Below are 48,752 nucleotides of genomic sequence, written 5' to 3'. Positions count from 1 at the left end.
AAGAAGTCCGACGCCCAGAAACGGGCCTTGGAACTGCTCGATCGGGTCGGTGTCGCCGCGCAGAAGGACAAGTATCCCGCACAGTTGTCGGGCGGTCAGCAGCAGCGAGTGGCCATCGCCCGGTCGCTGGCGATGAATCCGCGCGTCATGCTCTTCGACGAACCCACTTCGGCCCTGGACCCGGAGATGGTCAGCGAGGTCCTGGACGTGATGGTTTCCCTGGCCGCCGAGGGGATGACGATGGTCGTGGTGACCCACGAGATGGGCTTCGCCCGCAAGGCCGCCGACCGGATCCTGTTCATGGCCGACGGGCAGATCGTCGAAGACACCGACCCGGAGAGCTTCTTCACTGCGCCGAAGTCCGAGCGGGCTCGCGACTTCCTGTCCAAGATCCTGGGCCACTGATCATGAACACATCGGCTGGCCCCCTCCGGCCGCGTCGACTGGGCCTTCTGGCGGCGACGCTGGCACTGCTGACCGCCCTGCTGACGGCCTGCGGCGACTCGGGTCCGCGCGATCTGCTCGCCGATATCCGGGCCGGACACGTGATGCTGGGCACCAAATACGATCAGCCCGGTCTCGGACTGCAGAATCCGGGCGGAGCGATCACCGGCTTCGACGCGGCGGTATCGGTCTTCGTCGTCAACACCCTGGCAGACCAGCTCGGGGTGGCCCGTCCGCAGATCAGCTGGAAGGAGACGCCGTCGGCTCAGCGGGAGACCTTCCTGCGCAACGGTGAGGTCGATACGATCGCCGCGTCGTACTCGATCACCGCCGACCGGATGAAGAAGGTCGATTTCGCCGGCCCCTACTTCATCACCTACCAGGGCCTGCTCGTCCGCGCCGACGACGACGGCCTGAACTCGCTCACCGACCTGGCCGACGGGAAGAAGTTGTGTTCGGTCGCCGGGTCCACCCCGGCCCAGAACGTCAAGGCACAGTTGCCGGGTGTCCAGCTGCAGGAATACGACTCGTATTCCTCGTGCGTCGAGGCGCTGCGGCGCGGCAAGGTCGATGCGACGACCACCGATGAGGTGATTCTGGCCGGTTACGCCAACCGCTGGCAGGGTGAATTCAAACTGGTCTCGATGACCTATCCGCGCGACACCTGCGTCAAGGGAACCTGGAAGACCGCGGGGGAACCGTTTTCCACCGAGTACTACGGGATCGGGATGGCCCAGGACTTCCCCGAGGCCGTCGAGCGGGTCAATCAGGCGCTGCAGCTGATGATGAGCACACCGCCCGGCGGCGGCCAATCGGTGTGGGAACGCGACCTACGCGAGGCGCTCGGCGATACAACCGTCGACGATATGATCGCCCGCGCCGATGCCCCCGGCTCCCAGTTCCGGTTCGTGCCGACTCCCGGCGATCTGAGCTTCCTGGACGCACCCTCCACCCCCTGCCCGGAAGGAGCCGAATAGATGAGTGAACTCTGGGACAGTCTCGGACCGCAGATATGGCCTGCCTTCTGGCTGACGATCCAGTTGACGTTCTGGTCGGCGATCGGCTCCGTGCTCTGGGGCGTTCTCCTGGCCGGAATGAAGGTCTCTCCCGTTCCGGTGATGCGCTGGTTCGCCACCGTCTACGTCAACGTCGTCCGCAATACGCCGCTGACGCTGATCATCCTGCTCTGCTCGATCGGTCTCTACCAGAATCTCGGCCTGACCCTGGCCGCCGACGACGGAAACTTCATCGCCAACAACAACTTCCGCCTGGCCGTCCTCGGCTTCATCCTCTACACCTCGACCTTCGTCTGCGAGACGCTGCGCTCGGGGTTCAACACCGTCCCACTGGGACAGGCGGAGGCGGCTCGCTCGGTGGGCCTGAATTTCCCGCAGGTCTTCGGGCTGATCGTGCTGCCGCAGGCGCTGCGTGCGGTCATCGCACCGATGGGATCGGTGCTGATCGCCCTGACGAAGAACACCACAATCGCGTCGATCATCGGCGTCGGGGAGGCGGCATTGCTGATGAAGGAAGAGCTGGAGAACCACTCGAGTCAGATTCTGCTGATCTTCGCGATCTTCGCCGCCGGATTCATGGTCATCACGCTCCTGGAGGGCGCCGCCTTCGGCTGGGCCGCTAAGCGATGGGCGGTGCAGCGATGAGTTCACCCGCCACGGTTCTCTACGACGCGCCCGGCCCGCGCGCCCGCCTCCGCAATCGGCTGATCGCTCTGGTCTTCGGCGCACTGGTCGTGGCACTGGTGGTCTGGATCGTGCTGGTGCTGCAGAGCAACGATCAATTGACCGCCGAGAAGTGGAAGCCCTTCATCGAGGGCAGTACCTGGACCACCTGGCTGCTGCCGGGCCTGTGGGGCACCATCAAAGCCGCTGCCGTCTCCATCGTGCTGGCGATCATCATGGGCACCCTGCTGGGCATCGGCCGCCTCTCCGAACACGCCTGGCTACGCTACACCTGCACGGTGATCGTGGAGGTCTTCCGTGCCGTACCGGTGCTGATCCTGATCTTCTTCGCCTACTTCCTCTTCGCCGCCTATTCGGTGTTCCCCTCCTCCCAGCTGGCGTTCGCGGCGGTGGTGTTCGGCCTGACCATCTACAACGGTTCGGTCCTGGCCGAGATCCTGCGCGCCGGGGTGCAGTCGCTGCCGCGTGGGCAGACCGAGGCGGCCCAATCGGTCGGACTGCGTAAATCGCAGACGATGATGCTGGTGTTGCTGCCGCAGGCCGTCACCGCCATGCTGCCGGCCCTGGTCGCGCAGATGGTGATCGCGTTGAAGGACAGCGCCCTGGGCTATGCCATCGGCTATATCGAGGTGGTGCGCTCGGGAATCAAGTCGGCCTCGTTCTACGGCAACTACCTGCCCGCGCTGTTGGTGGTCGCCGCGATCATGATCATCATCAACTTCGGCTTGACCGGACTGGCCAACTATCTGGAACACCGGTTGCGCGCCGGGCGGCGCAAGACCGACGCGCCCGACCCCGATGTCGCCGAACTCAAAGCCATGGAGAACGTCCCCGGCTTCAGCGGTACCGCCCACACCCCGCGGGCCACCCACCCCGATCGAAGACTCTAGAAGCGCGCGCGGAGCCGGGTGGTTCAGCGGGCCGCGCGGATGGTGTCGCTGACCACCGAGGAGATCATCTCCGGCGGAAATCCGCGTCGGCCCAGGACTCCGGCCAGCCGCCGGTAGGCCTTGGCCCGGTCGGCGTGATCGTCCAGATCCAGAGACGACGACGCCAGCTTCTTGGCCGCGATCTCCGCGGCCTGAGCGCGTTCGTCCTCCGGTTCGATCTGCGCCAAGGCCTCCTCGATGGTCTCGGCGGCCACCCCTTTGGTCCGCAGTTCGCGGCGCAGCGCCAGCCGGCCGCGACCGGAGTGCCGATGACGCGAGTGCGCCCACTCCCGGGCGAATTCGTCGTCGTCGATCAGTCCGGCCGACTCCAGCCGGGCCAGGACCTCGTCGATCGTCGCGGCATCGAACTCCCGCTGGGCCAGTCGCTGTGCGATCTCGACACGACTACGGGCCCGCACCCCCAGGAGCCGCAGCGCGGCATCCCAGGCGGACGGGCCCGTCTTCTCGGTCATGGGCGGTTACCTGCCCCGATGCCGATCAGAAGTCGACCGGAGCCGGAACCGGCTCGTCGAGGTCTTGAAGGTTCGGCCCGATACCGAGCTTGCTCTTGATCTTCAGCTCGATTTCGGCGGCGATGTCCGGATTCTGCAACAGGAACTTCCGGGCGTTCTCCTTACCCTGACCCAACTGGTCACCCTCATAAGTGAACCAGGAGCCGGACTTGCGGATGAATCCCTCAGCGACACCCATATCGATCAGTGAGCCCTCACGGCTGATCCCGTGACCGTACAGGATGTCGAATTCGGCCTGCTTGAACGGCGGAGCGACCTTGTTCTTGACGACCTTGACGCGCGTGCGGTTGCCGACCGCGTCGGTGCCGTCCTTCAACGTCTCGATACGCCGCACATCCAGCCGGACCGACGCGTAGAACTTCAGCGCCTTTCCACCGGTGGTGGTCTCGGGAGAACCGAACATCACACCGATCTTCTCGCGCAGCTGGTTGATGAAGATCGCGGTGGTGTTCGACTGGTTCAGACCCGAGGTCATCTTGCGCAGCGCCTGGCTCATCAGGCGGGCCTGCAGACCCACGTGGCTATCACCCATCTCGCCCTCGATCTCGGCCTTGGGCACCAGTGCGGCGACCGAGTCGATCACCAGAATGTCCAGGGCACCCGAGCGGATCAGCATGTCGGCGATCTCCAGCGCCTGCTCACCGGTGTCGGGCTGAGAGACCAGCAGGGAGTCCACGTCGACACCGAGTTTGGCCGCATACTCCGGGTCCAGGGCGTGTTCGGCATCGATGAATGCCGCCACACCTCCATTGGCCTGAGCACTGGCGACCGCATGCAGGGCCACGGTGGTCTTACCCGAGGATTCCGGACCGTAGACCTCGATGACGCGGCCGCGAGGCAGTCCGCCCACACCCAGGGCGACGTCCAGTGCCACCGAACCGGTCGGAATCACTTCCATCGGCGGACGGTTGTCCTCACCCAACCGCATGACCGAGCCTTTGCCGTAGTTCTTCTCGATCTGGGCGAGCGCCACATCGAGCGCCTTCTCGCGATCGGCTGACAGTGCCATGGTGTTCCCTCGTTTCGTCTTCTTGCCAGTCATGCCCACACCGTAGGGGCACCCTCCGACAAAACCGTTCCCGGAAGACTGTGCCGCCGGTATGTATTAGACGCACCGGCCCGCCGCTGCGTTCCATTCAAGAATCTGCGAACAGACGTTCGAACGCAAGTCGACACGCCGCAGCCGTCGCGCGCGGCGAGCCTCACCGCCGTTCGGGCGGTACGTCGAAGTCTGCGCACAGGGCCCGCCAGACCAGTCGCGGGTCGACACCGTCCTCGATGGCCTGGGCGCCGGTGCGCCCGCCCAGTTCTAGAATCGCGTGGTCGACCAGCATCGCATCGGCGGTACGCTGGCCGAACTCGGTATGCATGAATTCGGTGAACTCGGTCAGCCGCATATCTGCTCCCTGCCGTGAGCGGCCCTCACGCCGCCTCCTCGATGATCCGGTGCGCCACGAGCACCGGATCGTGCGTCTGGCTGACCGTGGCGGCGATCGCGGCCGCCGCCTGCGCATAACCCGGATCATCCAGCACCCGGCCGACAGCCGCGGCGACCGCGTCTCGATCGGCCGGTCGCACCCGCACCCCGGCTCCGGCGCGTTGCACCCGGCAAGCCAACTCCCACTGATCTCCGCCGCCGGGAATCACCACGGCCGGCACTCCGGCCGACAGCGCCTTGGCCAACAGCCCGTGGCCACCGCCGCAGATCACCAGATCGGCCTGCGCCAGAATCCGGTCCTGGCGGCCCAGTCCGGCTATCAGGGCTTCGGGCACCTCGTCGAGCCCCGCGGGGGCTTCCAGTGCCGAGTACACCACCCGCAGCGGCACAGCGGCCGACAGCTGTGCCAGCGCACCGAGGGCTGCTCGGGCCATCTCGTCGTTACCGCTCTGGGCGGTCGATGGGCAGACCACGATCAGCGGCCCCGATCCAGCGGGCACGGGGAACTCGTCGTCGGTCGGCTCGAAGAACTGGGGGCCGATCAGGTGCGTCCACGACGGCCAGTCCGGCCGCGGTTCCTCCAGCCCGGGCAGGGTGGCCACGAAGCGGGCGGCCGGTGCGGGGACCGCCGACAGTCCGATGCTCCGTCGCGCGGCTGCGCGTTGAGCGCGCCCGCGGGCCTCGGCCGGGGCGCTGAGCGCACGCAGGACGCGGTCCCGCAGACGTCCGCGCAGACCGGTTCCCACCGCCAGTCCGGCACCGATGGGCGGCAGTCCGCGCGACTGCTCGTAGAGCGGGTGCGGAGACAGCTCGATCCAGGGGATTCCAACCAGCTCGGCGGCCCATCCCCCGGCCAGTGTGATCGCGTCGCAGATCACCAGATCGGGTGCGTCCACGGCCAGCAGGGGCGCCAGTTCGACGGCCATCCGTGCGGCGCGGGTACTGAGTTTGGCCCCGGCATCGGTGTCGTCTTCGTCGTCACGGGCGGTCAGGCCCGGCAACTCACGCACCGTCAGGCCGCGTCGGGCTCCGGCCTGCGTCCAGCGGGTACCGGTGTACACCACCGTCTCGTCCCCGGCGGCGGCGAAGCGTGCGGCCAGTCCGAGTGCGGTGAACGCGTGACCGGCATCCGAGCCGGCCACGAAGGCGATTCTGCTCAGTTCTCGCCCTTGGCCTGCGACTCGGCGTCACCGGCCTCGACCTGCGACTGCGGCTTCGGGGCCTCCAGCCCCATGCTGGCGCGGATCGACTCGAGGCGAGCGTGACCGGCCATCTGAATGCTGGCCTGCTCCACCTCCATCATGCGGCCAGCGACCGAATCCTGTGCCAGCTCCGCCGAGCCCAGGGCGTTGGCGTAGCGGCGTTCGATCCGTTCACGGACCTGATCCAGGTTGGGGGTGTTGCCCGGAGCGGTCAGCTCGCTCATCTGGTTCAAAGACGCGCTGACCTGCTCCTGCATCTTGGCCTGTTCCAGCTGACCGAGCAGTTTGGTCCGTTCGTCGAGTTTGCCCTTGAGAACCACGGCGTTGCGCTCGACGGCCTGTTTGGCCGAGGCCGCCGCCGTCAGGGACTGATCGTGCAGGACCTTGAGGTCTTCGACGCTCTGCTCGGCGGTCACCAATTGCGCGGCGAAGGCCTCTGCGGCGTTGGTGTACTCGGTCACCTTGCGGGTGTCACCGGCGGCGGACGCCTGATCGGCCAGGGTGATGGCCTGGCGGACGTTGGCCTGCAGCTGTTCGATCTTCTCCAGCTGACGGTTGAGTCGCATTTCGACCTGGCGCTGATTGCCGATCACCGCGGCCGCCTGCTTCGACAGGGCCTCGTGCTGACGCTGCGCGTCGCCGATCGCCTGTTCGATCTGAATGCGGGGATCGGCCTTCTGGTCGATCGTGTCGTTGCTCCAGGCGGTGAAGTAGCGCCACAGCTTCACGAACGGATTAGCCATTGTCGGATGTCCCCTTTGTATCTGGCCGGTCTCTGGTCACTGGCTGGTCGAGCCGAAAGAAATGTACCGCGCCCGCTCAGGCTGCGACGAGCGTACCGGCGGCGGCTTCGGTCGGCAGCACCTCGACCACCGGCGGTGTCATGGTGTGTCCGACACTGGTCAGCACCGCACCGACGGGAACGTCGAGTGCGAGGCAGATGGCGGCGAGCAGTTCGCTGGAGGCTTCCTTCTGACCGCGTTCGACCTCGGACAGGTAACCCAGCGACACCCGTGCCGAGGTCGATACCTCGCGCAGGGTCCGCCCCTGTTCCGTCCGTAGCCGGCGCAACTCGTCTCCGAGCGCCTCACGCAGCAGTAGTGCCAACGACCACTCCTTCATCATCGTCACGGCGTATGCGGGCTGCGCACGCCGAGAAGTCGGTGTCCTCGAGATTAGCGGAATTCTGCGGCAGCGGCACGGCCGTCACGACGACGCTCCGCGCCGAATCACCAGCGCACGCCATACGTAGTCGGCGCCGGTGACCACGGTGACCGCGACCGCAGCGTAGAGGATCACCATCGCGGTGGTGTGGGCGACACCGTGCAGCGGAAGGATCAGCAGCCCGATCCCGATCGACTGCAGCAGCGTCTTTAGCTTTCCCCCCTGGCTGGCGGCGATCACCCCGTGGCGCACCACCCAGAATCGCAGCAGGGTCACACCGATCTCCCGGACCAGGATCACCGCGGTGATCCACCACGGGATCACTCCGAGAATCGACAAGCTCACCAGGGCCGCGCCGATGAGCGCCTTGTCGGCGATCGGATCGGCGAGCTTCCCGAAATCGGTGACCAGACCCCAGGCCCGGGCGATCCGGCCGTCGAGCTGGTCGGTCACCGCAGCGACGGCGAAGATCACGAAGGCCGCGATCCGCCACGCGTTCTCGGTGCCTTCGGCGACGAACAGGACGACCACGAAGATCGGCACCAGGATGATCCGGAACACCGTCAGACCGTTCGCCAGATTCAACACCGGCGGCGCTTGCTGCGGCACCTGGGGCTGGGAGATCGGCTCGGTCACGCCACTACAGTATCGGCCCGCCATCCCGGCTGTCCGGACAGGTCTGGCCCACGCGGGTCTATTGTCTATTTCTATGTCTACACCGCAGTCGGCCGATGCTCCCGTCGATCACGATGAGATCGTCGTCCGCCGTGCCCGGACATCGGACGTTCCGCACATCAAAGAGCTGGTCGACGTATATGCCGGCAAGATCTTGCTCGGCAAGAATCTGGTCACCCTCTACGAGGCCGTCCAGGAGTTCTGGGTCGCCGAGATCGCCGGCGAGGTGGTGGGCTGCGGGGCCCTGCATGTGATGTGGGACGACCTGGGCGAGGTGCGGACCGTGGCCGTAGACCCCCGGGTCGCCGGCCGCGGCGTGGGGCACCGCATCGTCACGCAGCTGCTGGAGGTGGCCCGCGAGCTCGAACTGAGCCGGGTCTTCGTGCTGACCTTCGAAGTCGAGTTCTTCGCCCGGCACGGTTTCGTGGAGATTCAGGGCGCCCCGGTCACCGCGGAGGTCTTCGAAGAGATGTGCCGCTCCTATGACACCGGCGTCGCCGAATTCCTCGACCTGAGTTACGTCAAACCGAACACTCTCGGCAACACCCGGATGCTCGTCGTCTTGTGACCACCCGCGCCGGTGCCCGCCCGTGTCCGCACCGGGACGCTAGAGTTGCCACATGCCGAATTTCGCCGTCGAATACACCTACGGTCCCGAACGCGCCGACCTGCGCGATGAACATCGTCCCGCGCACCGGCTGTGGCTCAGCGACGGCCACGAGGCCGGGGTGATCCTGATGGTGGGCCCCTACACCGACGGGTCCGGCGCCCTGCTGATGATCCGCGCCGAGGACCGGCAGGCCGCCGCCGAGATCCTGGCCCACGACCCGTTCGCACTCGTCGGCGCCATCGACGCCACCACGATCAGCGAGTGGAAGAACCTCTACGGTCCCTTCGGCGACTGACCAGCAGACTGGCGATGGTGGTGATCACCAGCGTCGCACCGATCACCCCGAGACTGACCGGGGTCGAGATCTGCGGCACCGGGACCGGGGCCCCGCCGTTGAGGAAGCCCAGCGTGTTCTCGTGCAGTGCGTGCAGCACCAGCTTCACTCCGATGAACGCCAGGATCAGCGCCAGCCCGTAGGACAGGTAGATCAGCTTGTTCAGCAGTCCGCCGAGCAGGAAGTACAGCTGTCGCAGGCCCATCAGCGCGAAGGCGTTCGCGGTGAACACCAGGTACGGCTGCTGGGTCAGCCCGTAGATCGCCGGAATCGAGTCCAGGGCGAACAGCACATCGGTGAAGCCGATGACGATCAGCACGATCAGCAGCGGGGTCGCCAGCCGCTTGCCGTTCTCGACGGTGAAGAGCTTGTCTCCGTCATAGTGCTCGGAGGTGCGCAGGAACCGGCGGGTGAAGCGTTCGATTCGACCCTCGCGCTGGACCTCGTTCGCCGCCGGCTCATCGCTTTCAGCGAGTAGTTTGACCGCGGTCAGGATCAAGAACAGACCGAACAGGTAGAACACCCAGCTGTAGCGGGCGATGGCGGCAGCGCCGACGGCGATGAACGCTCCGCGCATCACCAGCGCCATCACGATGCCCAGCAGCAGCACCTTCTGCTGATAGATCCGCGGCACCATGAACTTGGCCATGATGATCACGAAGACGAAGAGGTTGTCCACCGATAACGCCTTCTCGGTGACGAAGCCGGCGAAGTACTCGCCGCCGTAGGTCCCGCCCCACTTCCACCAGACGAAGCCGCCGAAGGCCAGCGCCAGGGCGATGTAGACCGTCGACCAGAAACCCGATTCGCGCAGCGTCGGATCGTGCGGCACGCGCACATGCGAGAAGAAGTCGAAGACGAACAATCCGGCGATCACCGCACAGGTGATCACCCAGGTAAGTAACGAGACGTCCATGCGGCAGAACCTCCAGCGCGCAACACAAAGGAAGCGATGCTGGAGGTCTCTCCCATCCGCGGGTGCGGACCGGTGTCCCGGACCACGGCAGGCGCGGGGTGGTCGGCACACCGGCTGCACGTCGTCGTGCTGACGAGATCACCGTCGGGGGGATACTCCCCTCCTGATCGTGTCGTCAATGCTACGGCATGGCCGCGGAAGGAACGATCAGAAGGGCGGCGGATCCTCGTCTGCGGTGTCGTCTCCCCCGCCGGTGATCGAGGCGATGACCCCGGCCAGGTCTTCCGGTTTGACCAGCACTTCACGGGCCTTGGAGCCTTCGCTGGGCCCGACGACGCCGCGGGTCTCCATCAGGTCCATCAACCGGCCGGCCTTGGCGAAGCCGACCCGCAGTTTCCGCTGGAGCATCGAGGTGGAGCCGAACTGACTGGAGACCACCAGTTCGACGGCCTGCAGCAGATCGTCCAGGTCGCCGCCGATATCGGCGTCGATCTCCTTCTTGTCACCAGCCTTGGCTGCGGTCACCCCTTCGACGAAGGCAGGTTCGCACTGTTGTTTGGTGAAGTCGACGACGGCGTTGATCTCCTCGTCGGTGATGAACGCACCCTGCATGCGGATCGGTTTGTTCGCGCCCATCGGCAGGAACAAACCGTCGCCCATCCCGATCAGCTTCTCGGCCCCGGGCTGATCGAGGATGACCCGCGAGTCGGTCAGTGAACTGGTGGCGAACGCCAGCCGGGAGGGCACGTTGGTCTTGATCAGACCGGTCACCACGTCCACCGACGGCCGCTGGGTGGCCAGCACCAAGTGGATACCGGCCGCACGGGCCTTCTGCGTGATCCGCACGATCGCGTCCTCCACATCGCGCGGCGCGGTCATCATCAGGTCGGCGAGCTCATCGACGACGGCCAGGATGTACGGGTACGGCTTGTATTCGCGTTCACTGCCCAGCGGGGTGGTGATCTCGCCCGTGCGCACCTTCTCGTTGAAGTCGTTGATATGCCGTACGCGGGTGGCCTTCATGTCCTGGTACCGCTGCTCCATCTCCTCGACCAGCCAGGCCAGTGCGGCCGCGGCCTTCTTCGGCTCGGTGATGATCGGCGTGATCAGGTGCGGGATCCCCTCATACGGGGTCAGTTCGACCATCTTCGGGTCGATCAGGATCATCCGGACCTGTTCGGGGGTGGACCGGATCAGCAGCGAGACCAGCATCGAGTTGACGAAGCTGGACTTACCCGAGCCCGTCGAACCGGCCACCAGCAGATGCGGCATCTTCGCCAGGTTGGCGCTGACGAAGTCGCCCTCGATGTCCTTGCCCAGTCCGATGAGCATCGGGTGGCCCTCGTCGGAGGCGTCCGGATCGTTGAGGACATCGGCCAGCCGGACCATCTCGCGATCAGCGTTGGGCACCTCGATCCCCACCGCCGACTTGCCCGGAATCGGGGCGAGCAGTCGGACGTTGTCGGTGGCCACCGCATAGGCGATGTTCCGCTGGAGTTGGGTGATCTTCTCGACCTTGACCGCCGGTCCCAGCTCCACCTCGTAGCGGGTGACGGTCGGGCCCCGGGTGTAGCCGGTGACCGCCGCATCGATCTTGAACTGTTCGAGCACGCCGTTGATGCGGTCGATCATGTCCTCGCTGGTGGCACTGCCCAGCTTGGGCGGGTCACCGTCGATCAGCAGATCCGTGGCCGGCAGTTGGTAGTCCGAATCCGACGACGGGGACGGGGACGACTTCGCCCTGGCCGGCTGAGGCCCGCTCGCCTTGGGGCCGGCCGCCTTCGGACCGGCCGGCGCCGTCTTAGCGGTCCGCCGAGCAGCAGCAGGTGCCGCAGGGGCCGTGGAGATCGGGCCGATCGGCTCGGTGACCTGCTGGTCCTCGGGCACGTCCAGCAGCGGTTCGGTGTACAGGTCGGCCATCTGCGCATCGCGCCGCGCACCGGCGGTGGGTCGCGACGGTCGCCGGGCCGATCGGCCGGCCGGTGGCGCCGGCCGGCGCGGGGGTGTGGACCGCCGGCGCTCGTCGGGCGGGTAGTTCTCGAAGGGATCGCCCCAATCGGCCTCCGCATCGGGATCCTCGATCGCCGCCGCACCGGCGGTCCGGCCGCCGCGTACCGCGACCGAATCGCCCTGGTAGCTCTCACCGGGCTCGTCGTCGTAGTCGCCGTCGGCGTACTCACCCGCGGCGTCGTCCCAGCCGTCGTCGTCGCCGCCGTCGTAGTCGCCGCCGTCGTAGTCGCCGCCGTCGTAGTCGCCGTACTCGTCGTAGGCGTCATAGTCGTCGTGATAGGCACCGATACCCAGGTAGGCGCTGGCCCCGTCGACCAGTTCGCCGACGGTCCGTCCGCTCAGCGCCAGCAAGCCGCCCAGGCCGCACAGCACGAACAGGGGCACCGAGACCCACAGGGTCACCGCCTGCGTCAACGGGGTCCCCATGGCGTAGCCGAGGAATCCAGCTGATCCGGCCCGGCCGTCGGCCGCAGTCGGTGCACCGGTGACCAGGTGGGCCAGGCCCAGCACACTGATTCCCAGGAGAAGTCCGCCACCGACATTGCGCAGCCGGCGTGCAGGGTTGGCGCCGCGGCGGGTCAGCGCCACGGCCACACCCAGCAGGACCACCGGCACGATGTAGGCCAGGGAACCGATCAGCCAGCGCACGCCGGTGTCGACCACTCCGCCGAGCGCACCGGGCACGGCGAACCAGACCCCGGCGATGATCAGGACCGCCAGCAGGACCAGCGCCAGCGCGGTCCCGTCGCGCCGCGGGCAGCGGACATGGTCGATCACATAGTCGGGATCGTCGGGATCCTCCTGCGGAGCCAGCCCGATGCGGGTCACGCCGCCGACGCCGCGCGCTGTCAGATTCCAGGCGGCTGCCACCCCGCGTCCGACACCGCGACTGAGGCTGCCCAGGGTCGACGGACCGCGGTGCAGTTCCTGCGAGTGCTGACGGGCCGGTGCCCGCTTACCGCCGCGGGGCGCGCCGCCTCGGGTGCCGCCGCTGCGCGGCGGGGTGGCAGTCGCCGACCGGGTACGGGTCCGTGCGCCCTGGGAACCGGGACCGCCGGACCGACCGCCACCTGCGCTGCGGCGAGCGGATCCGGACGTGCGGCCACGCGTGCTTGCTTCTGAAGCCATGCCTGTCAGCCTAGTGCCTTCAGTTCACACCAGTCACACCCGCACCAGCGGCGCGTCGGGGGTCGTGTCGAAGTTGTGACCGACCCGGCGGTCGGGCCGCCTACTCGGCGTCGACTTCGATGACGGTGGGCACGATCATCGGCCGGCGCCGATACTTCTGGGCCACCCAGCGCCCGACCGCACGACGGATCCCCTGGGCGATGCGATGGGAATCGGAGACACCTTCACCGGCCAGCTCGGCCAGCGTCTTGTCCACCAGATCGGCGGCCTCCGACAACGCTCCGGGGTCGTCGGAGAAGCCGCGCCCGGAGACCTGAGGCCTGCTGACCGCGCGTCCGGTGTGCTTGTCCACGGCCACGGTGATGGCGATGAAACCGCCCTCCCCCAGCACCAGACGGTCCGACAGCGTCGACTCACCGACGTCGCCGACCGACAGGCCGTCGACGTAGACGAAGCCCACCGGGACCTTGCCCGAGATGCGCGCCCGTCCGTCGGCCAGATCGACGGTCACTCCGTCCTCGGCGAGAACGATACGGTCGGCGGGGACCCCGGTGGCCTCGGCGAGCGCGGCATTGGCCCGCAGATGACGCCACTCCCCGTGCACCGGCATGGCATTGGCCGGCCGTACTGCGTTGTACAGGTACAGCAACTCCCCCGCCGAAGCGTGACCGGAGACATGCACCTTGGCATTGGCCTGGGTGACCACCGTCGCCCCACGCTTGGCCAGCCCGTTGACCACCGCGAAGACCGAGTTCTCGTTTCCGGGGATCAGCGACGAGGCCAAGACCACCAGGTCGTCGGCGCGAATGTTGATCTGATTGTGGTCACCCCGCGCCATCCGCGACAGCGCCGACAGCGGTTCACCCTGCGAACCGGTGGACACCAGGACCACCTTGTGGTCGGGCAGAGCCGCTGCGGTGTCGATGTTCACCTCGACCCCTTCGGGGACATCGAGGTAGCCCAGTTCCTGCGCGATCTGCATGTTCCGCACCATCGAACGGCCGACGAAGGCGACCTTGCGGCCGTATCGATGGGCCACGTCGACGATCTGCTGGATGCGGTGCACGTGGCTGGCGAAGGAGGCGACGATGACCCGCTGACGCGCTTTGCCGATCACCGTGTCCAGGACCCCGCCGATCTCACGTTCGGGGGTGACGAAGCCGGGCACCTCGGCGTTGGTGGAGTCGACCAGGAACAGGTCGACCCCCTCGTCGCCGAGCCGGCTGAAGCCGCCCAGATCGGTGAGCCGATTATCCAGCGGAAGCTGATCGAGCTTGATGTCGCCGGTGTGCAGCACCAGACCGGCCGGAGTGCGGATGGCCACGGCAAGGGCATCGGGGATGGAGTGGTTGACGGCGAAGTACTCGCAGTCGAACGGCCCGTAGGCGCCCCGCTCACCCTCGCGCACCTCCACCAGGTTCGGGCGCAGCCGGTGCTCGCGCGCCTTGGCCGACACCAGCGCCAGTGTGAAACGCGAACCCACCACGGGGATGTCCGGGCGCAGCTTCAGCAGGAACGGCACCGCACCGATGTGGTCCTCATGTCCGTGCGTCAGCACGATCGCTTCGATCTGATCGACGCGATCCTCGATGTAGCTGAAGTCCGGGAGGATCAGGTCGACACCGGGCTGCTGGTCCTCGGGGAACAGCACGCCGCAGTCGACCACCAGCAGTCGCCCGTCGTATTCGAAGACCGTCATGTTCCGGCCGATCTCGCCGATCCCGCCGAGTGCGACGATGCGCAACGCCCCGGCCGCCAGCGGCGGCGGCTCCGGCAGCCGCTCGATCAGGTCGGCGGTCACATCGATACCGGTGGCCGCTTCAGCGGCCGGATGAGGTGCGACGACGGCCGTCTTATCGGCTGTGGCCTTGGTCGCGGCGGCCGGCGGACCCGCCCGACGACCGGCCCGGCGCCGGCCGCTGCGCGAGGTGCTCGACTTCTCTGAATCGCTCATCAGGAGATCACCTCGGCCTGGCGCAGCAGGGTCAGAATCTGTTCGATCTGTGCCGGATCGGCCGGCACCTGCGGCAGGCGCGGCTCCCCGACATCCAGTCCGGTCAACCGCAGCGCGGTCTTGACCATGGTCACACCGCCGGTCAGGGCCATCGCCTGGACCAGCGGCGCCATCGAGTTGTCGAGCGTGCGGGCGGTCGCCAGATCCCCGGCCGCCACCGCATCGCGCAGGGCTGCCATCCGGTCGGGCACCAGATGCCCGATCACACTGATGAATCCGGTGGCGCCCAGAGCCAGCCACGGCAGGTTCAGGGCGTCTTCGCCGCTGAAGTACTGCAGATCGGTCTGCGCCATGATCCGGCTCGCCTGATGCAGGTCGCCCTTGGCGTCCTTGATCGCCCGGATATTCGGATGCTCGGCGAGCGCGAGAATGGTTTCGGCCTCGATCGGGACCACCGACCGGGGCGGAATGTCGTACAGGATCATCGGCAGGTCGGTCGCATCGGCGACGGTCCGGAAGTGGGCCAGCAGCCCGCGCTGCGGCGGGCGCGAGTAGTAGGGGGTCACCACCAACAGCCCGTGTGCGCCGATCCGCGCGGCGTCCTTGGCCCGTTCGGCGGTTTCGGCGGTGTCGTAGCTGCCGACGCCCTGAATGATCCGGGCCCGATCCCCCATGGCCTCGAGCACCACGCGCAGCAGCTCGTTCTTCTCCGTCGGCGTGGTGGTCGGGGATTCCCCGGTGGTCCCCGAGAGCACCAGCGCATCCAGGCCCTTGGTGACCAGATGATCGGCCAGCTCGACGGCCCGGTCCAGGTCCATCTTCCCGTCCGCGTCGAACGGAGTGACCATGGCGACGGCGTTGGTTCCGAAGGGCCCGATATCGGCCCCCGCAGCAGGCGAAGTCATGGCTGTCACGCTACCGCACCGAAGCGGTACTCAGTCGCGGTGGTCCGCTCACGCTTCCGCGGTGAAAGGCGAGGTCGCCACCTCGGAGCCGTCGGGCAGTTCGGTGATCTCGAAATCGCCGAACGTGGTCGGAGCCAGCGCCGTGAGCTGGCGCAGAATCTCCACCGCGAGCTCCCGCATCTCCGTATCGGCGTGCTCGGTGGCCCGCATTCCGATGAAGTGCCGCCAGGCCCGGTAGTTTCCGGTCACCACGATGCGCGTCTCGGTGGCGTTGGGCAGCACCGATCGCGCCGCCTGCCGGGCCTGCTTGCGCCGCAGGATCGCATTGGGAACATCGGCGAACTTGTCTTCGAGCCGGGCGAGCAGTTCGGCGTAGGCCTGCCGACTCGCATCCGTCGCGGCCCGGAAAACCTCTTCGAGCTCGGCATCGCCGCGGATCGCCGGCGGTACGACGACGTTGCCGTCGTGCTCGGGGACGAATCGCTGCGACAGTTGCGAATAGGAGAAGTGGCGGTGCCGGATCAGTTCATGGGTGCACGAGCGGGAGATGCCGGTCAGGTAGAACGACGCGCTGGCGTGCTCGAAGAGAGACGTGTGCCCCACCTCCAGCGAATGCCGCAGATAGCCGGCATTGGTCGCCGTGCGCGGGTTCGGCTTGTCCCAGCTCTCGTAGCAGGCACGGCCGGCGAACTCGATGAGCGCCTCTCCCCCGTCGGCATCGGTCGACCAGTCCACTGCGGGAACCTCGAACGTGGTCGACGCGATCAACTGCACCTTCAGCGGCACCAACTCGGACATGACCTCATCATGCCCGGCGCGTCCCGCCGGGGACGTCAGGCCGGCCCAACCGGCGATCCGTCACCGGACGAACCGCCGGAAATCCGGTGTTGTGCCTGGTGACGGCTAGAATCGACGGTCAGTCCCCGTCCCGGCACCGGTAACGAAGAGAGTTTCGACACAATGCAGACCTTCTGGGACGACGCTGCCCGGCGCGTCTCCGTTCTCGCCGCCGCCTTCGCGGTCGGCCTGCTCCCGGTGGCCGTCGACGCCGCACCGGCCCGCGCGGTCCCGCAGACTCAGCAGGACGCCGCCCGGGCCCAGCACGTGACCGTCGGCGGTGTCTACGGCGCCCGGACCTTCGGCAACTACCGGACCGCCGAGGGGCGCAATGTCACCGATCGGGTGATCCGCAGCGGCGACCTGCAGAACCTGAACGACTCCGGGCTGGCGACGCTGCGCAGCCGTCAAGTCTCCTCCATCGTAGATCTTCGCACCGGAGTGGAGACGGCCGTCAAACCGAACCGGGTGGTGCCCGGTGCCCGCCTCCATCACTTCGACGTGATGGGTCTGGCACCGCTGGCCGGATCGGCCGACTTCCCCGGCATGTACCGCACCTTCGTCGACAATCCGGCGGCGCGGGAGGCTCTCGGAGACCGAAATCGCGCGCGTGCGTGCGGCGATGCTGACGTGATCTGACCGGCGCACCCCGGTCCGACCGGGCGGTCGGCGGCTCAGCCGCGGACGATCGGCGCGAGCTTGGCGTAGGTGTCTTCCCAGCCGTCCACCGCAATCGAGTCGATGCCCAGTTCCATCACCGGCCGATCGTTACCACCGGGGTCGAGGCGGTCGCCGAAGAACAGGATGTCGTCGGTCTCCAGGTTGAGCAGTTCCATCAGCCGGCGGGCCCCGTAGGCCTTGTCGATCCCCTTGGCGGTGATATCCACCGACGTCGATCCGCCGCTGCGGACCTCCAGATCGGGCAGCCGCTCGGCGGCGTAGGCACGCAGCGCCTCCTTCTTGCGGCCGTCGGGGTCCCACGCCGCCTTGGCTTCCACCGGCGCCGCCTGGCCCAGGGCGCTGAAGGTGACCTGGCTGCCGCGATCTTCCAGAATCGGCCCCCAGGTCTTGCTCTCCCACAGCCCCAGGGCGCGGGCGCCCTCCTCGACCACGGCCAGGGCGCGGCTCTTCTGGTCTTCGGACAGGTCCTCGGCGTAGACGGTGACCCATTCGGGCTCTTCCCAGCGCAGGTAGCGAGTGCCGTTGGTCGGCATCAGGTGCAGATTCCCGCGCTGGGGGAACTCCCCCAGCCGCTGAAGCACCTGGCTGTGGAACTGGCCGGTCTGCCCGCCAGAGATGATGCATCCCAGGCTCACCTCGAGCATCTCCCGGAACAGCTCGACCATTTCGTCACTGAGCTGTGTCTTCGAGGGGGCCAGCGTGTCGTCGAGGTCGAACATGAGGAGTCGGTAGGTCTTGCCGTTATAGGTCAGTCCGGTGGCCATGACCGCATAGCTTAACCGGCACCTCCGGCACCTCGACCGCCCACCTCAGCAGTCCGAGAGCGCCGGCACACCGGCCACCCGGGCCGCCATCCACTGCCCGGCGACCGGCTGCGCATCCAGATTGTGATCACCACCGGGCACCCGTGTCCATTGCACGTGGTCGCCCAGCGCACAGGCTCGGGCCAGTGCGGCTTCGACCGCGGCGGTGGCGATGATCTCGTCGGCGCTGCCGTAGACGACCAGCAGCGGAATCGGCGTGCGCTGCTGCGGCAGCCGGTAGCGCTGCAGGTGCCCGCGCAGGCGGTCGGCCGGGACCGGGTCGGCCTGCAGGTCACTGACCGGAGCCGATTCGATCTCGCTGCCGGCGACCCACTGGTCCGGGGAGCAGGAGATGATCCGCAGCAGTGCATCCTTGACGATCCCGTGCAGGTAGTCGTCGACGTCGATGTCCACCCCGGCCTGGGCCACCCCGGCGACCAGGATCGGATAGACGTATTTCTGTGAATGGCTGAGTCCACCGGCCTGGGCCCGGTCGACCAGATCGACCGGATCGAGCACCGGGACCGCTGCCACGACTCCGAGGAGCCGACCGCTTCCGGCTCCGTACGACGGATACAGTTCGGCGGCGGCCCAGGCCGCAGCGCCCCCCTGAGAGATTCCGGTCACCAGCCAGCTCTCGCCGATCCGCGCATCGGCGAGATGCGCGGCGCAGGCGGCGTCGATGATGTTGTAGCCGACCGTCCGGGGTTCCAGATAGGGATGGGCCGGCGATGCGCCGATCCGCGCCCCCAATCCCTGATAGTCCGGCGCCACCACCGCGTAGCCGTCTTGCAGATACCGGTCGGCGGCTGCCCGGGCGGAACGAAGAGCGCGCCCGAGACCACCGTCGGCTCACCGGTCAGTCCCGAGCGAGAGCGATAGCGGATCCGCTCGACGCGGGTGCCCGCCGGCACCTGCTCGACCCACTGCTGCTCACCCGGTCCGACCGCCAGCACCTGCCCACCGGTGTGCGCCGGTTCCGGTACCGCGCTGCGGCCGAATCCTGCACCAGCATCCCGGCCGGCAGCGCGATCACCAGCAGCAGCGCCGCGACCACGACGACCAGCCGGGCGCCGGGCGATCGGCCAGGCGCCGTTTCGCTCGTCAGGACGTCACCGTCAGCGCAGGGCCCAGCCGAAGGCGTCGGCCTCCGACCGCGCCCCGGCGGCCGCGCGCGACCGCGGCGGCTCCGCGAGCCGGGCGAGAAGCTCTTCGCCGGCGCGCACCAGATCGCCGAACACCTGCGGGGTCAGATAGTCCGGCCGGGTCGCGAACAGCAGGTCTTCGGTCGCGGTGTTGCCGCTGGCCCCGGGGGCGAACGGGCAGCCGCCCAGACCGCCCAGCGCACCGTCGACCACCGTGGCGCCGCCCCGCTGCGCCGCCAGCGAGTTCGCCACGCCCATCCCCCAGGTGTCGTGGCCGTGAAAGACCAGCCGTCGGCCGCCGGCGATCGGGCGCACCCGGGCGAACAGTTCTTCCACCTGACCCGGAGCGGCCTGCCCGAGCGTGTCGGCCAGAACCACGTCGTCGCTGCCGGCCGTGCGTGGATCGGCAACGATCTCCAGCACCCGGTCGGGGTCGATCGGACCGTCGAACGGGCAGGTGAAAGCGGTGGCCAGCGTCAACTGGATTCGCCCGTCGACGGCGCGCGCACAGTCGACGGCTGCGGGCATGGCGGCCACACTGTCTTCGGTCATCCTGCCGATGTTGGCTTTGTTGTGCGCGTCGGAGACCGAGAAGCAGTATTGCAAGTTCCGGACCCCGGCGGCCGCGGCCTTTTCGACGTGCCGCGGAGTCGCCACCCAGATCCAGCAGCGATCGAGTTCTTCGGGCGTCAGTTGCGCCACCACGTCGAGGGTGTCGGCCATCGGCGGCACCAGATCACCGCGGGCCATGGAACCGATCTCCAGTTCGGGGATCCCCGCGGCCAGCAGCAACCGGAGCAATTCGACCTTCTCTGCAGTCGTCAACAGCTTTCCGGCCAGCTGCAGGCCGTCGCGCAGCGTGACATCGCGCAGCAGCAAAGGCTCACCGGTCATCGGACATCGTCTCCTGCCTGTTCCTCGGGTACGCTCATCCGATCGCGTCCCGGCGCTCGGCGGCATCGGTGATGCCGATCGGTTCCATCAGGATGCGCACACCCGTGCCGGCGGCAGTGCGGGTGGCCACCGCCGTGCCCGGGCGGGCCAGCCCGTCCAGATGCACCAGGATCGGCCCGGGTTCGGGATAGAAGTTCCGCCACCATGATTTACGGTCTGCCATCCCCACCCCGACGACGATCTCGTCCGGCCCGCGCCTGCGGTAGGCCACGATCAGCCGGAATGTCCGGCCGCTGCGTCGGCCGGTGTAGGTCAGTTCGGTCATCGACCGGCGCAGCAGTCCCCCGACCACCGGTGCGCGCAGCAGCGGCGTCATCACCCGATTGGTCTGACCGGCCAGGGTCTGCAGGATGTTCACGTCCTCAGCGTAGTGGCTGTACCGGGGGAAATCGGCCCTGGTGCGTCGGCCGGAGAGTCCCGTCCCGGAATTCAGCTCCTCTCCGCCGGTCCTTCGGCGAAACCGCGGCTGCCCTGCAGCGCGAACAGAGCATCGATCATCGCGATGAAGGCGTCCGCGCCGTCGACGGAGGTGAATTCGGCGAGTTCGTGCGGGTCACCGTCCGGGTTCAGCAGTCCCAGAACCTCACCGTCGGTGCTCGGTACCACCCAGAGCCGGTGGGTTCCGGGTCCGGTGATCCGGACGATCGGGTCGGCATCCTCGACGACGGCGGTGGCCACCACCCACTCCACGCCCGGATGGTCGGTGTCCTGTCCCGTCTGGATACCGGTGCCGCCGATGCGCAGATGGTCGGGCATCGGGGTCATCGCGCGAATCAGCTCGGCGATCCGCCGGGCTGATTCCTCGTCGTAGGCGAAGGCCAGGGTCTGCCACTGGTCGTCGGCGATGCGGTGGATGACCGCGAACTGACCGTCGCTGCCGACCACTGCCAGCTGCGCCCGGCTCAGATCCGGCAGGACCGCACCCCAGGCCCCGAAGATCTCCGTCTCCGCCGTGTTCTCGCTCATCACGTTTCCTCACATCCCTTGCCGGCTCACCTGTCTTGCGGCCCCGCCGGTGGCCGAGTGCTGTGAAGAACCCTAGCGGCCGACGTCGACGCGGCTTTCCGTCGGCTCGGGTCCGGTCCTGCGGCCGGTTCCGGTCACCGATTCAGCCGGGCGGCGAGAACGGTGACCGGCCAGCGCACCGGCCGAGGTCCGGCGCCCCACAGCGGAGCAAGCTCGGTCCTGGCCTCTTGCACCAGGCCCCTGGCTCCGGTCTGATCGGCGCGGCGCACCGCTGACCAGGTGTCCAGGTAGTCCAGGAACTGCGTCAGCGTCCAGTTCCGTTCGATCGGCGGTAACGAGAGCGCGATCTGCTCGAAGGGAAACTCCAGCAGGGCATAGCCCTGGTCGACGTGACGCCGCTGCGGTGGCCAGTAGGGGGCGATCCGCCGGTCGTGGAATGCGGAGAATCGCTGCGTGACCGCAGGGTCGGTCTGGACCGCGCCGTAGGTGATCAGCGCCAGGACCGCACCGTCTGCGGCGATCCGGCGTGCCTCGGCGTAGAACGCGGGCAGATCGAACCAGTGCGCCGCCTGGGCGACGGTGATCAGGTCTGCGCAGCCGTCGGGCAGTCCCGTCTTCTCGGCGGGCGCGACCCGGTATTCGACGCCGGCGCCGAGGGCGGCATGGGCGATCTGATCGGCGCTGGGGTCGAGTCCGAGTACGCGTTCGAACTGTTCCGCCAGTGCCGTGGTGAACTGTCCGCTGCCGCAGCCCACGTCGACTGCCAGGTTCCTCGCCGGTGCCAGGTCTGCGAGCCTGACCGCCAGCTCCGGCGGATAGGTCGGTCGGTGCGCGGCATAGTCGCCGCTACCGGTCAGGAACCAGTTGGGCGACTCGTGGCGCTCGCCACCGGCCGATCGGCTGCTCATCGGCAGCTCCGGGTCAGTGCCGGCGCCAGATCGCCGGGTCCGGCGATCCGTACCGTGTCCAGGTTCCGCCAGGCGGCCAGGCGTTGCAGGTCTGCGGCCAGGGCAGCGGCCACCTCGCCGGTGTCGACGCCCGGTTCGTGGTGCGCGGCCAGTACCCGCAGCACCCGCTCCCCACGGTCGGCCTTGAGGTCCACCCGCGCCACCAGCTGGCCGTCGAGCAGATACGGCAGCACGTAGTAGCCGTGCACCCGACGTGCTTTCGGGACGTAAATCTCCAGCCGGTAATGAAAGCCGAACAGACGCTGAGTGCGCGGCCGGAAGAAGATCAGGGGGTCGAACGGCGACAGCAGGGTCGACCGCGGCATCGACCGTGCGGCGCGGGCGTCCGCGTGCAGGTAGGCGTCCTCGGTCCAGCCCTCGACGCGGACCGGCGTCAGTGTTCCCTCGTCGACCAGGTCGGGCAGGACCGGTCGCACCTGGGCGGCATCGAGCCGATAGTAGTCGGCCAGATCGGCCGCTGTCGCGACACCGTGGGCGGCCGCCGCCCGCCGGACCAGCGCGCGCACCGCATCGGTCTCGCCGATCCGCCGGGCAACGATGTCCCGGCCCAGCACCCGATCGGCCAGGTCGTAATGCCGAGTGAAGTTCTGATCACGGGTCGCCGACAGCCGCCCCTCGGCGAACAACGCCTCACAGACCTGCTTGACCTCCCCGCGTACCCACCAGCTGCCGGGCCGGGTGGCCGCGGCGCGGATACCCAGGGCCGCTTCGATCTGCCGCGGGGTGCTGGCGCCGGTCTGGTCGATCACCGCGACGACGTCGTCGATCAGCGCCGGGTTGCGCTGCAGTACCTCCCGGGTGTGCCGCCAGCGGCCGCCGGCGTAGCGGGCCATCCGCCAGCCGAACAGCGGCCAGTCATCGAGCGGAATCAGTGCGGCCTCGTGTGCCCAGTATTCGGCGAGCAGCCGGGGCGAGCGCGCCGGCGATTCCCAGGCCGCCCGCTCCAGCAGCCGATCGTCGTACGGGCCAAGCCTGCTGAACACCGGCAGATAGTGCGCCCGGGCCAGGACGTTGACCGAGTCCATCTGCAGCAGCCGCGTCCGCGCGAGGACACGTTTGAGGTGCGCGCGGGTGGGTGCGCCCGAGGGTGGGCGGTCGGCGAAGCCCTGGGCCGTCAGTGCCACCCGGCGGGCCTGCGGCAGCGAGAGCTCCGTCCTCACCTGCGCGAGTAGTCGATCCGCCGGTATTCGAGGAACCGGTACATCGTGCCCGTGCTCGACCGCTGCCAGTTGCTCGCCGCGGCCTCTTCCCACACATCCAGGTCGACCGGCGGAGCGAAGGCGTCGGCGCTGTCGACCAGCATGTCGATCTCGGTGACCAGGAGTTGATGGGCGTGCTGCAGCGCAGCACTGTAGATCTCGCCGCCGCCGATCACCGAGGCCGCCCGACCCACCAGGTCCAGGGCCGCTTCCAGGTCGGCCAGGACCTCGGCGCCCTCGGCGGTGTAGCCGCTGGCGCGGGTCAGCACGATATTGCGCCGGCCCGGCAGCGGCCGGAACCTGGTGGGCAGCGACTCCCACGTCTTACGGCCCATGATCACGGCGCCGTCGCCGGTCACCTCGCGGAAATGCGCCAGATCCTCCGGTACGCGCCACGGGATCGCGCCCCGGCGGCCGATGGCGCCGGTACGGTCCTGCGCCCACACCAAGGCAATCGTCATCTCGTGTCCTTCCCTTCCCGTCAGCGGTATCTCTGGCTGTGCGCTTGCAACTGCGTGACCTCAGACGGCGACCGGTGCTTTGATCGCCGGGTGCGACCGGTAATCGAGCACCTGCACGTCCTCGTAGACGTAGTCGAAGATCGAATCGGCTTTGTTCAGTTGCAGTCTCGGGTACGGGTACGGCGTGCGGGAGAGCTGCTCGCGCACCTGCTCGACGTGGTTGTCGTAGATGTGGCAGTCACCACCGGTCCATACGAAGTCGCCGACGTCCAGTCCGGCCTGCTGAGCCATCATGTGCGTCAGCAGGGCGTACGAGGCGATGTTGAACGGCACGCCCAGGAACAGGTCGGCACTGCGCTGATACAGCTGGCAGCTCAGCTTCCCGTCGGCGACGTAGAACTGGAAGAAGGCATGGCACGGGGGCAAGGCCATCTGCGGGATCTCGCCGACGTTCCAGGCCGAGACGATGTTGCGGCGCGAGTCGGGGTCGGATGTCAGCAGGTCCAGCGCGGCCTGAATCTGATCGATGTGTTCGCCGGACGGTGTGGGCCAGTTGCGCCACTGGACGCCGTAGATCGGCCCGAGGTCGCCGTCCGGCGCGGCCCACTCGTCCCAGATGGTGACCCCGTTCTCCTGCAGCCAGGCCACATTGGAGTCGCCGCGCAGGAACCACAGCAGCTCGTAGACGATCGACTTCAGGTGCACCTTCTTGGTGGTGATCAGCGGAAAACCGGCCGCCAGGTCGAACCGCAACTGGGCACCGAATACGCTGCGCGTCCCGGTCCCGGTCCGGTCGGCCTTCTCGGTCCCGGTCTCCATGACCCGGCGCAGCAGATCCTCGTACGGAGTCGCAATGGTCGTGCTCACAGCAGCGAGTCTACTGGTCCGCGCGGCGGCGTCATTGCACGACGGGCGGCCATTCCACCCCGGACCCGGCCGGTGCCGTCAGTGCCTGATCCGGGGCACGGGGCGGCTGGGTGATCGCCACGATCTCCTCGGGAATGCGCCGGGGGTCGGGGCACTGCTCGGCGCGTCGTTCGGCCAGCGGCGCACGATCACCGGTCACGGTGTCCTCGATGCGGGCCGCGGCGATCTGCTCGGCAGCCAGCTCGGCATACAGTCCGTCCGCGGCCATCAGCTGTGGGTGGGTCCCCGATTCGACGATCCGACCGGCATCGATGACGTAGATCATATCCGAGTCGACGATCGTGGACAGCCGGTGCGCCACGGTGATCGTGGTGCGGCCGGAGGCGGCCTCGTCGATCGCCTCCTGAACGACCCGTTCGGAGACCGTGTCCAGTGCCGAGGTCGCCTCGTCCAGCAGCATCACCGGCGGATCCTTCAGCAGCACCCGGGCGATGGCGATGCGCTGCTTCTCACCGCCGGACAGACGATAGCCGCGCTCACCGACGACGGTGTCGTAGCCGTCGTCGAAGCTCTCGATGATGTGGTGGATGTTGGCGGCGGTGCAGGCGGCGGCCAGTTCGGCGTCGGTCGCCTCGGGTTTGGCGTAGCGCAGGTTCTCGGCGATGGTTGCATGGAACAGGTAGGTCTCCTGGGAGACGATCCCGACGTCGTCGATGATCGATGATCCGGTCAGCCGGCGTACGTCCGCGCCGGCGAAATACACCGTCCCGGCGCCGGCCTCGTACAGGCGCGGCGCCAAGTACAGGATCGTCGACTTCCCCGAACCGGACGGTCCCACCAGCGCCACATGCTGCCCCGGTTCCACCGCGAAGCTCACCTGGTCCAGGGTGGGCCGCGAATCCGGGGCGGCATCCGGGAAGCGAAAGGTCACCCGATCGAACTCGATGCGCCCGCGCGGTCCGGGCGCCTGGGCCGCCTCGATGGCATCGGGGGCGTCGGCGATGGCCGGCACCAGGTCCAGGTATTCGAAGATCCGCGCGAAGATCGCCCGGGAGGTCTGCACCTCCAGCGCGACCCGCATCAGTGAGACCAGCGGGTTCAGCAGCCGCGCCTGCACGGTGGTGAAGGCGACGATGGTGCCGGCGGTGATGTCGACGCTCTCACCGGTGATCAGCCAGCCGGCGATCAGATAGATCACCGCCGGGACCGAGGACATCAGGACCTGCACCACCGCGAAGAACCCCTGGCCGCTCATCGCCCGTTTGACCTGCAGGCCCACCTGGTTGGTGTTCTCGGCGCGATACCTACCCGATTCGGTCTGCTGCCGGTTGAACGACTTTGCCAGCAGGATGCCGGAGATGCTCAGCGATTCCTGGGTGATGGCGGTGAGCTCGGACAGCGAGGCCTGCGTCTGGGCGGCGATCCGCGCGCGCACCCGCCCCACTCGGCGCTGGACCAGCACCAGCGCCGGCATGATGATCACCGCGACCAGCGTCAGCTGCCAGTCGATCAGGATCATCGCGACCAGCGAGGCGATCACGGTGACGGTGTTCCCGAGGATCGAGGTCAAGGTGGAGGTGAGGACTCCGGAGACCCCTCCGACATCGTTCTGCAGTCGGGACTGGATCACCCCGGTCTTGGTCCGGGTGAAAAAGCCCAGCTCCATGCTCTGCAGATGCTCGAAGAGCTGGATTCGCAGGTCCCCGGTCACCGCATTGCCGACCGTGGAGGTCAGCCACGTCTGCACCACGTTGAGCAGCGCCGACAGCAGATACAACCCGATCATGGCCCCGACCAGCCAGCCCAGCAGGCTCATCGACGGCCGGCCGTCGGGCGGGAAGAGTGCCTTGTCGAAGATCTGCTCGATCAGCAGCGGCGGCACCACCCCGATGGCTGCGGCGGCGACCACCGTCAGGCAGGTGATCACGATCCGGCCGCGGTAGGGCATGAACAGTGCTACCGCCCGCCGCCCCAGGTGGGGGATCTCCGGTGCGGCGGCATTCTGTTTCCGCAGCGCCGCCTCGTCGACGCCGCGCAGGGCTCCACCGCCCATCCGTCCGCCAGGAGTCGTCATCCGCCGGCCCTCCGGGTCATCAGGCCATCAGCTGCGCGGCCACGGTCGCGCCCAGATTCCAGCACGCCTCCAGCTCGTCCTTGGTCGGTTTGGCCGAGACGACCACATCGTCGGCGGCTCGGGTCCACCCCAGACCGCCGGCGATGGAGTGCACACTGCGCTGGGCGCCTTCGGTGCCCTGGTTGCCGTGCATGAACAGACCGTAGGGACGTTCGGTGGTCTGGTCCAGGCACGGGTAGTAGATCACGTCGAACCCGTGTTTGAGCGCCCCGGACATGTAGCCGAGGTTCGCCGGGGACCCCAGCAGATACCCGTCGGCCTCCAGCACATCGACCGGCGACAGCGTCAGCGCGGCCCGCCGCACCACCTCGACCCCCTCGATGTCCGGGTCGCTCGCCCCGGCGATCACCGCCTCCAACATCTCCTGGCAGTGCGGTGACGGTGTGTGATGGATGATCAGCAACCGCGCCATGCGGGTCTCCTTCGTTGCCGGGCCAGCGGGTGCACCCCACCGTACGTGAGCCAGATCCGCGGCAACCGCAGCAGATCACCCCGCCCCGCTGCTGCTCACCTCGCCCCGCTGATCGGCTCAGTCGGCGCGGACAGCCGCCCGGTATCCTTCCGAGGCTCGGCGCATCATCTGCCGGGCCCGTGAGCGATCTCCGGCGTAGTCGTAGGCGCGCGCGATCCGGTAGGTACTCATCCAGTCCGACGGGTCGGCCTCCCACTCGGCTTTGACCTGCGCAAAGAGTTCGTCTGCCGCGTCGCGCTCCAGGCGGCCGGAGGGCCGATGCGGAAGATGCTCGACGATCAGGGTCCGTCCGGCCTCGTCGACGGCGGCCGACATCCGCTGATGCTCGATTCCCGAGCGCAGGGTCTGGAACACGATCCACAGGCCGAGGAGCGGCAGCAGCAGCACGCCCAGACCCATACCGATCCCGACGGCGCCGCCGGACTGGAGCAGCCTGATCGCCAGGCGGCTCAACAGTGCCAGGTAGACGATCATCGCCAGCACCATGAAGCCGATCATCAGCACCAGTGGCCGCGGATCCTTCTGTTTGACGGCCATCAGCGCAGGTCCATGAACTGGTCCAGACCGATGGTGAGACCCGGGTGCTCGCCGATTCGGCGCACCCCGAGCAGCACACCGGGTACGAACGAGGTCCGGTCGATCGAGTCGTGCCGGATGGTCAGCGTCTCCCCCTGGGTGCCGAAGAGGACCTCCTGGTGCGCCACGAGGCCGGCCAGCCGTACCGAGTGGACCCGCACCCCGTCGACGTCGGCACCGCGGGCACCTTCGAGTCCGCTCGAGGTGGCATCGGGCATGGGTGGGCTACCGGCTTCGGCCCGCGCGGCGGCCACCAGCTGGGCGGTGCGCCCGGCCGTGCCCGAGGGGGCGTCCGCCTTGTGCGGATGATGCAGTTCGACGATCTCCACCGAGTCGAAGTACGGTGCGGCCTGCTGCGCGAAGTGCATCGACAAGATGGCCCCGATCGCGAAGTTCGGCGCGATCAGCACACCGACCCCGGGTGCCGCATCGAGCCAGGTCCGCACCTGCTCGAGGCGTTCGGCGGTGAAGCCGGTCGTGCCGACCACGGCGTGGATGCCGTTGTCGATGAGGAACTTCAGGTTGTCCATCACCACGTCGGGGTGGGTGAAGTCCACGACCACCTGGGTTCCCGACTCGGCGAAGGCCGCGCGGTCGTCGCCGGCATCGACGCCGACGGTGAATTCGGTATCGGCCGCCTCGCGCAGTCCCTCGACGATCGCCGCTCCGACCTTGCCGTTGCTGCCGAACACCCCGACCGCGATGGTCTCGCTGCTCATCTGACTCCCGTTCCTGTTCGCGGTGGGCGGGCCCGAGCTGCCGGGCCCGCCTGATCGCTCTCCAGTCTAGAAGTCAGCCCCGATTCCGTCCCACACGCGGCAGGGTCAGGCCTTCTGGGCGGGGAATCTTTGGATCCACGGGGCGGCTTCCTCCAGTTGGGCGGCCAGCTGCAGCAGCGCCCCGTCGGACCCGAGCGGTCCGTTGAACTGGACTCCCAGCGGCAGACCTTCCGGCGTCCAGTAGACCGGCACGCTGATGGCGGGCCGCCCGGTCAGGTTCGCCAACTGGGTGTAGGGCACCCACCCCAGATTCTCCTCGATCATCTGGTCCACCAGACCGGTCTTCAGCAGCGCCTTGCCGCCGTGCAAACGGTGCGCCAACCGCGCCCCCACCTGCAGCGGCCGGGCGGTGTCGAGCGCACCCACCAGAATCGGCGCCTCGGCCAGCGTCGGCGTCATGAAGTAGTCGTAGCTGCGGTAGTACTCCGCCATCGCCTGGGTGTAGGTGGTGATCTTCTCCAGGGCACGCAGGGCCTTCACCGCACCGTTGGCGCGGCCGATCTCCACCATCGCCAGGGTGTCGGCCTCGAAATCGCCGTCCCCGGCACCGGTGCGTTCCTTGATCTCGTCGACCTGCGCGGCCAGCTGAGCGAACCAGATCGTCAGGAAGGTCTCGGCCAGCGCCTTGTCGTCGTACGGCGGGGCGATCTCGTCGACCTGATGTCCCAAGTCGGTCAGCAATCCGGCGGTGGATTCCATGGCGTCTGCGGCCACCGCGGTGGGCTCGCCGCGGATCGCCGATTGCGCCGAATAGCCGATACGCAGCTGCCGCGGCCGCCGGCTGATCAGCTCGGTGAACTTCTGCTCGGGCTGAGCGACCTGGTAGTCGGCCAGCGGATTGGGACCCACGATCGCATCGAGCAGGCCGGCACTGTCGCGCACCGTGCGGGTGACCGTACCCTGTACCGCCATCCCGAACATGGGCTCGCCGGTCTGCGGGCCGTAGGGGGCCAGTCCCCGACTGGGCTTGAGGCCGACCAACCCGGTCGTCGCCGCGGGAATACGGATCGATCCTCCGCCGTCGTTCGCCCCGGCGGCCGGCACGATGCCCGCGGCCACCGCCGCCGCCGACCCGCCGGAGGAGCCGCCCGGGGTCCGTGTGGGATCCCACGGGTTACGGCACGGGCCCCACAGGTCCGATTCGGTGATTCCCTTGGCCCCCAGCTCCGGGGTGTTGGTCTTACCCATGATCACCAGCCCCGCCTCCAGGAAGCGGTCGGTGACCAGGGCGTTCTCGGTCTCGCGCAGGCCGGTCAGCGCCCGGGAACCGCACGTGGTCGGATAGCCGCGGTACTCCTGAGACAGATCCTTGATCAGGAACGGTACTCCGGCGAAGGGGCCCGTCGGACGCCCGTGCACCTGGATATCGGCGTTCTCACCGGTATCGATCACCACCGCGTTCAGGGTCGGGTTCACCTGACGCATTCGTCGGCGGGCCAATTCGAGCAGTTCGGCCGGGGTGACCTCACCGGCGGCGACCAGGGCGGCCAGTCCGGTGGCGTCGTGGGACATGTATTCGTCGAGGTTCATGGCTCTACTTCATCACTGTTTCGGTTCGGGCAGGGCGCATCGCCGGGGAGGACGTTGCGGTCGGTGTCCGGCCGCTCCCACCGGTGGGCTAGCCTACGGATCGACTGTAACCAGTTCTACTCGGGGAGCGCTCTGTGAACGAGTCCACCGCGGTGTCACGCCGCACGCTGCTGCAGGCTGCCGCCGTCGGCGCCACCGCGCTGGGCGCGAGTACCTTCGGTGCCGCCGCACTGGGCGCCGAGGCTCCCGCCGGCGCCGAACCCGGCGGGACCGGATACCTGGTAGGCGCGGGCAAAGGCGATATGACCGGAGCGATCGCCGGCCAGGGCATGATGGGTTACTCCGATGCCGATCAGGTCGCGCGCGGGCTGCTGCAGCGAACCTGGGCGCGCGCCTATGTGATCGCCGACGCTGCCACCGGCGCGCGGATCCTGTTCATCACCGCCGATATCGCCTGCATCTTCACCTCGCACCGCAACCGTCTGCTGGCCGCGCTGCGGTCCCGGTACGGCGGGACCTATGACGAACACAACGTCAACCTCAACGCCACCCACAACCACAACTCGTGCGGCGGCACCTCCTGGGACTACGCCTACACCCTGGCCGCGATGGGACACCGGCACAACTCGTTCCAGGCCGAGCTGGCCGGTCTGCTCGACGCGGTCGACGAGGCCCACCGCAGTCTGGGCCCGGGCACCGTCGAACTGGGCATGAGCGAACTGCACGACGCCAGCGCGAACCGCTCGATGCCGGCTTTCCGGCTCAATCCGGCCGCCGATCGCCAACACTTCCCGCAGCACATCGACCCCCAGGTCACCGCGCTGCGCCTGCGGCGCGGCGGCCAGACCATCGGCGAGATCGTCTGGTTCGCCACCCACGGCACCTCGCTGACCGACGCCAACTTCCTGATCGGCCCCGACAATAAGGGGTACGCCTCCTACCTGGCCGAACAGCGCGACCCCGGCATCATCAGCGCGCACGCCCAGACCAACGCCGGGGACATGTCGCCGAATCTGTGGCTGCGCCCGATGAATCCGGGCGGCCCCACCGCAGACCATCGCACCAACCGGATCATGATCGGACGCCGGCAGGATCGTGCCGGCCAGACCGCGCTGGCCGGGGCCCGCCCGATGCGCGGCGGCATCGATGCGGCGACCACGTATCTGAATCTGGCCGACCTGCACATCGACGGCCGGTACACCCCGAACGGGAAGTCCGCGCGTACGGCTCCGGCGATGATGGGCCTGGCCTCGGCGGCCACCAGCCGCGAGGACAACACCCGCAGCCAGTTGGAGTTCCTGCGCGAGGGGATGCGCAACGAGCTGGCCGTCGCCCTGGGCGCGACCGCGGTACCCACACCCGAGCCGTGGATGCAGCTGGCTCAAGCTCCCAAGGCCGACCTGTTCCCGCTCGGTATCCTGCCGCCCCGCTCGTGGGTGGAACAGAACCTGCCCATCCAGCTGCTGCGTATCGGCGACCTGGTGCTGGCGGCGATGCCGGCCGAATCGACCATCGTCGCCGGTCTGCGGATCCGGCGTCTTGTCGCCGACGCCCTGTCGGTGCCCCTGGAGAACGTGCTGCTGCAGGGTTATGCCAACGGCTACAGCCAGTATGTGACCACCCCCGAGGAGTACACCGCCCAGCAGTACGAGGGCGGGGCCACCCTGTTCGGCCGGTGGACGCTGAGCGCTTATATGCAGGAGTTCGACCGACTGGCCCGGGCCATGGCGCGCCGCCGCCGGCTGCCGTTGGGTCCGCGTCCGGCCGACCGCGATACGCTGCAGCCGGATCTGCTGGGCGCACCCCCGGCGGACACCCCGATGCCCGGGACTCGTTTCGGCCAGCTGGTCTCCCGGGTCCCCGGCTCGGCGAAGCCCGGCAGCACGCTGCGGATCAGCTTCTGCGGCGCCCACCCGGCCAACCGGGTCCGGCGGGGCCGCCGCAGCAAGGGCTATTTCGTCGTCGAACGGCACAGCCCGGACGGATGGCAGGTGGCCTACGACGACGATCACGAGTCGACCGAACTGAATTGGATGCGCCCGGGCGGCAGCGCCTCGGCCTCCAAGGTGACCATCACCTGGCGGATTCCGCAGGACGCCAGCGGCCGCTTCCGGATCCGCTACTTCGGGGACGCCAAATCTGCGACCGGGGCGCTGACCGAGTTCACCGGCACTTCCGGTGCCATCGAGGTGCGCTGACCGGACCTGCGACAGGCGGTCCCGGGACACAGTCCCGGCAGACGACTCCGGCCCGCGACTCCCTCCTGGGGAATCGCGGGCCGGATGTCGTCAGCGCAACCCGCCTGGCGGGCCGCACACCGATCAGGCGTCGGCGGCCTCGGCGGCCGGAGCGTCTGCCTGCACCGGAACCAGGCTGATCTTGCCGCGCTCGTCGATGTCGGCGATCTCCACCTGCAGCTTGTCGCCGACGTTCACCACGTCTTCGACCTTGCCGATCCGCTTGCCGTTGCCCAGCTTGCTGATGTGGACCAGGCCGTCACGGCCCGGCAGCAGCGAGACGAAGGCGCCGAACGGGGCGGTCTTGACCACGGTGCCCAGGAAGCGCTCGCCGACCTTGGGCAGCTGCGGGTTGGCGATGGCGTTGACCTTGTCGATCGCGGCCTGGGCTGCCTCGCCGTTGGCGGCGCCGATGAACACGGTGCCGTCGTCCTCGATCGAGATGTTGGCGCCGGTCTCCTCGGTGATGCCGTTGATCGTCTTGCCCTTGGGGCCGATCAGCTCACCGATCTTGTCCATCGGAATCTTGATGGTGGTGATCCGCGGCGCGTAGATGCTCATCTCGTCGGGCTCGTCGATCGCCTCGGCCATCACCTCGAGGATGGTCTGGCGGGCCTGCTTGGCCTGAGCCAGCGCATTGGCCAGCACCGAGGAGGGGATGCCGTCGAGCTTGGTGTCCAGCTGCAGAGCGGTCACGAAGTCCGGGGTACCGGCGACCTTGAAGTCCATATCGCCGAAGGCATCCTCGGCGCCCAGGATGTCGGTCAGCGCCACGTAGCGGGTCTCGGTCTTACCGTCGATGGTGACCTCGTCGGAGACCAGGCCCATGGCGATACCGGCGACCGGAGCCTTCAGCGGCACACCGGCGTTGAGCATCGACAGCGTCGAGGCGCACACCGAGCCCATCGAGGTGGAGCCGTTGGACCCCAGGGCCTCGGAGACCTGACGGATCGCGTACGGGAACTCGTCGACGCTGGGCAGCACCGGCAGCAGGGCACGCTCGGCGAGCGCACCGTGGCCGATCTCGCGCCGCTTGGGCGAGCCGACGCGGCCGGTCTCACCGGTCGAGTACGGCGGGAAGTTGTAGTGGTGCATGTAGCGCTTGGAGGTCTCCGGGCCCAGCGAATCGATCTGCTGTGCCATCTTGACCATGTCCAGCGTGGTGACACCCATGATCTGGGTCTCGCCGCGCTCGAACAGGGCGCTGCCGTGGGCCCGCGGGATGATGCTGACCTCGGCCGAGAGCTCGCGGATATCGGTGATCCCGCGGCCGTCGATCCGGAAGTGGTCGGTCAGGATCCGCTGCCGGACCAGCTGCTTGGTCAGCGAACGGAAGGCCGCACCGATCTCGCCCTCGCGACCCTCGAACTTCGGGCCGACCTCGGCGAGCACATCGGCCTTGAGCGCGTCGGTGGCCGTCTCACGTTCCTGCTTGCCGGCGATCGACAGCACCTCGTTGAGGCGGTCGGCGGCGAAGTCGGACACCGCCTGGTAGACGTCGTCCTGGTAGGGCAGGAACAGCGGGAACTCGCGGGTCTCCTTGGCGGAGGCATCCGCGAGCTGCTTCTGGGCCTGGCACAGCTGTGCGATGAACGGCTTGGCAGCCTCCAGGCCCTCGGCGACGATGGTCTCGCTGGGCGCGGTGGCGCCGTCGGCGATCAGCTCGAGCACATTGTCGGTGGCTTCGGCCTCGACCATCATGATCGCGACCTCGCCGGCGTCGGTGACGCGGCCGGCCACGACCATGTTGAACACGGCGCCTTCGAGCTGCTCGACGGTCGGGAAGGCAACCCACTGGCCGGCCTTGTTGGCCGGGGTGGGGATCAGCGCCACGCGCACACCGCCGACCGGGCCAGAGAACGGCAGACCGGCGATCTGGGTGGACGCCGAGGCCGCGTTGATCGCGACGACGTCGTACAGGTCGTTCGGATCCAGCGACAGGATGGTCTCGACCACCTGGATCTCGTTGCGCAGACCGTCGACGAACGACGGGCGCAGCGGACGGTCGATCAGCCGGCAGGTCAGAATCGCGTCGGTCGACGGGCGGCCCTCGCGACGGAAGAAGGATCCGGGGATGCGGCCGGCGGCGTACATCCGCTCCTCCACGTCCACGGTCAGCGGGAAGAAGTCGAAGTGCTCCTTCGGGTTCTTCGACGCGGTGGTGGTCGAGAGGATCATGGTCCCCTCGTCCAGGTAGGCGACGACCGAACCGGCGGCCTGCATCGCCAGACGGCCGGTCTCGAAGCGGATCTCCCGCTTGCCGAACTCGCCGTTGTCGATCACACAGGAGACCTCGGTGACGGTCTCGTCGAATTCTTCGATGACATCAGTCATGGATTACTTGAATCCCTTTCGTTGCGGCGGACGCCGTGCGTCTCGCCGAGATATGCAGTAGCCGGCCACGCGCCGATTGCGCACAGCCGGGAAGATGTACTGCCTTGAGTGGGCCGGAGCGTGCACCGCATTCGGGCCCGTCAGTGTGAAAATTCCTGACGGACCTGCGGTGATGAGACGGCCTTCGATCGAAGCTGCCGGAATTCGTTACGCCGCGAGGGCGTGCGTTCCGGCAGCCACTACCGAGGACCGGTCTGCTGGTCACGTCCGATGCCACTGCCTTCAGCGCATCGTTCACAGCGATTCTAACACTCGAGGCCCCACACCGACGGCTGCGACCTCCTCGACGCCGAAGACGATGCCGGCCGCCCCACCGGAATGGCGGGGCGGCCGGAAGGTCTTGAGAGCGACCAGAAGGTCAGCGGCGCAGGCCGAGCTTCTCGATCAGCGCGCGGTAGCGGTTGATGTCGACGCTCTGCAGGTACTTGAGCAGACGACGGCGACGACCGACCAGCAGCAGCAGCCCGCGGCGGCTGTGGTGATCGTGCTTGTGGAACTTCAGGTGCTCGGTCAGATCGGTGATGCGCTTGGTCAGCAGCGCGATCTGTGCCTCCGGCGAACCGGTGTCACCCTCGTGGACGGCGTACTCGTCGAGTACGGCCTTCTTCTCTGCAGCGGTCAACGCCATGGTTGATCTCCTTGTTTCAGTACCGTGTCCAGATTCCCGGAGATCCGGGACTCCCCACCGGGAGGGCGCGCCGCCACGGACTGCAGCCGGCGCCAGCGGTCAAGGTTACCAGCCGGGAGTCGACAGCCGGAAATCCGCCGGAGCCGGGATCAATCGGCGCCCAGAATCACCCGGGCACGATCGACGTCGTCGGCGATCGCGGCGATCAGCGCCTCGAGGCTGTCGTAGGTCTCCATCCCGCGGATGCGGCTGACGAAGTCGACGGCCACATGCTGGCCATACAGGTCCGCGTCCACATCGAGCACATAGGCCTCGACGGTGCGGTGCTGGCCGGCGAACGTCGGATTGGTGCCGACCGACACCGCGGCCGGATAGCGCCGGCCGATCTCCATGCCCTCGGGTTCGTTACCGCTGCGCTCCACGGTGAACCAGGCCGCGTAGACCCCGTCACCAGGAACGGCGGCATGGGTGGTGACCGAGACATTGGCCGTCGGATACCCCAGGTCCCGGCCACGCTTCTGGCCGTGCACCACCACGCCTTCGACCCGGTGCGGTCTGCCCAGAGCTTCGGCGGCGAGTTCGACGTCGCCGGCGGCCACGCAGGAACGGATGTAGGTCGAGGAGAAGGTGAGGGTGTGTTCACCGAACAGGGAGACCGCCTCGACCTCGAAGCCGAACCGCTCCCCCAGCTCGCGCAGCTTGGCCACGTCACCGGCCGCCTTGTGTCCGAAGGTGAAGTTGTCGCCGACGACGACCTGAGCGGCATGCAGCTGCTCCACCAGGACATCGTGGGCGAACTCTTCGGGGCTCTTGCGCGCCAGCGTCGCGGTGAACGGGACGACGCAGAAGACGTCGATCCCCATCTCCTGCGCCAGCTCGGCACGTCTGCTCAGCGTCGACAACTGCGGCGGATGGGTGCCCGGACGCACCACCTCGGAGGGGTGCGGATCGAAGGTCATCAGCACCGACGGGATCCCGCGCTCGGCAGCGGCCCGGGTGGCCGCCGCGATCAACTGCGCGTGTCCGCGGTGCACACCGTCGAATACGCCGATGGTGACCACACATCGACCCCAACCCGGTGGGACGTTCTCCAGCCCTCGCCAACGCAACACACATCCAGGGTATTACGTCGGGCGCCTAGTAAGCTGACCGCCATGCCCCACTCGCGCCCGGTCGGCGATCTCAGCTCGGTGACGCAGGACTATCTGAAGGTCATCTGGACCTCTCAGGAGTGGACCGACACCAAGGTCACCACCAAATTGCTTGCCGAAAAACTCAGCGTCTCGGCCTCCACCGCCTCCGAAGGCATCCGCAAGCTCGCCGATCAGGGACTGGTGGATCACGAACGCTACGGCTCGGTGTCCCTGACCGATGACGGGCGCGCGGCCGCGATCGGTATGGTGCGCCGCCACCGGCTGCTGGAGACCTTCCTGGTCCGGGAACTCGGCTACGGCTGGGATGAGGTCCATGATGAGGCCGAAATCCTCGAACACGCGGTCTCCGACCAGTTGATCGACCGCATCGACGCCAAACTCGGCTACCCGCGCCGGGATCCGCACGGCGACCCGATCCCGCACTCCGACGGCCGCGTGCCCGACGCCGGCTCCCGCCAGCTCGCCGACCTGTCGGTGGACCAGAGCGGTGTGATCAACCGCATCTCCGACTCCGATCCGGAGATGCTGCGCTACTTCCAGGAGATCGGCATCGATCTGGACCGCACCGTCACCGTCGTGGAGAAGCGGCCGTTCGCCGGCACCATCTCGGTGTCGGTCGACGGCGGAGAGCTGATCCACCTGGGCGATGTGGCCTCGCGGGCGATCTTCCTGCAGGACGGCTGACGCTCCGGCGACGCCGCTACCGCAGTGTCGCCGGGCGGACCACCATCACCGAGGCGGCGCGCCGGCCCTTCTCCTGCACCAGCGCGATGGCCTGACCGGACGGGTCGACCACGGTGTAGATCTCTTTGCGTCCGACCGGCTCGAGCCAGCGGCCCTGACTGATCGATTCGGCTTCCTCATCGCTGATGTCACGGAGCGGGAAGCACAGTTTAGCGGCGGCGTCGATCCCGAGGCTGACCCCCGGTTCGGCGATCACCTCGTCGAGGGTCCGCGCGTGGTCGAGGGTGAACGGGCCGACCGCCGTCCGGCGCAGGGTGGTCAGGTGCCCACCCACCCCGAGCGCCTCGCCCAGATCGCGGGCCAGAGACCGGATGTAGGTGCCCGACGAACAGTCGACGGCGACCTGCACATCGATGAACCCGCCCGCACCGGCGATGTCGAGAACGTCGAATCGGTGCACGGTGACCGGCCGGGCCTGCAGCTCGAACTCGGTGCCGGTGCGCACCAGTGCGTGGGCGCGGCGCCCGTCGACCTTGATCGCGCTGACCTTGGCCGGAATCTGCTGCAGCTGACCGGTCAGTGCAGCGACGCCGGCCCGGATCTGCGCCTCGGTGATTGCCCCGGTGTCGGCAGTGGCCAGGATCTCTCCCTCGGCGTCATCGGTGGAGGTGGATGCGCCCAGGCGGATCGTCGCCGTATACGACTTGGTGGTCAGCGACAGCAGACCCAGCAGCTTGGTGGCCCGTTCGATACCGATCACCAAGACACCGGTGGCCATCGGGTCGAGGGTGCCGGCGTGACCGACGCGGCGGGTGTTGAACGCCTTCCGGCATTTGGAGACCACGTCGTGACTGGTCATACCGGGCGACTTGTCGACGACGAGCAGTCCGGCGTTCTCGATGGAGGGATCGGCCATTCCCACAGTGTGCCAGGCCCCGGCCGCGTGCCGGCCACCGCTCCGCCGGGTCAGCGCGTCCGATCGGCCACCGGCTGGTCCGGCCAGCCCAGCGCCGCCATCATCTGCTCTTCCAGGTACGGGACCAGCGACATCACGAAGGTCCGCGTGTAGTGATGCGCATCCCGGTAGACCACCACGTTGCCCACGATCAGCGGACAGTGCGTTGCGGTGCACTGCAGATCGGTGAAGTCGAGCAGGTGCACATCCGGCAGGTGCCCGACTGCGTCGATGGCCGGATCCTGCGGGGCCAGGGTGCTCGCGCGGTCGGCACCGCAGAACTCCGGGTCATTGCGGACGGCGAAACAGTCGATCGGGTCGCGCACCTCCCCGTACCGGTCTTTGAGCCAGGGCAGGTCCCGTACCCCCACGACGGGGATACCCGCCTGCGATAACCGGCTGAACGCATCGACGTAGAACTGTGGTGTCTGGTCGGGCTCACCGGCGCCTTCACCGTCGCGCGTGGAGTTGGTGAAGACCGCATCGGGCCGGGTTTCCAGCAGGTGATCCATGGCCTTGACCTGCCAGTCCCGGCAGATCTGCTTCTCGGTGGAGCCGTCGGCGGTGGGGCCGTCGGCCACCCGGCAGCTGAGCATGATGACCGTCTCGACGGTGAAGCCGTGCCGCTTGCCGATCTCGTCGAGCGCCCCGACGAAGTGATCGGCGTGCGAGCCGCCCACCACGGTCAGCACCTTGCGGCCGGGCTGACGCGGGGCGCCGAAGTCGCAGGTGACCAGGTCGGAGTTGCTGGAGCCGTCGTTGTAGCAGCGGCCCGGCGCGGTGTCGGGCAGATCCATCCGGGCCGATTCCAGATTCGGGATGAAACCGACGTCGTCGGGTACCGATCGGCCGTCGGCCAGCGCCGACGCCCCCGGGAACCGGTCGGGGTCGACATCGGTCGGGATCACGATGGCTGCCGGAGTCGCCCAGGCCTGCACCGACACCGTCAGCGCCACCGCGGTGGCCGCCAGCACCGCCGGCGTCCGGATGCGCCAGCGCAAGACCGGCGAATCGGCCCGGAAGACGAAGTGAAAACCTGCCGACAGCAGCAACGAGACCGCGATGATCAGCAGACCGGCCACCAGTCCGACGCGGTGCACGGGCTCCTGGGCATGGTATTTCCTGTAGATCATGTACATCACCAGGATCGGCCAGTGCACCAGGTAGAGGTAGTAGGCGACCGTCCCCAGGTAGACCACCGGCCGTGTCGACAGGCCGCGGGAGACCAGGCTGCTGCCGCCGGTACCGGCGGCGAACACCAGGATCGTGCCGCCCAGCGGCAGCAGCGCCTGGTATCCGGGGAACGTGGCGGCCCCGTCGAGGACGAAACCGGTCATCACCAGCATCGCCAGACCCGCGACGCCGGCGAGTTGCCGGAACCAGGCAGGCAGGGTCCGTCCGGTCAGGATCAATCCCAGCACACCGCCCAGGGAGATCTCCCAGAACCGCGAGAAGGTGTTGTAGTAGTTGACCGCCGGATCGGCCGAGCCGATGAAACCGGCATAGACGAACGAGGCGACCGAGACCGCGACCACTACCGCGATCAGGATGGCCCGGATACGCGCAGCGGTGAGCCAGTCCACGACGCGGCCCAGCAGGCGCAACGCCAGCCCGATCAGGCCGATGCCGACGATGAGCAGGACGAAGATCTGCGCCTGTACGGCCAGGGACCACAGGTGCTGGAACGGTGAAGGCAAGGCGACGGCATCGGTGTAGGCCCGCCCCTCGTAGGCGAAGGTCCAGTTCACCATCCACAGGTCCGACCACACCGCGTCGATCAGCATCTCGGGGCGGCGGGTGTACGGGTACACGTACCAGGCCGCCAGCACGATCGCCGCGACCGTGGCGGCCATCGGGATCCACAGGCGTTTGAGGACCCGCCACAGCCGCGGGAACGGGTTGTTGACCGGATCCTCGGAGACCTGCGCACGCAGCAGCGACGGGATCAGGAAGAAACCGGAGATGAACAGGAAGGCGTCCACTCCGCCGGAGACCGTGCCGAACCAGATGTGGAAGACCACCACCAGCAGGATGGCGACACCGCGCAGCCCTTCGACATCGAGTCGGCGGCCCTTCGCCGGACGCGCCGGTGCGGCTGCAGGGTGTGTGGCGGAGACGGGGTCGGTACGGGTCGTCATGGGTCAGGTCAGCGCGATCGCCGTCATGATCAGGCCGCCGGCGATGAGCCAGCGTCCCGGCAGTGTCAGCAACGGCGGCCCGCCGTCGGTGGCCGCACCGTCGATCAGGATCTGTGAGGTGAAGGTGCCTGTGGCCACAGGCGCCTGACCCGCGACAGGGCCGGGGGTTCCGGGCTCGCGGGTGAAGGTGATGTGCGCGTCTTCGAACCCGAGCCAGCGGCCGGTCAGGGGGAACCAGGCCTTGTAGGTGGCCTCCTTGGCACAGAACAGCAACCGGTCCCAGTGCAGATCTTCGTCCCGGGTGGCCAGCACCTCCCGTTCGGCCGGCAGGCTGGTGTGCCCGAGCACACCGTCGGGCAGCGCCTCGTGAGGTTCGGCATCGATGCCCAGCGAACGGATCTGCATAGAATAGGCCACTGCGGCGGCACGGTAGCCGTCGCAGTGGGTGAGGCTGCCGACCACATTGGCCGGCCACAGCGGCATCCCCCGCTCGCCACGCAGGATCGGCACCGGCTCCAGACCCAACTGCGCCAGGGCGGTGCGGCCGCAGTGCCGGGCGGTGGTGAACTCGCGGCGCCGCTTGTCCACCGCTTGCGAGATCAGCGACTCCTCGGCCGGCAGCAGCCGCGCGTCGATCGGGTCATCGAAGGCTTCGGCGGCGGCGACTCCGCGCGGAAACAGAAACTCGATCATCGCGGCCACCTCCTTGTTTCCGGTTCGCGAGACCTCGACAGGCAAAAATCCTGGTCCATGCTGCCAGCCACACGCCATCGAGTCCACGCCGCAGCTGACTCCCCCGGTCTCCCTCCTGCCGGAAAACACGCATTGAACAGCAGTTTCACCATCCGGCGCCGGTGTGCTCAGCACCCGCACATGTGACGAACTCCCCTCCTGGACGGCGTTCGCGCCGCACCGGGGCCGTCTGCCGATTCAGTTCGCCGACTGTCGCCTCGCCCGGACCTTCTCCATGCGTTCACGGAATTCGGCGGCCCGCTCCTGATAGTCCGGCGGAAGCTCGAAGCGCACCCCGAGCTCATGCAGGTCGGCGGCGGTGGTGCCGTCGTCCGGCGCGATCTGACGTAGCAGCGGCTCGGGCAGGCCCCGCCGCTTCCACTCCCGTGGGTAGCCGACGGATACCTCCTCGAAACGCACTCCGTCGTACCAGGTGGTGCGTGGGATGTGCAGGTGCCCGTACACGCAGGCGGCCGCATTGAACCGGATGTGCCAGTCGGCGGTCGACTCGCTGCCGCACCACAGGGCGAACTCCGGGTACATGAGCGCATCGCAGGGTTCGCGCCGCAGCGGCCAGTGGTTGATCAGGATCGTCGGCTCGGTCGGATCGATCGCCTCCAGTCGCGCGCGAGTGGCCTCGATCCGGGCCCGACCCCACGCATCGCGGGTTCCGTACGGCTCAGGCGAAAGCAGGAACTCGTCGGTGGCCACCACATTGCGTTCGCGGGCCACCGCCAGCGCCTGCAGCGCCGTCGTCGTGCCTTCGGGCCGGAAGGTGTAGTCGTAGAGCAGGAACATCGGGACCACGCGCACCGGAGTGCTTCCGTCGCCCGGATCGAACAGCGGATAGATGTCCTCGGGCGTCACCACACCGATGTCCCGGCAGGCCTGGACCAGATAGTCGTAGCGGGCGACCCCGTGGATCTGCAACGGATCCTTGGCCGTGGTGTAGAGCTCGTGGTTGCCTGGCACCCACACCACCGTGTCGAAGCGTGCTTTGAGCCGGCGCAGGGTATCGATGATGTCGTCGGTGCGTTCGGAGACGTCGCCCGCCGCGATCAGCCAGTCCCCGGGGTTCTCCGGGCGGATCGTATCGACGATGTGCTCATTGCCCCGATTCGCGACGTGCAGATCGCTGATCGCCCAGAGCTTCGCCATGGGGCCAGTGTGCCAGAGATCGATGGTGCCGCTGCTCTGGACATTGTCGATAACCGGCGTAGCGTGAGGTCATGGACAATTCGATAGTGATCATCGGTGGCGGCCTTGCGGCAGCCAAGACCGCCGAAGCACTACGCACCCGCGGATACGACGGCGCGCTCGTCGTGGTCGCCGGCGAGGACCACGTCCCCTACGAACGGCCCCCGTTGTCCAAGGAGTTCCTGGCCGGCAAGACCGAGTCCGCGGAGCTGGCCCCCTTCGATGCCCAGTGGTACGCCACCCACCGCGTCGATCTGCGGACCGGGGTGAGCGCAACCCAGATCGACAGCGACGCCAAGATGGTGACACTCGACGACGGCAGCTCCCTGGCCTACGACACACTGGTGCTGGCCACCGGTTCACGGCCGCGACCCTTCCCCGGCGAACCCGAGGTGGCCTACCTGCGCACCGTCGACGACTCCGAGCGTCTGCGTGAGCGGCTCGGCGAGGACCGGTCGCTGGTCATCGTCGGCGGCGGCTGGATCGGACTGGAGGCCGCCGCGACCGCGCGCGCCGCCGGCACCTCGGTCACGGTGATCGAGCCCGAACGCCTCCCGCTGGAACGGATCCTGGGCGCCGAGATCGCTGCGGCGATCGCCGATCTGCATCGCAGCAACGGCGTGGACCTGCGATTGAGCACCGGGGTGGAGTCCATTCGGGTGCAGGACGCTCCCGGCGGCACCGTGTTCGGAGACGACGCGTCCACGCACACCGCCGACACCATTCTGGTCGGGATCGGAGCCGTGCCCAACGTCGCCCTCGCCGAGGAGGCCGGCCTGTCGGTGAGCAACGGCGTCGACGTCGATGCCGGCCTGCGGACCTCGGATCCGAATATCTTCGCCGTCGGCGACATCGCCAACCACGACCACCCGCTCTTCGGCCGGATCCGCATCGAGCACTGGGCCAATGCGCTCAACCAGCCGGCCGTGGCCGCCGCGAACATCCTGGGCGGCGACGAGGTCTACGACCGGCTCCCCTACTTCTTCACCGACCAGTTCTCCTTCTCGATGGAGTACCGCGGTCACGCCTCGGGCTCGGATGCGGTCGTGATCCGCGGTGACCTGTCCGCACTCGAGTTCCTCGCGTTCTGGCTGGATGAGGAGAATCGGGTACGCGCGGGGATGAACGTGAACCTGTGGGACGACGGTGATGCGATTGCCGAACTGATCACCTCTCAGCGCAGCGTCGATCCGGTGCGGCTGGGTGATCGGGCGATCGCCCTGGATTCCGTCTGATCACATGTCACCGGAGGCAGCGGACTAGGGTGAAGCCATGACCCAGGTGAATCCCGTCCCGCCGCCCACGGTGACGCTGGACCCGGCGCCGGTCCTGCGTGAGAATCCCGACCGGGACCGCTACGAGCTATGGTCCGGCGACGAGTTGGTCGGGGTGGAAGGCTACGAGCGCACCGACAGCGGCGACCTGATCCTGCTACACACCGTCGTCACCGAGAAGTTCGGCCGGGCCGGCTTCGCCCGCCTCCTGGTCTCCCAGGTGCTCGAGGATGCCGCCGACCGCGGCTTCACGGTCACTCCGGTGTGCACCTACGTCCAGCAGTTCCTCGAGCGTTTCCCGCAATACCGCTCCGTCGTCGCCGACTGAGGACCGCGGACCCTGCACCGGGCCTGGGCGGCGGCATCATTTCAGCCACGCGCCGGATCGCACGCGCCACACCAGGGCGCTCAGGCGCGCGAGCATGAACACCAGCAGGCCGGTCCAGATACCGGCCAGACCCCAGCCGAAGACCAGGGACAGCCAGATCAGCGGCAGGAAGCCGCCGAGCGCCCCGGCCAGCGTCGCGGTGCGCAGAAAAGCGACGTCCCCGGCGCCCAGCAGGACCCCGTCCAGGGCGAAGACCACACCGGCGACCGGCAGCATGGCCACCAGGAACCACCACGGGATGCGCGCGGCAGCCAGGATCTGCGCATCGTCGGTGAAGATCCGGGGGATCACCGTGAAGCCGGCGGCGAAGACCAGTGCGACCACTCCCGACAGCAGCACCGACAGGATCGTCGCCCGCCGCGCATCCTCGCGCGCGGCGGTCAGTGCCCGTGCCCCCAGTGCCGCCCCGACCAGCTGCTGTGCGGCGATGGCCAGCGAATCGAGCAACAACGCCAGAAACTCCCACAGCTGCAGAACCAGCTGGTGCGCGGCCACCTGTGCGACACCGAAGCGGGCCGCGACCGCCGCCGCCGAAACGAAGCAGATCTGGAATGCCGCGCTGCGCAGGATCAGGTCGCGCGCCATCACCAGCTGGGCGCGGATCACCGCGGTCTGTGGGCGCAACCGCCCGCCGGACTCGCGGACCAGGTGCAGCACGAACAACACCCCGGTGATCCCCTGCCCCACCAGGTTCGCCACCGCACTGCCGTTCAGTCCCAGCGCCGGAGCTCCGGCCAGTCCGTGTACCAGCAGCACGCACAGCACCGCGCCGATCCCGAGACCGACGGTCACGTAGATCACCGGGCGACGCGTCTCCTGCACACCGCGCATCCAGCCGTTTCCAGCCATCGACAGCAGGATCAGCGGCACCCCGAACATCGCGATACGCAGCCAGTGCGCCCCCTCGTCGGCGACCAGCCGATCCGGAACCAACAGGCCCATGATCAGCGGTGCCAGTGGATAGACCACCGCGATGATCAGCGCCCCGGCGCCCAGGGCGATCCAGCTGGCCTGCACGCCTTCGGTGACCGCCGCCGACCGGCGCCCGGCCCCGAATTCTCGCGCCGAGCGCGCGGTGGTCCCATAGGCCAAGAAGGTCAACTGGGTGCTGATGATCGCCAGCACCAGCGTCGCCACCGCCAGCGCCGCGAGTTCTCGCCCGCCGAGCCGGCCGACCACGGCCAGATCCAGCATCAGGTAGAGCGGCGGGGCGATCAGCACCACCAGTGCCGAGCCGGCCAGATGCAGGAAGCGTCCGGCGGGGGCGGGGGGGTCACAGTGCGGCGCGCAGCCGCGCGACCACCTCGTCGGCCGGACCGGAATCGCTGTAGCCGGCGGCCCGGGTGTGGCCACCGCCGCCCAGCGATCGGGCGATGGGAACCAGGTCCACCACGGACTTGCTCCGCAGCGAGACGTTCCAGCGGCCCGGCTGCGACTCCTTGAAGACCGCGGTCACATCGGCTTCGCGGGCCGTGCGGACGATGTCGACGACGCTTTCGCCGTCCTCCCAGTCCATACCGGCCATCCGCTGGGCATCGAGCACCGCCACCACCAGGCCGGCGCCGCCGCCGGCATCCTGGTCGAGCTCGGCGGTCGCCAGCACACCGGAGATCATCCCGAGCCAGCCGAACGGGTGGGAGTCGAGCAGGATCCGGCTCCAGTGGGCCGAGTCGACACCGGCCTCGGTCAGGCGCCCGGCGACCCGGAAGGAGGCTGGCCGGGCCCATTTGAACGAGCCCGTGTCGGTGACCAGGCCGGCGAACAGGCAGGTGGCGATGTCGGCGTTCAGATCGGCGCCGAGAGCATCGAGCACCTGCAACACCAGCACAGCGGTGCAGTCCGATTCCGGATCGATCAGGTCCAGATCGGCGAAGCCGTCATTGGAGACATGATGATCGATGCAGATCGTGGTCTCCGAGGCGCCGAACACCGCCGCCAGCCCGCCGAGGCGGTCGGTGGTGGCCGCGTCGACGGCGATCGCCACCGGGGCCGGTTCCAGCGCCTCCTCGGCGACGATCAGGTCCGAGCCCGGGAGCAGCCGCAGTGTGGCCGGCAACTCTTCGGGACCGGCGAACGAGACGGCCACCCGGGCACCGCGCCCGGTCAGCGCCAGCCCCAGGGCGAGCGCCGAGCCGATGGTGTCGGCATCCGGCCGCAGGTGGCTGATGATGGTCACCCGTCGGGCGTCCCGCAGCACCGCAGCGATCTGCTCGGGCGAAGCAGGATTCACCCGTGGTCCTCGTCCTCATCGTCGGCACGGCGGTACGGATCGGCGTCCCCGGCGGGTTCGGCTTCCCGCGCCACCCGAGCGACCTGTTCGTCCCGGGCGCGGGCCCGGGCGAGGAGCTCGTCCATCGCCCGGGTCGCATCCGGAACCGTGTCCAACTCGAACCGCAGTGTCGGGGTGAACCGGACACCGGTGCCCGCGCCCACCAGCGAGCGCAGCGCCCCGGTGGCGGCGGCCAGTCCGGCCGCCGCCTCCGCGACATCGGGCTCGGCGTCGACCGTCTCGCCCATCACCGTGTAGAAGACCGTCGCATCGTGCAGGTCTCCGGTCACCCGGCAATCGGTGATCGTCACCTGCGCCAGCCGCGGGTCCTTGATCTCGGTGCCGATCGCCGAAGCGACGATCGTGGAGATCCTCTTGGCGAGCCGTGCGGCTCGAGCGTGATCCACCATGTCAGTCGCGCGCCTTCTCCACCATCTCGAAGGTCTCGATGATGTCGCCGACCTTGATATCGGAGTAGCTCAGCGTCAGACCGCACTCGAAGCCCTCGCGGACCTCGGTGACATCGTCCTTCTCCCGGCGCAGCGAGGTGACCGTGAGATTGTCGGCGACCACCGTGTTGTCGCGCAGCAGACGCGCCTTGGCGTTGCGCCTGACCACACCCGACTGCACCATGCAGCCGGCGATGTTGCCGACCTTGGACGACTTGAAGATCGCGCGGATCTCGGTGCGGCCCAGCTCGACCTCTTCGTAGATCGGCTTGAGCATGCCCTTGAGCGCCGCCTCGATCTCCTCGATCGCCTTGTAGATGATCGAGTAGTAGCGGATCTCGACGCCCTCGCGGTTGGCCAGTTCGGTGGCCTTGCCCTCGGCGCGCACGTTGAAGCCGATGATGATCGCATCCGAGGCCGCCGCCAGGTTGACGTTGGTCTCGGTGACGCCGCCGACGCCGCGGTCGATGACCCGCAGCGAGACCTCGTCGTCGATCTCGATACCCATCAGGGCCTCCTCCAGCGCCTCCACGGTGCCGGAGTTGTCGCCCTTGAGGATCAGGTTCAGCTGGCTCGTCTCCTTGAGTGCCGAGTCCAGGTCCTCCAGGCTGATCCGCTTGCGACTGCGCGCCGCCAGGGCGTTGCGCCGGCGGGCGGCACGACGATCGGCGATCTGGCGGGCGATGCGGTCCTCCTCGACCACGAGTACGTTGTCGCCGGCTCCCGGTACAGAGGTGAAACCGATCACCTGGACCGGACGCGACGGCAGCGCCTCGGTGACGTCCTCGCCGTGCTCGTCGACCATGCGACGGACGCGGCCGTAGGCGTCACCGGCGACGATGGAGTCGCCGATACGCAGGGTGCCGCGCTGGATGAGCACCGTGGCCACTGGACCGCGACCGCGGTCCAGGTGCGCCTCGATGGCCACGCCCTGGGCATCCATGTCGGGGTTCGCCCGCAGGTCCAGCGACGCATCGGCGGTCAGCAGAACCGCTTCGAGCAGCTCGTCGATGTTCAGACCCTGCTTGGCCGAGACGTCGACGAACATGGTGTCGCCACCGTATTCCTCGGGCACCAGGCCGTACTCGGTGAGCTGACCGCGGATCTTGGCCGGATCGGCCGTCTCCTTATCGATCTTGTTGACCGCCACCACGACCGGCACATCGGCGGCCTGCGCGTGGTTCACCGCCTCCACCGTCTGCGGCATGACGCCGTCGTCGGCCGCGACCACCAGGATCGCGATATCGGTGGCCTTGGCACCGCGGGCACGCATGGCGGTGAACGCCTCGTGACCCGGGGTATCGATGAAGGTGACCAGACGGTCCTCACCGTTGAGCGAGGTGTTCACCTGGTAGGCACCGATGTGCTGGGTGATGCCGCCGGCCTCGTCGGCACCGACGTTCTCCTGACGGATGGTGTCGAGCAGACGGGTCTTACCGTGGTCGACATGGCCCATCACGGTGACCACCGGCGGACGCTGAGCCAGATCGTCTTCGCCGCCCTCGTCTTCACCGTAGGTGAGGTCGAAGCTCTCCAGGAGCTCGCGGTCCTCGTCCTCGGGGCTGACGACCTGGACGACGTAGTTCATCTCCGAGCCCAGCAGCTCCAGGGTCTCGTCGTTCACCGACTCGGTCGCAGTGACCATTTCACCGAGGTTGAACAGCGCCTGGACCAGCGAAGCCGGGTTGGCACCGATCTTGTCGGCGAAGTCCGACAGCGAGGCGCCGCGGGCGAGCCGGATGGTCTCACCGTTACCGTTGACCAGCCGGACGCCGCCGACGGTCGGAGCCTGCATCGAGTCGTACTCTTGCCGCTTCTGCCGCTTGGACTTGCGGCCCTTGCGGGGTGCACCGCCCGGGCGACCGAAGGCACCGGCGGTACTGCCGCGACCACGGCCGCCGCCACCGGGACGACCGCGGAAGCCGCCGCCGGCCGCGGG

Annotated in this window: 48 protein-coding genes; 11 read left to right on the top strand and 37 right to left on the bottom strand. The window is 68.1% G+C overall.

Annotated features, from left to right (window positions below; translation table 11 throughout):
• The 4 genes from GOHSU_RS13655 to GOHSU_RS13640 form a co-directional block, all read left to right on the top strand.
• On the top strand, positions 1-405 hold a 405-nt coding region (locus tag GOHSU_RS13655), incomplete at its 5' end, for an amino acid ABC transporter ATP-binding protein (protein ID WP_005942931.1).
• A gap of 2 nt (positions 406-407) precedes the next feature.
• Positions 408-1,421, top strand: coding sequence for a glutamate ABC transporter substrate-binding protein (locus GOHSU_RS13650; RefSeq protein ID WP_005942929.1), 1,014 nt, complete (start codon positions 408-410; stop codon positions 1,419-1,421).
• Positions 1,422-2,105 carry an amino acid ABC transporter permease gene (locus tag GOHSU_RS13645; protein ID WP_005942926.1) on the top strand — a complete coding sequence of 228 codons (684 nt, stop codon included), beginning with the start codon at positions 1,422-1,424 and terminating at the stop codon, positions 2,103-2,105.
• Positions 2,102-3,034 (top strand): amino acid ABC transporter permease, encoded by a 933-nt coding sequence (locus tag GOHSU_RS13640; RefSeq protein WP_005942923.1) that lies wholly within the window; start codon positions 2,102-2,104, stop codon positions 3,032-3,034. Before GOHSU_RS13645 ends, GOHSU_RS13640 begins: the two co-directional genes overlap by 4 nt.
• Before the next feature lie 23 nt (positions 3,035-3,057).
• Here GOHSU_RS13640 and GOHSU_RS13635 read toward each other — a convergent pair whose 3' ends face one another.
• From GOHSU_RS13635 to pgsA, 7 genes are all read right to left on the bottom strand, one after another.
• A complete protein-coding gene (locus GOHSU_RS13635; protein WP_005942921.1) occupies positions 3,058-3,546 on the bottom strand; it encodes a regulatory protein RecX in 489 nt (162 codons plus the stop codon).
• 25 nt (positions 3,547-3,571) lie between these two features.
• On the bottom strand, positions 3,572-4,615 hold the full coding sequence (gene recA / locus GOHSU_RS13630; RefSeq protein WP_005942918.1) for a recombinase RecA: 1,044 nt from the start codon (positions 4,613-4,615) through the stop codon (positions 3,572-3,574).
• A gap of 193 nt (positions 4,616-4,808) precedes the next feature.
• Complete coding sequence (locus GOHSU_RS13625; protein WP_005942916.1) at positions 4,809-5,003, bottom strand: DUF3046 domain-containing protein; 195 nt, start codon at positions 5,001-5,003, stop codon at positions 4,809-4,811.
• A 25-nt stretch (positions 5,004-5,028) separates the two neighbouring features.
• Positions 5,029-6,186 carry a glycosyltransferase gene (locus GOHSU_RS13620; protein WP_005942914.1) on the bottom strand — a complete coding sequence of 386 codons (1,158 nt, stop codon included), beginning with the start codon at positions 6,184-6,186 and terminating at the stop codon, positions 5,029-5,031.
• A 14-nt stretch (positions 6,187-6,200) separates the two neighbouring features.
• Positions 6,201-6,989 carry a PspA/IM30 family protein gene (locus GOHSU_RS13615; protein ID WP_005942911.1) on the bottom strand — a complete coding sequence of 263 codons (789 nt, stop codon included), beginning with the start codon at positions 6,987-6,989 and terminating at the stop codon, positions 6,201-6,203.
• 76 nt (positions 6,990-7,065) lie between these two features.
• The gene (locus GOHSU_RS13610; protein ID WP_005942908.1) at positions 7,066-7,353 is read right to left on the bottom strand and encodes a helix-turn-helix domain-containing protein; all 288 of its coding nucleotides are present in this window, start codon (positions 7,351-7,353) and stop codon (positions 7,066-7,068) included.
• Between the two features lie 99 nt (positions 7,354-7,452).
• Entirely contained in the window at positions 7,453-8,046 is a 594-nt protein-coding gene (gene pgsA, locus GOHSU_RS13605) for a CDP-diacylglycerol--glycerol-3-phosphate 3-phosphatidyltransferase (protein WP_005942905.1), read from the bottom strand.
• Between the two features lie 73 nt (positions 8,047-8,119).
• On the opposite strand from pgsA, the gene GOHSU_RS13600 reads away from it, so the two are divergent.
• Positions 8,120-8,653, top strand: a complete 534-nt coding sequence (locus tag GOHSU_RS13600) for an amino-acid N-acetyltransferase (protein WP_005942902.1) — start codon at positions 8,120-8,122, stop codon at positions 8,651-8,653.
• Positions 8,654-8,705: 52 nt separating this feature from the next.
• Positions 8,706-8,990, top strand: a complete 285-nt coding sequence (locus GOHSU_RS13595; protein ID WP_005942900.1) for a YciI family protein — start codon at positions 8,706-8,708, stop codon at positions 8,988-8,990.
• On the opposite strand, the gene GOHSU_RS13590 is transcribed toward GOHSU_RS13595, so the two are convergent.
• The 5 genes from GOHSU_RS13590 to thyX form a co-directional block, all read right to left on the bottom strand.
• Positions 8,950-9,945 carry a TerC family protein gene (locus tag GOHSU_RS13590; RefSeq protein ID WP_005942898.1) on the bottom strand — a complete coding sequence of 332 codons (996 nt, stop codon included), beginning with the start codon at positions 9,943-9,945 and terminating at the stop codon, positions 8,950-8,952. The two genes, GOHSU_RS13595 and GOHSU_RS13590, sit on opposite strands and share 41 nt — an antisense overlap.
• A 207-nt stretch (positions 9,946-10,152) precedes the next feature.
• Entirely contained in the window at positions 10,153-13,083 is a 2,931-nt protein-coding gene (locus GOHSU_RS13585; RefSeq protein ID WP_029760129.1) for an FtsK/SpoIIIE family DNA translocase, read from the bottom strand.
• A gap of 100 nt (positions 13,084-13,183) precedes the next feature.
• Positions 13,184-15,037, bottom strand: a complete 1,854-nt coding sequence (locus GOHSU_RS13580) for a ribonuclease J (protein WP_005942892.1) — start codon at positions 15,035-15,037, stop codon at positions 13,184-13,186.
• The gene (dapA, locus tag GOHSU_RS13575) at positions 15,037-15,942 is read right to left on the bottom strand and encodes a 4-hydroxy-tetrahydrodipicolinate synthase (protein WP_005942890.1); all 906 of its coding nucleotides are present in this window, start codon (positions 15,940-15,942) and stop codon (positions 15,037-15,039) included. Before dapA ends, GOHSU_RS13580 begins: the two co-directional genes overlap by 1 nt.
• A 48-nt stretch (positions 15,943-15,990) precedes the next feature.
• The gene (gene thyX, locus GOHSU_RS13570; RefSeq protein WP_005942887.1) at positions 15,991-16,740 is read right to left on the bottom strand and encodes an FAD-dependent thymidylate synthase; all 750 of its coding nucleotides are present in this window, start codon (positions 16,738-16,740) and stop codon (positions 15,991-15,993) included.
• A 162-nt stretch (positions 16,741-16,902) separates the two neighbouring features.
• On the opposite strand from thyX, the gene GOHSU_RS13565 reads away from it, so the two are divergent.
• Positions 16,903-17,418, top strand: a complete 516-nt coding sequence (locus GOHSU_RS13565) for a tyrosine-protein phosphatase (RefSeq protein ID WP_005942885.1) — start codon at positions 16,903-16,905, stop codon at positions 17,416-17,418.
• Positions 17,419-17,453: 35 nt separating this feature from the next.
• Here GOHSU_RS13565 and GOHSU_RS13560 read toward each other — a convergent pair whose 3' ends face one another.
• From GOHSU_RS13560 to GOHSU_RS13495, 14 genes are all read right to left on the bottom strand, one after another.
• Positions 17,454-18,224, bottom strand: coding sequence for an HAD-IIB family hydrolase (locus tag GOHSU_RS13560; RefSeq protein WP_005942882.1), 771 nt, complete (start codon positions 18,222-18,224; stop codon positions 17,454-17,456).
• 45 nt (positions 18,225-18,269) lie between these two features.
• Positions 18,270-19,058, bottom strand: coding sequence for a lipase family protein (locus GOHSU_RS13555; RefSeq protein ID WP_081597795.1), 789 nt, complete (start codon positions 19,056-19,058; stop codon positions 18,270-18,272).
• Between the two features lie 323 nt (positions 19,059-19,381).
• A complete protein-coding gene (locus GOHSU_RS13550; protein ID WP_005942876.1) occupies positions 19,382-20,302 on the bottom strand; it encodes a hydroxymethylglutaryl-CoA lyase-like TIM-barrel protein in 921 nt (306 codons plus the stop codon).
• A gap of 34 nt (positions 20,303-20,336) precedes the next feature.
• Positions 20,337-20,720, bottom strand: a complete 384-nt coding sequence (locus tag GOHSU_RS13545; protein WP_005942873.1) for a hypothetical protein — start codon at positions 20,718-20,720, stop codon at positions 20,337-20,339.
• A gap of 71 nt (positions 20,721-20,791) precedes the next feature.
• Positions 20,792-21,328, bottom strand: a complete 537-nt coding sequence (locus GOHSU_RS13540) for a hypothetical protein (RefSeq protein WP_155821272.1) — start codon at positions 21,326-21,328, stop codon at positions 20,792-20,794.
• 134 nt (positions 21,329-21,462) lie between these two features.
• Positions 21,463-22,236: a class I SAM-dependent methyltransferase gene (locus GOHSU_RS13535; RefSeq protein ID WP_005942869.1), complete on the bottom strand. Its 774-nt coding sequence runs from the start codon at positions 22,234-22,236 to the stop codon at positions 21,463-21,465.
• Positions 22,233-23,456, bottom strand: a complete 1,224-nt coding sequence (locus tag GOHSU_RS13530) for a winged helix-turn-helix domain-containing protein (protein ID WP_024332973.1) — start codon at positions 23,454-23,456, stop codon at positions 22,233-22,235. Before GOHSU_RS13530 ends, GOHSU_RS13535 begins: the two co-directional genes overlap by 4 nt.
• Entirely contained in the window at positions 23,453-23,956 is a 504-nt protein-coding gene (locus GOHSU_RS13525; protein ID WP_005942861.1) for a dihydrofolate reductase, read from the bottom strand. The genes GOHSU_RS13530 and GOHSU_RS13525 overlap by 4 nt, the downstream gene beginning before the upstream one ends.
• 60 nt (positions 23,957-24,016) lie before the next feature.
• Positions 24,017-24,823, bottom strand: coding sequence for a thymidylate synthase (locus GOHSU_RS13520; RefSeq protein WP_005942859.1), 807 nt, complete (start codon positions 24,821-24,823; stop codon positions 24,017-24,019).
• 31 nt (positions 24,824-24,854) lie between these two features.
• Positions 24,855-26,897: an ABC transporter ATP-binding protein gene (locus GOHSU_RS13515; RefSeq protein ID WP_005942857.1), complete on the bottom strand. Its 2,043-nt coding sequence runs from the start codon at positions 26,895-26,897 to the stop codon at positions 24,855-24,857.
• Positions 26,898-26,916: 19 nt separating this feature from the next.
• Positions 26,917-27,369 carry a flavodoxin family protein gene (locus GOHSU_RS13510; RefSeq protein ID WP_005942856.1) on the bottom strand — a complete coding sequence of 151 codons (453 nt, stop codon included), beginning with the start codon at positions 27,367-27,369 and terminating at the stop codon, positions 26,917-26,919.
• Between the two features lie 117 nt (positions 27,370-27,486).
• The gene (locus tag GOHSU_RS13505; RefSeq protein WP_005942854.1) at positions 27,487-27,966 is read right to left on the bottom strand and encodes a hypothetical protein; all 480 of its coding nucleotides are present in this window, start codon (positions 27,964-27,966) and stop codon (positions 27,487-27,489) included.
• On the bottom strand, positions 27,966-28,709 hold the full coding sequence (gene dapB / locus GOHSU_RS13500) for a 4-hydroxy-tetrahydrodipicolinate reductase (protein WP_024332972.1): 744 nt from the start codon (positions 28,707-28,709) through the stop codon (positions 27,966-27,968). Before dapB ends, GOHSU_RS13505 begins: the two co-directional genes overlap by 1 nt.
• Before the next feature lie 120 nt (positions 28,710-28,829).
• Entirely contained in the window at positions 28,830-30,314 is a 1,485-nt protein-coding gene (locus GOHSU_RS13495; protein WP_005942848.1) for an amidase, read from the bottom strand.
• A gap of 134 nt (positions 30,315-30,448) precedes the next feature.
• Here GOHSU_RS13495 and GOHSU_RS13490 point away from each other — a divergent pair, with 134 nt between their 5' ends.
• A complete protein-coding gene (locus tag GOHSU_RS13490; RefSeq protein ID WP_005942845.1) occupies positions 30,449-32,512 on the top strand; it encodes a neutral/alkaline non-lysosomal ceramidase N-terminal domain-containing protein in 2,064 nt (687 codons plus the stop codon).
• A 123-nt stretch (positions 32,513-32,635) separates the two neighbouring features.
• On the opposite strand, the gene GOHSU_RS13485 is transcribed toward GOHSU_RS13490, so the two are convergent.
• The 3 genes from GOHSU_RS13485 to GOHSU_RS13475 all read right to left on the bottom strand — a co-directional run bounded on the left by GOHSU_RS13485 (position 32,636) and on the right by GOHSU_RS13475 (position 36,685).
• Positions 32,636-34,885, bottom strand: a complete 2,250-nt coding sequence (locus tag GOHSU_RS13485) for a polyribonucleotide nucleotidyltransferase (protein WP_005942843.1) — start codon at positions 34,883-34,885, stop codon at positions 32,636-32,638.
• 418 nt (positions 34,886-35,303) lie between these two features.
• The gene (gene rpsO / locus GOHSU_RS13480) at positions 35,304-35,573 is read right to left on the bottom strand and encodes a 30S ribosomal protein S15 (protein ID WP_005942840.1); all 270 of its coding nucleotides are present in this window, start codon (positions 35,571-35,573) and stop codon (positions 35,304-35,306) included.
• Between the two features lie 149 nt (positions 35,574-35,722).
• The gene (locus GOHSU_RS13475; RefSeq protein WP_081597794.1) at positions 35,723-36,685 is read right to left on the bottom strand and encodes a bifunctional riboflavin kinase/FAD synthetase; all 963 of its coding nucleotides are present in this window, start codon (positions 36,683-36,685) and stop codon (positions 35,723-35,725) included.
• Between the two features lie 42 nt (positions 36,686-36,727).
• Here GOHSU_RS13475 and GOHSU_RS13470 point away from each other — a divergent pair, with 42 nt between their 5' ends.
• Positions 36,728-37,411, top strand: coding sequence for a metal-dependent transcriptional regulator (locus tag GOHSU_RS13470; protein ID WP_005942835.1), 684 nt, complete (start codon positions 36,728-36,730; stop codon positions 37,409-37,411).
• Positions 37,412-37,427: 16 nt separating this feature from the next.
• Here GOHSU_RS13470 and truB read toward each other — a convergent pair whose 3' ends face one another.
• The 4 genes from truB to GOHSU_RS13450 form a co-directional block, all read right to left on the bottom strand.
• Positions 37,428-38,327, bottom strand: a complete 900-nt coding sequence (gene truB, locus GOHSU_RS13465; protein WP_005942833.1) for a tRNA pseudouridine(55) synthase TruB — start codon at positions 38,325-38,327, stop codon at positions 37,428-37,430.
• A 50-nt stretch (positions 38,328-38,377) separates the two neighbouring features.
• Positions 38,378-40,504: an acyltransferase family protein gene (locus GOHSU_RS13460; RefSeq protein WP_005942830.1), complete on the bottom strand. Its 2,127-nt coding sequence runs from the start codon at positions 40,502-40,504 to the stop codon at positions 38,378-38,380.
• Between the two features lie 3 nt (positions 40,505-40,507).
• Positions 40,508-41,197, bottom strand: coding sequence for a 4'-phosphopantetheinyl transferase family protein (locus GOHSU_RS13455; protein ID WP_005942828.1), 690 nt, complete (start codon positions 41,195-41,197; stop codon positions 40,508-40,510).
• A 237-nt stretch (positions 41,198-41,434) separates the two neighbouring features.
• The gene (locus tag GOHSU_RS13450; protein WP_005942825.1) at positions 41,435-42,394 is read right to left on the bottom strand and encodes a metallophosphoesterase family protein; all 960 of its coding nucleotides are present in this window, start codon (positions 42,392-42,394) and stop codon (positions 41,435-41,437) included.
• Positions 42,395-42,465: 71 nt separating this feature from the next.
• Between GOHSU_RS13450 and GOHSU_RS13445 the strand changes: the two genes are divergently transcribed.
• Together GOHSU_RS13445 and GOHSU_RS13440 are read left to right on the top strand one after the other, a co-directional pair.
• Positions 42,466-43,668 (top strand): NAD(P)/FAD-dependent oxidoreductase, encoded by a 1,203-nt coding sequence (locus GOHSU_RS13445; RefSeq protein ID WP_005942823.1) that lies wholly within the window; start codon positions 42,466-42,468, stop codon positions 43,666-43,668.
• Positions 43,669-43,705: 37 nt separating this feature from the next.
• The gene (locus GOHSU_RS13440; RefSeq protein ID WP_005942821.1) at positions 43,706-44,035 is read left to right on the top strand and encodes a GNAT family N-acetyltransferase; all 330 of its coding nucleotides are present in this window, start codon (positions 43,706-43,708) and stop codon (positions 44,033-44,035) included.
• A 36-nt stretch (positions 44,036-44,071) separates the two neighbouring features.
• On the opposite strand, the gene GOHSU_RS13435 is transcribed toward GOHSU_RS13440, so the two are convergent.
• The 4 genes from GOHSU_RS13435 to infB all read right to left on the bottom strand — a co-directional run.
• On the bottom strand, positions 44,072-45,289 hold the full coding sequence (locus GOHSU_RS13435) for an MATE family efflux transporter (RefSeq protein WP_051139574.1): 1,218 nt from the start codon (positions 45,287-45,289) through the stop codon (positions 44,072-44,074).
• Positions 45,290-45,368: 79 nt separating this feature from the next.
• Positions 45,369-46,325 carry a DHH family phosphoesterase gene (locus GOHSU_RS13430; protein WP_005942814.1) on the bottom strand — a complete coding sequence of 319 codons (957 nt, stop codon included), beginning with the start codon at positions 46,323-46,325 and terminating at the stop codon, positions 45,369-45,371.
• A complete protein-coding gene (gene rbfA / locus GOHSU_RS13425) occupies positions 46,322-46,774 on the bottom strand; it encodes a 30S ribosome-binding factor RbfA (protein ID WP_005942811.1) in 453 nt (150 codons plus the stop codon). The genes GOHSU_RS13430 and rbfA overlap by 4 nt, the downstream gene beginning before the upstream one ends.
• A 1-nt stretch (position 46,775) precedes the next feature.
• A partial coding sequence (infB, locus tag GOHSU_RS13420; protein WP_005942807.1) for a translation initiation factor IF-2 occupies positions 46,776-48,752 on the bottom strand: 1,977 nt, incomplete at its 5' end.

This window comes from Gordonia hirsuta DSM 44140 = NBRC 16056 (assembly GCF_000333015.1).
GTDB classification, from domain to species: domain Bacteria; phylum Actinomycetota; class Actinomycetes; order Mycobacteriales; family Mycobacteriaceae; genus Gordonia; species Gordonia hirsuta.
This window is presented reverse-complemented; position numbering and strand designations above follow the sequence as displayed.

Bases quoted from the DNA above. Each gene is read 5' to 3' on its own strand.
- GOHSU_RS13645 (WP_005942926.1), top strand. From the start codon at position 1,422: ATGAGTGAACTCTGGGACAGTCTCGGACCGCAGATATGGCCTGCCTTC.
- GOHSU_RS13635 (WP_005942921.1), bottom strand. From the start codon at position 3,546: ATGACCGAGAAGACGGGCCCGTCCGCCTGGGATGCCGCGCTGCGGCTC.
- GOHSU_RS13625 (WP_005942916.1), bottom strand. From the start codon at position 5,003: ATGCGGCTGACCGAGTTCACCGAATTCATGCATACCGAGTTCGGCCAG.
- GOHSU_RS13585 (WP_029760129.1), bottom strand. From the start codon at position 13,083: ATGGCTTCAGAAGCAAGCACGCGTGGCCGCACGTCCGGATCCGCTCGC.
- GOHSU_RS13535 (WP_005942869.1), bottom strand. From the start codon at position 22,236: ATGAGCAGCCGATCGGCCGGTGGCGAGCGCCACGAGTCGCCCAACTGG.
- GOHSU_RS13600 (WP_005942902.1), top strand. From the start codon at position 8,120: ATGTCTACACCGCAGTCGGCCGATGCTCCCGTCGATCACGATGAGATC.
- GOHSU_RS13615 (WP_005942911.1), bottom strand. From the start codon at position 6,989: ATGGCTAATCCGTTCGTGAAGCTGTGGCGCTACTTCACCGCCTGGAGC.
- GOHSU_RS13540 (WP_155821272.1), bottom strand. From the start codon at position 21,328: ATGAGCGAGAACACGGCGGAGACGGAGATCTTCGGGGCCTGGGGTGCG.
- GOHSU_RS13515 (WP_005942857.1), bottom strand. From the start codon at position 26,897: ATGACGACTCCTGGCGGACGGATGGGCGGTGGAGCCCTGCGCGGCGTC.
- GOHSU_RS13440 (WP_005942821.1), top strand. From the start codon at position 43,706: ATGACCCAGGTGAATCCCGTCCCGCCGCCCACGGTGACGCTGGACCCG.
- GOHSU_RS13485 (WP_005942843.1), bottom strand. From the start codon at position 34,885: ATGACTGATGTCATCGAAGAATTCGACGAGACCGTCACCGAGGTCTCC.
- GOHSU_RS13470 (WP_005942835.1), top strand. From the start codon at position 36,728: ATGCCCCACTCGCGCCCGGTCGGCGATCTCAGCTCGGTGACGCAGGAC.
- rpsO (WP_005942840.1), bottom strand. From the start codon at position 35,573: ATGGCGTTGACCGCTGCAGAGAAGAAGGCCGTACTCGACGAGTACGCC.
- GOHSU_RS13595 (WP_005942900.1), top strand. From the start codon at position 8,706: ATGCCGAATTTCGCCGTCGAATACACCTACGGTCCCGAACGCGCCGAC.
- GOHSU_RS13510 (WP_005942856.1), bottom strand. From the start codon at position 27,369: ATGGCGCGGTTGCTGATCATCCATCACACACCGTCACCGCACTGCCAG.
- GOHSU_RS13435 (WP_051139574.1), bottom strand. From the start codon at position 45,289: ATGCTGGATCTGGCCGTGGTCGGCCGGCTCGGCGGGCGAGAACTCGCG.
- GOHSU_RS13590 (WP_005942898.1), bottom strand. From the start codon at position 9,945: ATGGACGTCTCGTTACTTACCTGGGTGATCACCTGTGCGGTGATCGCC.
- GOHSU_RS13565 (WP_005942885.1), top strand. From the start codon at position 16,903: ATGCAGACCTTCTGGGACGACGCTGCCCGGCGCGTCTCCGTTCTCGCC.
- GOHSU_RS13450 (WP_005942825.1), bottom strand. From the start codon at position 42,394: ATGGCGAAGCTCTGGGCGATCAGCGATCTGCACGTCGCGAATCGGGGC.
- dapA (WP_005942890.1), bottom strand. From the start codon at position 15,942: ATGACTTCGCCTGCTGCGGGGGCCGATATCGGGCCCTTCGGAACCAAC.
- GOHSU_RS13580 (WP_005942892.1), bottom strand. From the start codon at position 15,037: ATGAGCGATTCAGAGAAGTCGAGCACCTCGCGCAGCGGCCGGCGCCGG.
- GOHSU_RS13495 (WP_005942848.1), bottom strand. From the start codon at position 30,314: ATGAACCTCGACGAATACATGTCCCACGACGCCACCGGACTGGCCGCC.
- GOHSU_RS13505 (WP_005942854.1), bottom strand. From the start codon at position 27,966: ATGGCCGTCAAACAGAAGGATCCGCGGCCACTGGTGCTGATGATCGGC.
- GOHSU_RS13550 (WP_005942876.1), bottom strand. From the start codon at position 20,302: ATGACCGGTGAGCCTTTGCTGCTGCGCGATGTCACGCTGCGCGACGGC.
- recA (WP_005942918.1), bottom strand. From the start codon at position 4,615: ATGGCACTGTCAGCCGATCGCGAGAAGGCGCTCGATGTGGCGCTCGCC.
- GOHSU_RS13560 (WP_005942882.1), bottom strand. From the start codon at position 18,224: ATGGCCACCGGACTGACCTATAACGGCAAGACCTACCGACTCCTCATG.
- GOHSU_RS13525 (WP_005942861.1), bottom strand. From the start codon at position 23,956: ATGACGATTGCCTTGGTGTGGGCGCAGGACCGTACCGGCGCCATCGGC.
- GOHSU_RS13650 (WP_005942929.1), top strand. From the start codon at position 408: ATGAACACATCGGCTGGCCCCCTCCGGCCGCGTCGACTGGGCCTTCTG.
- GOHSU_RS13460 (WP_005942830.1), bottom strand. From the start codon at position 40,504: ATGACGACCCGTACCGACCCCGTCTCCGCCACACACCCTGCAGCCGCA.
- GOHSU_RS13640 (WP_005942923.1), top strand. From the start codon at position 2,102: ATGAGTTCACCCGCCACGGTTCTCTACGACGCGCCCGGCCCGCGCGCC.
- truB (WP_005942833.1), bottom strand. From the start codon at position 38,327: ATGGCCGATCCCTCCATCGAGAACGCCGGACTGCTCGTCGTCGACAAG.
- GOHSU_RS13455 (WP_005942828.1), bottom strand. From the start codon at position 41,197: ATGATCGAGTTTCTGTTTCCGCGCGGAGTCGCCGCCGCCGAAGCCTTC.
- GOHSU_RS13445 (WP_005942823.1), top strand. From the start codon at position 42,466: ATGGACAATTCGATAGTGATCATCGGTGGCGGCCTTGCGGCAGCCAAG.
- thyX (WP_005942887.1), bottom strand. From the start codon at position 16,740: ATGTCCGAGTTGGTGCCGCTGAAGGTGCAGTTGATCGCGTCGACCACG.
- rbfA (WP_005942811.1), bottom strand. From the start codon at position 46,774: ATGGTGGATCACGCTCGAGCCGCACGGCTCGCCAAGAGGATCTCCACG.